The following is a 57671-nucleotide window of genomic DNA, read 5'->3' as shown; positions in this document are numbered from 1 at the left end:
CGATTATTTCGGCATATCCGTCGTTATTAAGATCCTTGTTTAAAACCTTAGCTCCTAAGTTATCCTCTGCTCTGGCAACCTTAATCGTTACGCCATTTGTTCCATTTAACGTGGTTAAATCGAATATTTCCCCATATCCTCCCTCTTTACCAAATAAGGTATAGACCTCTCCATCATCCTGAGGTTCAACGAAGCTTACACCAGTTGCACTCATGGTTAGATCAGCAAGTCCATCACCGTTGACGTCACCCGTTGCAACCGAAGTACCCAGTAAGTCGTACTCACTGATGCCATAAATTCTGGTGATCTTCGTATCAGAAGAGCTATTTATTTGATAAACCGAATCAATATTATTGGAGCCATATATAATGGTTACTAAACCGATTTCTGTTTTGCCTTCATACTCAGCGAATCTGGACCCTATTATAAGATCATTAAGGTTATCTCCGTCAAGGTCACCACTACTTACTGAAAAGCCAGTGAAGTAAGAGTATCCCGTACCTCCACCAAATATCGGAACCATATTTCCCTCTGCTTGTGGACCAATTATTTTATAGCCTTGTGAAATATTTAGAGTATCTAGAGAAATTTCCGCCGGAAATATATTTTGACTGTTTCTGCCGTATAATACGTAAACAATTCCCGGGGAAAATATTTGCTGTCCACCTTCATCAAATTTTTCACCTCCAATTGGAGCCCCAATTATTATATCATCGATATCATCATTGTTCAGATCCCCCCTTTCCAAACTAAAACCAAGTGCACTGTTTTTTTCTTTGTCAATTAACTTAAACCCTTTTTCTTCGGACAATACAGACAATTCAATGGTATCTGGCATCTCACTCTGCCCGTAAATGATTCTCACTTCATCATTATCTTTTATATCCATTTCAGAGTAATTTTGCCCAATGAAAATGTCATCAAGACCATCATTATTTATATCTGCAAGTGCAATATCTCTAGTCCTGTAACCCTCGAGTCCATTAATAATTGTAACATCAAGACTATCTATTTCAGCAAGTTCTATATTACTTTGATCTGATAGTTTCTCAGAGCCGTAAAGTATTATGAGTCCCCCTGGAACGGGAAAACCTCTTTCGTTTTCGTAGGGGTCAATTACAGTTAGTAAATCCTCGTAGTTATCACCATTAATGTCTCCGGTGGTAAGATGTTGAAAAGCCGGAACTGGTAAACCAATTTTACCAGTTCCACCTGAGATCGTAAAACCACCTTGAGCTTGTAAAGCATCATTTATAGAAAAACTTGATTGGCCAAAGGATGAGGTCGAACAAGCACTCAATACTAGAATTAAGTATATATATTTTCTCATGGCTCGAAATAATTTTATCTCTTTTATCTAAATATATTAATCTAAAATCAGATTGAGATTATTAACAAAAGATTATAGGGAAAGCGTAAATGATTCGAAAGAAGAAAGAAAAGCTAAATAATAGTAAAATCGAATAGATATAAAGCGGGAAAAGGCTACATGCGGACTGAATAACCGCCTACTAAGTTATTCATAGTCTATTCATTCTAAAATATATCATCAAACCAAAAAAGCCCATGCAAATCTTTGATCTACATGGGCTTTACTTGATGTGGGACCGGGCGGATTTGAACCGCCGACACACGGATTTTCAGTCCGTTGCTCTACCGACTGAGCTACAGTCCCTTTCAACAAGGACGGCAAAGATAAAGGGTTTGTAATCCTTATACAATATTAAATTCAGGAAAGTTGTCAGGAGCAAGGTTTTAGGTGTTAGAAAGAAATACTAGCACCTAAAACCTAACTCCTTGCCCCTCTTTATCCTAAATCTGAATGTCTTTCAATCGAAGTTGAAGTGTCCGGCGGCCATTCCAGTTGTTCTCTTCCAGTACATAGGCAATCTTAAAAGGGTCTCCACCCCGAACGCCCGGCAAATAATCGTGCATGTTAAAGCCGATCGTATCAAATATACCTGAACCTTCTTGTTTCACCCGCATCTTCAGGTGCCCATTACCGACAATAGTTGGAACGCCTACTACCTTCACCTCTTCACTTACAAAAATTGGGCGAAGGTTTGCAGGACCAAATGGTTCAAACTGACTCAGAAGTTTCCAGAACTTCATATCCACTTCCCCTAAATCCAGTTTGGCATCGATATTGAGTTCCGGTTCAAAAGAATTTTCAGAAAGATCGGTATAGGCTAGATCATTCATCCGTCGGCGAAATTCTGAGAGCTTATCTTCTTCCAGTGTGAGTCCCGCAGCAAATTCATGCCCGCCAAATTGCTCTAACAAATCCCCGCATTTTTTTATGGCGTCGTAAATATTAAAACCTTTAATGCTCCGGGCCGATCCTTTTATTTTTCCATCTACATTACTCAGCATAATAGCCGGGCGATGGTATAAATCGACCAAGCGAGAAGCTACGATACCAATCACGCCAAGGTGCCAGTCCTCGCTGTACAGCACGATGGTCGAGGTCTCATCCATATCAAAATCTTTCTCGATTTGTTCCATCGCCTCTTTCATCGTTTTGGAATCCGTATCCCGCCTTTTCATGTTGATGGATTCCAGCTCATAAGCGTGGGATTTAGCCTCGCCCAGCGTTTCCGAGATCATAAGCTTTACTGCGGTGCTGGCGTCGCCCATACGCCCCGCAGCATTTATACGAGGGCCAATTGAAAATACGATCTTGGATGTGTTCACATCCTCTTTGGAAACCTTGATCAGCTCAAGCAGTGCTTTAATTCCAACTCTGGGACTTCGCTGAATCATCTGCAAACCTGCCTTCATCAATACCCTGTTCTCATCAATGATGGGCACAATATCGGAGGCAATTGAGATGGCTACTAAATCCAGAAATTTATAGGAAATTGTTTGAGGAAGGCCCAGCTTCTCGATGGTTCCCTGAATCAGCTTGAAGCCAACACCCGCACCTGAAAGTCCATCAAAGGGGTAGTTGCAATCGAGTCTTTTAGGATCCAAAACAGCTACAGCATCCGGGATTTCATCGCCTACTGTGTGGTGATCACAGACGATCAGATCAATACCTTTTTCCTTGGCTACTTTTGCTTCTTTGATCGCCGTAATTCCGCAATCTACGGAAACAATCAGTGTTGCATTGATATCCTCGGCATACTTAATCCCATCCGGATTGATACCATAGCCTTCTTTAAAGCGATGAGGAATATAGTAGTCCGCATCAACCCCAAATTCTTTTAGAAAAGTATAGACACAGGAAGTTGCTGTAGTCCCGTCTACGTCGTAATCGCCATAAACGAGCACTTTCTCACTTTTGCGAATGGCCAGAGCTAAGCGTTCTGCACCTTTGTCCATATCCCTCATTAAAAAGGGATCGTGGAGGTTTTCTATCTTTGGCCGGAAAAAGTATTCTGCATCATCGTATGTTTTTATGCCGCGGATAGCCAGAAGTCGGGCTATTTTGGCCGGAATTCCAAGTGTCTCTCCCAATTTGGAGATATACTCTTCCTGCTCCGGCTGCGCGTATACCCAGCGGAATGACATGATTGTTTTGTGCTTTATTTTTATTCATAAAGGCAGTTCGGCGATCAAGCCGGCACAGCCAACGCAAAGCGTTCTTATTACCTATATAAAATACTATTTAAAGGGAGAAAATCAGCATCTTTGTTACATAAATATCACAATCCCATCATATCGTTCAGTTTGCCCCAACTTGCTTAAAAATAATTACAAGTATTTATGTGTTTGACAGTATCTAGGGTTGAGTTCCGTTAAATAAATCCCGACTTTGGAAGCGGTTCCACAAAATGAGCCAAATGATAAAATTTAAGTATTACCATGATTGACGCACCTGCAAAAAACTCAAACAAATTGAAGGAAAAGAACCCAAATTTTACTTTGTTCAACGAACTTGCAAATAAAGAGCACGAGCAGATCGTAATGTGCTCAGACCCTGAAGTAGGACTGAAGGCTATCATCGCCATTCATAACACTACGCTGGGTCCTGCCCTTGGTGGAACCCGTATGTGGAATTATGAATCTGAGGAAGCAGCAATTAAAGATGTACTTCGCCTCTCCCGCGGAATGACCTACAAAGCAGCTATTTCCGGATTGAATTTAGGTGGAGGGAAAGCGGTGATTATTGGTGATCCTCATACCGAAAAAACAGAAGCTTTATTTCGGTCTTTCGGTCGTTTTGTTGATGGGCTTGGGGGCCGTTACATCACTGCAGAAGATGTTGGGATGACTGAGCGCGAAATGGAATGGGTTTATTCAGAAACGAAGTACGTAACAGGTATTCCAAAAGCACTGGGTGGAAGTGGAAATCCTTCGCCAGTAACGGCTTATGGAGTATATATGGGTGTGAAAGCTTGTGCCAAAAAAGCCTATGGAAATGATTCACTCGAAGGGAAACGAATAGCTCTTCAAGGTGCCGGGAATGTCGCTTCTTATTTTGCACGCCACGCTGCTAAAGAAGGAGCCAAGCTTTTTATCTGTGATATTTACGGCGACAAAGCCAAAGCCCTCGCCGAAGAAGTTGGTGGCGAAGTGGTTGATGCAGATGCCATCTATAGCCTCGATGTAGATATTTATACTCCATGCGCTTTAGGTGGAGTTATTAACGATGATACTATTGACCATTTTAATTGTGATATCATTGCCGGTGGGGCAAATAACGTATTGGATGAGGAAGACCGTCACGGACAAATGCTGCTCGATAAAGGCATTTTATACGCCCCTGATTATGTAATCAATGCCGGTGGAATTATTAACATTGCCAGTGAGCTGGAAGGCTACAACGAAGAGCGCGCAATGCAAAATGCAGGCAATATTTATACTACTATCACTGATATCCTGGATTATTCGGAAGAACACAATATTCCTGCACATAAAGCGTCTAATTCATTAGCTGAACAAAGAATTGAGACTGTTGGAAATATCAAGAATAAATATTCTTCAACAGCCAGTGTTTCAGGACGGCTTGGCGAAATCTACAAACGCTTTAACAGCTGATTCTAACTAACATTTTGAGTGAGTGAGAAAAGGGGCGCTTCGGTAAGGGGCGCCCTTTTTTGATGGATGAAAGTTCCTATTTGATAAGCATCATTTTCTTAGTCTCTGATAATTGCCCATCTATAATCAACGAATACACATACACGCCACTTGATAATTTTGATACAGTTTCGCTCCTTTGGATTTTGTAGCCCACTACAATATTAATATCGTGTATTAACAAAATGTTTCATCTCTGTGCAGAAACAGCAATAATCCGGCTATTATTCTTCTCTTTATCTAGCCAATCCATTCAAATAAAACGCAATTTTCTGCGTATCTTTGGAGCAAGTTAAATACACTTAAAAGACTTTTTAAACAGTACTTCTACCTCCTATGAACATTGAAGAATATAATTTTAAAGACCGCCTGCTTAAAGGCATCACAACCGATGGTCATTTCAAGATTTCTGTTGTCAAAACGACTGAAGTTGTTAAAACAGCAAAAGAGAATCACCAGCTTTCACTATTAAATACGGTTGTTCTTGGCAAAGCACTTACAGCCACCATGTTGCTTGCTTCCGAACTGAAAGGGGAGGAACGTATTCAGCTTCGTATGGACGGGGATGGACCGATTGGATTTATTATTGCCGAAGCTAACTCTGTGGGGGAAATCCGGGGATATGTTCAGAACCCTGCGGCGGAACTGGATTACTCCAACCCTGAAACCGAACTTGGCGACGGCATTGGACTTGGAATTCTAACCTTTTCAAAAGTTCTCTATAATGAAGCTGAGCCCAAAACAAGCACCATCGAATTGGTTAAGGGTGATGTAAATGCTGACGTTGCTCACTACCTTGCTCAGTCCGAACAAATTCCTTCCGCTATTTTGGTTGATGTAGGCATCGACGAAGAAGGAAATGTAACACAAGCTGGCGGACTCCTCATCCAGCGTATGCCGGGAGCCCCAGACGGACAAATTGATATGCTTCAGGAACGTCTTGGTTCTTTTCCTCCTATTGATGAGCTCTTGAATGACGGACAATACATTGATGAAATTATGGGTAAAGCGGTATCACCGCTTCAGGTTAAAGAACTGAACCGTCAGCCTGTAGACTTTTTCTGCCGCTGTTCCCGAAAACGATTCCTGAATGCGCTATCAATGCTCAATTATGAAGACTTGAAAGAAATGGATGGCGAAGGGCAAGAAATGGTTTGTCAGTACTGCAACAATAAAGAGTTTATCTCGAAAGATGAAATCGAGAAAATCGTGATGGATGCTCAAGCTAAAATGAACTAACCAAGTCTACCCATGGGAAAACTCTCCGACGACGAAATCCGCCAAATTGTACAAAAAGCATCTTTGCTTGAAAAATTCGGAGAAGAAACCTCTTCAAAAAAACAGTCCGATCTGAATGAGGAGATTAAATCCCTGTATGAAATTACCGACGAAATAGGAATCCCGCGCCGCTTCGTTTACGAAGCATATGTGGAACATTCAGGGATACCGATTCAAGAACCTTTAGTCATCGATAATAACGATTTCAACAGTACAGAAATCGTGGGTTTTGCTAAAGGTTCTGTAGATAAAGAGCTTTTTAATGAGCTCAAAGGTCAGGCCGAGTATCACTTCAATACGCTGGGCACCGTTACCCAACGGCGTGATAAAATCATTTGGAAAGCAAAGCCGGTAGGGCCTTCCAAGCTAATTGCCTCATCAAATTCACCAGAAGTAGTATTCCAAAAGGTTGATGGGAATACAAAGATAAAAGTAAGCCAAAGCCTGAAGACCCTAAACAAGCTCTACATCCCCGGAATTCTCGCAGGTTTTGCAGGCTTCATGATGTTTGCAGGCGTCGTTTTTGATCAGGCAGGAAGCGACACAGGTCCCATTGCCATATTTTCCGGAATATTTTTGCTAACCTCTTTTCTATACACACGTTTTGTAAATGGCCGGAAAAGGAAAAGAAAGAAAAACCTTCAGGAGTTTGTAGAAACGCTGCAGGGAAAAATCGAACGGCACTTAAAATCTACTATTGATAAAAATGTAGACGAAAAAAATTCATCACAAATTGAGATTCCTGAAAATGATTATGCTGGTGAGGGTGTTGAGAGAGAATCAAGATCAAAAATAAATGAGTAGCCATTTTCAATTCTCCATCTTATGGGTAAAAATGTAATTATTGTAGGCGGGGGGTTTGTCGGGATTTCCGTTGCTAAAAAACTAGCCAATACTTCTTTTAAGGTCACTATAGTTGATAGAACCAACCACCACCTTTTTCAACCTTTGCTGTATCAGGTAGCTACAGCGGCCCTTTCTCCCGGCGATATTGCAACGCCCATACGAGCAATTTTCAGTAAACAGAAGAATGTGCAAGTCATTCTCGGTGAGGTCGATAAAGTTGACAAAGAAAAAAATCGCATTCACCTTAGCAACAACTCAAGTCTTCCTTTTGACTATCTGGTACTAGCCCCTGGCGCAGAGTACAATTACTTCGGAAATAACGAATGGAAGAAACACGCTCCCGGATTGAAATCTCTTTCAGATGCTCTCGAAATCAGGGAGCGCATTCTGCTTTCTCTTGAAAAGGCGGAACAGATTATAGATCCTGAAAAGCGCAAACCATTCCTGACCTATGTAGTTATTGGAGGCGGCCCAACCGGTGTGGAGATGGCCGGATCAATTGCCGAAATAGCCAAGCGAAGTATGATGCAGGATTTCCGCAATATTAAACCTGATGAAACCAAGATTTTTTTAGCCGAAGCAGCTGATGGTATTTTAAATGGTTTTGACAATCCACTCCCCGAAAAAGGATTAAAAACTCTTGAGGATATGGGGGTTGAGGTGTTATTAAATTCCCCGGTAAAAGAAATCCGTGAAGACGGTGTTGAAATTGAAGGGCGGTTTATAAAAACCCCGAATATTATCTGGGGTGCCGGGGTAAAGGCATCTCCAATTATTCAAAATATTGGGGTGGAAACGGATAGAATGGGTCGTGCAATTGTTGAATCAGATCTTTCTATCGCAGGCTCACCTAATATCTTTGTAGCCGGAGATGCAGCCCACGTCAAAGACAACAAAGGAAATCCCTTGCCCGGACTTGCACCTGTTGCCCTTCAGCAGGGAAAATATCTTGGGAACTTGATCAAGAAAGATTCCTCTTCCCGAGAACCCTTCCAGTATGTTGATAAAGGGACCATGGCTACCATTGGCCGGGCGAAAGCGGTAGCTGACATAAGGGGCTTTAAATTTAGTGGCTTTTTCGCCTAGCTACTATGGGGCCTCATTCACATTTTCTTCCTCATCGGTTTCCGAAACCGTTTTCGTGTTTTTGCCGAATGGACCTGGCACTATATTACGTTTAAGCGTGGAGTGCGACTTATTGCAAAAAAAGATAAAGGTTAATTTTACTTTTCTGAGATTGATAGTAGTTTAGCTCTTCAACTTTAAAAACTCTTTATGGCAGATTTAAAACGCGAGCTTGGTTTTTGGGATGCGCTAACTATTGGCGCAGGAACTATGATTGGCGCCGGGATTTTTCTTTTAGCAGGAATTGCACTCGAAATGTCAGGTCCGGCAGCTATTTTTGCTTATTTGTTAGCCGGTGTAGTTTGTATGATTACAGCATCCAGTGCAGCCGAGCTCGCAACCGGAATGCCTAAATCAGGTGGGGATTACTTCTTCGTATCACGATCACTTGGGCCTGCGTTTGGAGCCATTTCCGGAGTTGGAATCTGGCTGAGTCTCACCTTTGCTATCGCTTTTTATCTTTATGGGTTGGGCGAATACATGTCTCAGTTCTTGCCGCTAACGGTCTTTTGGGGAGCTGTTATCGGTGGAGTTCTATTAACTATTTTGAATGTTGTCGGGGCAAAAGAATCCGGCCGAACTCAAGTCGTCGTCGTTCTCATCCTTTTTGTGATCTTAGGTACGTTCAGCTTTATGGGCGTATTCTATATTGAATCGGACTACTATGACCCGTTTATGCCTTTTGGCTTTGACTCCATCTCTGCAACCACCGCTTTGGTATTTGTTTCATTCCTCGGTTTTGTGAAAATAGCCGCCGTAGCCGAAGAGATTAAAGATCCATCCAAGAACCTTCCACGGGCTTTGATTGGCTCGGTTGCTTTAGTAACGGTATTGTATATCGTGATTGTACTCGTTATCGGTGGGATGTTCGAGCAATCCACTATTGCTGATGTTAAAGATCCGCTTACAACAGCTGCACGTAAAATTTTAGGGAACCCCGGAGCTGTTGCCATCATTGTTGCTGGGTTATTGGCAACTCTTTCTTCAGCCAACGCCAGCATCATGGCTTCGTCTCGCATAAACCTGGCCATGGCTCGTGACCGAATGGTTCCAAACTGGCTCAGCGCCATTCACGACAAACTTCTAACTCCTTACCGCGCTATTGTGCTAACCGGAGTTTTAGCACTCTTATTTTTACTGCTGGATAGTCTTGAAAATCTTGCCAAAATTGCCAGTGTTTTACAGTTATATAGTTATGCCGCACTGAATATTGGCTGTATTGTATTGAGGGTTTCTAAGCCTGATTGGTATAAACCTACCTATCGTACACCCGGTTCGCCTTGGCTTCAAATTATAGCTGCCATCGGTTGTTTATCAATTATCATTTACTCCGGTACATTTGCACAAATTGCTGTTGTTGTGCTGATTATTGGAAGTCTGCTTTGGTATCTCGCCTGGGGCAAATCTCGGGTTGAATTTGAACATGCCGTTCCTCAGTTCAAACAAAATTGGAAAGAGCACGGAATAAAAGTGTTTATAGAAGCGCCTGAAAAACATCTTTCAGAAGACGAAGAGTGGTTCCCAGCTGTCCGGGCACTGGATATCAATAAAGGAAGAAAGGTAATTGCTGCTTTGGCAAACCCCGTTCATGAGCAAGCACTTTTAAGGGTTTCGCAACTTATAGCTACCGGCAAAGAAGAGGGTGGAAATGTAACGGGATTGAATATGGTGAAAGTCCCTTACCAAACTCCTATTTCTACCATCGAAAGAAAACTTCATGAGCAGGAACCTGTTCGTGAAAGCATAAAAGATATCATTGAAGAATCCAGAATCGAAAACCTTGATGTTCCGAATAAAGAAGCTCTTTCATCTACTTCATTTGAGACAGCTACTGCCGCATCTCACGATATTTTTAAAGGATTGATTTCTGAAACTGAAGGCCGAGAAGCTGATATGTTGGTAATGGGTTGGCAGGGAGGTTTCAGCCTTGGGCGGATTTATAACACTCCTATTCAGCCTATTATTAAAAACCTGAAAGCCGATCTTGCAGTACTTAAAGACCGCGAATTAAAAGACATTGATTCGATTGTAGTGCCGTGGGGTGGCGGACTTCATGCCCAGCTTGGGATGGAAATTGGAATCAGGATTGCACAGGCACTGGATGCTAAACTCCGTGTTCTTCGGTTAGTGAAACCCGGCACTGATTTATCAGAGGAAGAGGAAGAGCTTCAGGAGCGAGTTGAACCGCTGCTGGAAGGGTTCAAGAATGTAGAAATTACTATTAAAGAATCAACTGATGTGACTGGAGGTATGCTGGAGGAGCTTGAAAAGCGTAAAGATGACCTCATCATCATTGGAGCCTCCCACGAATGGGGCATTCGCAATGTACTCTTCGGAACCATTCCGGACATCATAGCTGACCGCGCACCTTGTTCTGTATTAATGGTTCGCAGATATGTTACGGACGATTGGAAGCTAAAGGCAACGGAAGGGATTAAAAGAGTGAAAGAGCAGTTGGGGATGTCTTCATCTCCCGATACTGATGTTAATTAAATGGCGAAGGAAGTTCCGCAGCCACAATTCTCTACTGCGTTCGGATTTTCGAAGGTAAAGCCACGAGCATCCAATCCATCTGGGTAATCAATTTCCATCCCTTCTAAATACATCAGATGTTTTGGAGCTACGATAATTTCAACACCATAGCTTTCGTATATCTTATCTTCATCAGTGCGATAGTCAAGGCCTAATTTGTAGCTCAGCCCAGAGCAACCACCGCCATCAACAGCCACACGGAGATAGAGATTATCATCCATGTTTTCCTGCTGTTTAATCTTCTCTACCTGTCGAGCTGCGCGTTCGGTAAGCAATACAGGCTCACCTGTCAGCTCCTGTTTTTCATAGTCTTTCTCAGTGATTGGCTGGGGTGTAGTTCCCTCTTCTTCCTCATCTACATCAATTAATGAGGAAATAACATCATCTAAATTGTCTTCTTGAACACTCATGTCGCTCCCTTTATTTAGAACGAGTCAAAATTACGAACTTTTATTGGAAAATGTGTAATGAGTTACGCCTTCTTTTTCAAACAAGTCAAGAACACCCGCACTCACTAAATTCACCAAAATTTTTGCCGCACGATAGGTTGTTACACTTATCAGCAATGAGAATCTTTCAACCGTAATGTCTCCATATTCATTCAAAAAGCGGAATAGTTGTTGCTCTCTTTCTCCATACTCAAAAGTGACGCCTTCATCTGAGTAATTTTGCTTTAATACTTCAATATACTCGTCGCTGGCTACTACACTTTCATCGTCAACACGTATATATACCTGACGCATTTTCTTTCCCTTCACATACACCGGTTTTTCTTCCGACTCCGGTACTTTCACAATCAGCACATCCCGCTCACCCAAATTCAATAATTCAATTTCTATAGGCACTGCAGGAATACATTCTTCAGAAGCGGCCTGGTTCAGCCAAAATTCTTCTTCATGATATCCTTCAACCCCAATCATTTCCCCATTATCTTCTACACCAATTAGAATGGTTCCGCCTTTTGTGTTGGCAAAAGCGGCCATTTCTTTAGCTATTTTTTCGGGGGAAGCCACACTGTGCTTAAACTCCAGAAAACTACTCTCTCCGGTCTGGATAAGTCCTTTTAAATCACTTGGGGTAAGCTTTGATACTTTAACAGTGTCGGTAAATTGTAAATAAAATTCGAGTTCGTCTTTCATAATTGTAGATGATTTTGGGTTGAACTCTTAATGAAATCAGCTACATCACGATTTCATCTTTAGGGTCGCGGGTCATCAATTCATATAACGCATCGCGCGGATCAACATTTTCAAATAGTACACTGTAGATTGCGTGAGTGATGGGCATTTCAACGTTATTCTTAACCGCCCAATCCCGTACCGACTTTGCTGTCTTCACGCCTTCTGCAACCATGTTCATACTTTCGATAACATCGTCCAGCTTTTCCCCTTTACCAATGCGAAATCCGACCGAACGGTTCCGGCTATGTGTACTGGTACAAGTAACAATCAAATCTCCCATTCCGGTCAGTCCGGAAAAGGTATCGGAGTGAGCCCCCATCAGAACACCCATCCGTTTCATCTCATGCAATCCTCTGGTTATCAAAGCTGCCTTAGCATTATCCCCAAGTTCTGCTCCATCAATAATACCGGCGGCAATCGCCATAATATTTTTAACCGACCCTCCGATCTCGACACCTATCACATCGTTGTTGATGTATACCCGGAACATAGGAGTCAAAAAAGTTTCCTGAATGATTCTCGCCGTTCGGGTCGAATACGCAGCGGCAACAACCGTTGTTGGCTTTAGTTTACCCACTTCTTCAGCATGGCTTGGACCGTAAAGCACCCCAATATTATCTTCAAGCGTAGTCCCCTCCATCACTTCTACCAACACCTGAGACATCGTTTTGAAAGTATCATTTTCGATTCCTTTCGCCACCGTAACCAGAATTTCATGGCCATCCAGACAAGGCTTAAGTTTTTCTGCTACTTCTCTGAGTGTATGAGAAGGGGTCGCAAAAATAACCATCTCTTGTGACCTGAGGCATTGCTCCAAATCATTGTAGGCCTTAATGGAATCCGGGAGCTTTACGTCCTTCAGGTAAGACGGATTGCTATGCTTTTCGTTGATCTGATTCGCTATTTTTTCTTCACGAGCCCAAATTTGAACATTATTTCCGGCTGTATCCAAAACCATTGCCAACGCTGTACCAAAACTTCCGGCACCAACAACGGTTACATTTCTATTGCTCATGCTTCTGCCTCTGCTAAATCTGCGGTTTCTTCTTTTTTGTCCTTTTTGCCGTAGATATCCACTTTGCTCTCATTCCCATCAAGCAAGCGCCTGATATTTGATTTGTGCTTATAGATAATACCTGCTGCTATAAATATCGCGAAGATGATTATGCTTCCATCAACAAAATACCCAAAGCCATAACGCATAATCAGCAAACTAATTGGGTATATGAAGCTTGCAACAATGGAAGCCAAGGAAACATACCGCGTTGTTAATGTTATTGTGATAAAGACAACCGAAGAAATACCTATTGAGATGGGCTCAATTCCGTATAACATTCCGCATGCTGTAGCTGCACCTTTTCCGCCTTTAAAGTTTGCAAATACAGGAAACATATGGCCGACTACCGCAAAAAGGCCGCAGGTAATTTTAAGAAAAGCGTCAGCTTCCCATCCAGGAGGAGCAATTGGGCCACTTCCAATCTCAAAAGCATACATGGCTACCCAATAGGAAGAAACGAAGCCTTTCATGAAGTCCAGCACTAAAACACTGGCACCGGATTTCCACCCCAAATTTCTAAAAGCATTGGTTGAGCCCAGATTTCCACTTCCAAAATTGCGGATATCCATCTTATGGAAAATCTGACCAACCCAAAGGGATGACGGGATAGACCCCAACAAGTAACTGATCAGTAAAACTATCAGAAGTGAAACCATATGCTTTTTATTTGCTCCAAGTTACTACAACAGAAACAGGAAAAAAATCTAGACGTGTCGCTCAGCGTGGTACGAAGAACGAACAAGCGGACCACTTTCCACGTGCTCAATTCCTAATTTTTCGCCAATCTCTTTGTATTCAGCAAATTGATCGGGATGTACCCAGTCTAAGACCGGGTGGTGCATTTTTGTAGGCTGCATGTACTGACCAATAGTCAAAACGTCCACACCGTGCTCTACGCAATCCTGCATTAATTCAATAACTTCTTCGCGTTCTTCTCCTAATCCTACCATGATACCGGTCTTGGTTCTTAAGCCAGCATTTTTTGTGCGTTGAAGGAGTTCTAAAGAGCGCTCGTAGCGAGCTTGTGGGCGAACTCTCCGGTATTTACTTGGCACCGTTTCAAGGTTGTGGCTTAGCACATCTGGTGGAGTATCAAAAACGATTTGTAACGCATTGTCCCATTCTCCACGAAAATCGGGAATGAGAGACTCAATTGTTACACCGGGTATCGCTTTCCTAATTTCTTTATGGCACTCTGCAAAAATTGGTGCACCGCCGTCTTTACGTTCATCTCGGTTTACAGAGGTTAAAACTACGTGCTTCAATCCCATCTTGGCAGCAGCATCAGCAACTCGTTTGGGCTCATCCCAATCTAAGTCTTGTGGTGGGCGGCCTGTTTTAATAGCACAGAAAGCACACGAACGAGTACAAACATCTCCTAAAATCATGAACGTGGCCGTGCCGGCTCCCCAGCATTCCCCCATGTTTGGACAACGGGCTTCCGAACAAACTGTATTCAGGTTATTCTCCCGAATGGTTTTTGAAACCTCTTTAAATTTCTCCCCTGATGGAAGCTTAACACGCAGCCAATCTGGCCGGCGATTTTCGGATGGTTTATCTACTACCTGAAGTTCTTTAATCATGGTGCTTCTCTAAATAATTAATCAAGATGCATTGTAATAACAATGCTGCTAAAGTTACAAAATATTATGCTCCACTTCCTGCATGGAACCCTTTGGAGAAATGGATACATCGAAAACATTTTCGAAATGAAAAACAATCCTATCCTTCACCTCCTGAGCGTCTACCTCTTTACCCGTCAGCTTTTGCAAACTGGTTACGGATTTATCATTAATTCCACACGGAACAATGTTGTTAAAATATCTTAGGTCGGTATTTACGTTGAGCGCAAAACCGTGCATGGTTACCCAGCGTGAACAGCGTATTCCCATGGCACATATTTTGGCTTCATCGACCCACACTCCGGTAGCGCCTTCAATTCTACCTGCCTCAAATCCGTAGTCGGCACAAACCCGAATCATCACTTCTTCCAGATACCGCAGATATTTGTGCACGTCGGTGAAATGGCGGTCTAAATCTAAAATGGGATAGCCAACGATTTGTCCCGGTCCGTGGTACGTGATATCACCACCTCTGTCAATTTTAACAAATTCAGCATCAAGCTGATCGAGTTCGTTTAATGAACGAAGCAGATGTTCCTCTTTTCCACTTTTACCCAACGTGTAAACATGAGGGTGCTCTACAAAAAGCAGGATATCATCTAATCGACTTCCCTCAAACTCTCCTTTTTGCTCGGTACGTTTTTCGTCTATGATGCGCTGCTGCACGGCATGCTGTAAATCCCATATCGGCTGATACGAGGCTGAACCCAAATCGTATAATTCAACAGCTTTTTTGTGTGACATGTTGTTACATATAAGTCTATAACCAACGTCTTTTCGTAGGGGCAATTCATGAATTGCCCCTACGAAAAGAATTATCAATCACAGAGAAAAAAATGGCTCCCGAAGGAGCCAGATTCTTTTGTCGTCATCCTGAATTTAGTTCAGGATCTTAAGATGCTGAAACGAGTTCAGCATGACAACTGATGTACATCTATTTTTTCTTAACAGGTGTTCCTAAATGAACCCCTTCGTTATACGCTTCTGCCGCTGCTTCCATCACTGCTTCTGACAATGTTGGGTGAGGGTGAACCGCACTTATAATTTCATGTCCGGTCGTTTCGAGATCGCGAGCTACTACAGCTTCTGCAATCATTTCCGTCACGCCGAATCCAATCATATGGCAACCTAACCATTCGCCGTACTTAGCATCAAACACTACTTTCACAAAGCCTTCTTCATGGCCTAAAGCAGTTGCTTTTCCTGAAGCTGAAAGCGGGAATTTACCCACTTTGATGTCATAGCCTTCGTCTTTTGCTTGTTGTTCAGTTAAACCAACTGAAGCAACTTGAGGCTCACAATAGGTACAGCCCGGAATGTTGTTGTAGTTAATCGGATGTGGATTTTCGCCTGCTAGTTGCTCAATACAAACGGTTGCTTCATGAGAAGCTTTATGAGCCAACCAAGGAGCGCCAATCACATCACCGATTGCATAAATTCCGTCGGTATCAGTTTTGTATGATTTCTTATCAACTACGATAGATCCTTTTTCGGTTTTAACACCGGCTTTATCAAGACCAAGGTTTTCAACGTTTCCAGTAACACCAACCGCAGAAAGAACAACGTCAGCTTCGATCTTCTCTTCGCCTTTCTTGGTTTTTACGGTTACTTCAACGCCTTTTCCTTTCTTCTTCACGTTTTCGACCGTGCTTTCGGTCATGACGTTAATGCCTTTTTTCTTGTAAATCTTGCCGAGTTCTTTTCCAACATCAGCATCTTCTACAGGAACCAGGTTTTTCTGAAGTTCAACAAGCGTTACTTCGGTTCCGATGGTGTTGTAGAAATAAGCAAACTCAACGCCAATAGCGCCGGCTCCAACTATCACCATTTTCTTAGGCTGCTTTTCGAGCTGCATGGCTTTTTCGGAATCGATAATCATCTCGCCATCAATTTCCAGGCTTGGAAGCTGACGCGGGCGAGCACCGGTTGCTATAATAAAGTTCTTCGCTTTGATGCTTTCCTGCTCTTTGCCTTTGTCGTCATTTACGGCAACTTCAGACTTAGATTTGAAAACACCTGTTCCCATGAACACTTCAATTTTATTCGCTTTCATGAGGAATTGAACGCCTTTGCTCATCTTGTTTGCGACACCACGGCTGCGCTTCACCATTCCGCCAAAATCAGCAGAATAGTCCTTCACGTTAATTCCATAATCTCCGGCGTGCTCAATCGACTCAAATACTTCAGCTGAACGCAATAAGGCTTTGGTTGGGATACAGCCAATGTTCAGACAAACTCCACCGAGATGTCTTTTTTCTATAATTGCTGTCTTAAAGCCAAGCTGAGAAGCGCGAATGGCGGCTACATATCCGCCGGGGCCTGACCCGATTACACATACATCAAATTCTTTTGCCATGGTACTTTCTGATAATGATTTTGAAGTTATACGCCCTCTCTGTTGCAGGTCCTGAACAATTTCAGGAATTACCAAACTTCAAACGAGATTAAACCGAACCACGTTCGGCCTGACGCACTGATTTAATAGCATTCAAAGGTAAGGTTTTTTGTATTGAACATCGAGTATTGAGGGAGGAATCTTGAAGTTTAGCTTATCGATTCTGGTGTTTTGGATTTCTTCTATGGTGGAGAATGGCAGTAATTACAATATTAAATTCATCTATTATATAGAAAACACTAAATGGGAACCTCCGAACAAGAGCTTTTCTTGTATCCCCTGATACTATTGGAAATTGCACTGGATTCTCTAAAACTCTTCGTAAAGCATGATCTATTGATGACTCAAAATGCTCACCAAGATGCTGGTCAATTTCAGAATACCATTTTTTTGCCTCCTGATAATCCTCCCTTGCTGCACCTGTAAAAAGAATCAGTTTCATTCTTTACCGGCACTTTTCTTTACTTCATCCCAGGTAAATAGCTTTTGATTACCTAACTTATACTGTTCTTCTCTCTCCCTTATAATATTGAGTTGCGTTTCAGATAAAGGAACATCCTCTTCCTTCAGGCTATCCCAAAGGATTTCAGTAGCAACAAGCTTGTCTTCAGGTGTTAACTCTTTTAATTCTTTTATTAATTGATCTCTCATAACTAATTAGTTAATTGAAATTCAATATATATCACCCAAAGATAACTTCAAAAACTCAACAATCTTTAATACTGAAATACCCGCTGAATTTGTTATACTCCTAACAGAGAGGCGAATTAACCGCTATGATTATGAAAAAGACTATTATCACATCCCTGTTTCTACTTTTGCTGATGCCGGCTGTAATCGGAGCTGACAGTACAGATCCCGAAAAAATGAAAGCCAACATTGATGAACTGGCTGAGTATTTTGAAGCAAAAGGCTATGCTTTTAATGATATACTCAAAGATTCCCGATTCAAGCTGATTGAGAATATAACAGGGAAATTTACCCGTGCCGTAGAAATCAAAATTGAAAGTTTTGAGGACTATCAAGGGGTTATCAGGTACGACCGGAAAATAGAGAAGATGGAAGAATTCCTCGTTAAGTATGCTCCTGAGTTAGATTTTGCTGAAGAAAAGTACGGAATCCCAAAACACGTGATAGCCGGGATAATCGGAATCGAGTCAGAGTTTGGACGATATAAAGGAAGCTATAACCCTTTTAACGCTTATGTTTCTATGTATGCGGAAGGGTATCGAAGCGACTGGTCTAAAGCTCAGCTGGAAGAACTTCTGATTTTTGCTAAGAAAAACGATCTGGATATCATGGCTATGGAATCAAGCTATGCCGGGGCGATGTCCTATGCACAGTTCATTCCCTATTCCTTAAACCGGTGGTTTGTAGGCAAAGATCTTTATTTCATGCCCAACAACATTGCTTCCGTGGCTAATTATCTGGCTCACTTTTATAAAATTACCGGAAGCATGGAGAAAGCAGTTATGCGTTACAACCCAAGTACCATGTACACCAAGGTGGTTCTTGAGCTTGCTGAAGAAGCCCGCAAGATTGAAGAAACTGACTAAAGATTTTTAGCTATTTAGATAGCAACTTTATTTTGGTCGGGCAGTATTGACCAACAAATAATTAAGTCAATACACGTTTTGATGAAAGCTATCATTTGTGAAAAATATGGGGATCCGAAAGACCTTATCTATGGTGATGTTGAAAAGCCATCGCCTTCTGAAAATGAAGTCCTCGTCAAGATATATGCAACTGCCGTTAACGATTATGATTGGGGTTCAGTAAGAGGCAGACCCTATCTTTATCGACTTTTGTTCGGTGTCCTCAAACCCAAATCCAAGATTCCCGGAATGGAGGTTGCCGGTGTTGTAGAAGAGGTTGGCACAAAAGTATCCTCTTTTAAAACAGGCGACAGAGTGTATGGGGATACTTCTGAGTTTGGGTTTGGAAGCTTTGCTGAATATATGACTGTAAATGAAGCAGCTTTAACCCTGATGCCCGCTAAAATGAGTTTTACAGAAGCTGCTTCAATCCCTCATGCCAGCATTCTTGCTTTGCAGGGTCTAAAGGATAAAGGCGGAATCAAAAATGGCCAACTCATATTAATTAACGGCGGCGGTGGTGGAGTGGGGACTTTTGGCCTTCAGCTTGCCAAACTATATGACGCCGAAGTTACCGGCGTTGATACCGGAGAAAAGTTACAGATGATGAAATCACTCGGTTTTGATCACATCATTGATTATAAGAAGGAAGACTTCATAAAAAACGGTCAGGAGTATGATCTTATTCTGGACGCTAAAACAAATCGATCCCCACGTTCTTATCTCCCATCTCTGTCCCCGAACGGAACATACGTTACGGTTGGCGGCAAGCTCTCTAAGCTTCTCAAAATTGTGTCCTTTGGACCGATACTTTCAAAACTCACCGGAAAAAATTTGAAGCTTTTACCTTTGGAACCCAACAAAGGTATGGACTATATAAATGAGCTTTATTCAGATAATAAGCTCAAATGTATTATTGATGGACCTTATCCTTTGGAAGAAACACCAACGGCCATTCAATACTTTGGGGAAGGGCTTCACAGCGGTAAAGTTGTAATCAGTGTTTTTGAAGATTAGTCCAGATATTTAGCCAGTGTTTCCATCAGATTTTGGTCAGAAAGGGCGAGTCCATATTCCACAATTTCACCATCAGGGTTTATCAGGTAGTACGTAGGGAACGAGTTTACGGAATACATTTCCTGAATCCGGTCATTTTCTTCATAAATCTCTGCAATCTGGGGCCAGTTGATTTCTTCCCTTTCCACAAATTGCTGAAACTTCTCCAGGCTCAATTCATTTGCAATTCCTACTATTTCAAACTGCTCACCTCCATATCTATCATATGCTTCTTTAATCTTAGGCAATGCTTCTATACACGGGCCACACCAGGTTCCCCAAAAATCCAGCATTACATATTTTCCCTTCAGCTCAGATATAGAAATCATTTCGCCGGATAATGTTTCTGCTTCAAATAACGGGGCTTCTGTCCCCGGCCGAAGCCCTACTTTTGGATTTACATCCACTTCTGATTTTTCAATCTTAATCTGACTCCCATCCATTGCCATTCCCGTAATCTCCCAGCTCTCACCGGCAATATTAAACGGCTCTGTGACCGGATAAGCCTCAACGCCATCTTCCATGATATCGAATACTCCATCACCATTCATATCCACATAGAAATAGGTATAGGGCTCTTTTCGGTAGGGTGGAGCGCTTTCTTTGACCAGAGCAACATCGAAAGTTTGTCCGTTTACTTCCCAGGTGCCGAAGCGTAATTTTTGATAATACATCTGAAGACTTTCAAAGCCCATGTCGGTCAAATACATCAAGCTGGCATTCTCTTCAAAACGCTCTATATCTTTTCCGTTGTAGAATTCAAATCCGGCCGGAATAATGGCCTCCATCACCTCAAATACATTATCCTGAAACTCTACCGTAGCAGGTTTAAAGGTGACCGGATTATCCAAGTCAAAAGAACCATTTTCACCCTCGGTAAATACTACCATATTTCCCTCTGCATCTTCGCCAACGGCTACGGTGACAATCACATCTACCCATTCATCCGTAATCGTCCCCTCATTAATGAACATGCTGTTTCTTTTATAAATAGCGGAATCGATAAAGCCTGCAGCCACACCCTGACTTACATATTGATAGGTATCAATAATCCCGTAAATAATTTCTCCTTCCACCAGACCATCAGGCACAACACTTGGTTCGCCCGGATATTCAGGATCAAAAACATAATTCCCGCCCATGGTAAGAGCTAAAATCGGAGGCACCCTACCCTCATTAGCTTCCAGTGCAAACTCAACATCAAATGGCGGGCCTTGTTTCTCGGGGGAGCAAGCCGCAACAAGCAAGACACCTACCGCAAGTACAAAATACTTCTTCATGGATAAAGGACTGTTTTTTATTGTTGGAGCGGAATGATAATAAATTTGAAATCACATTTCTGACGCAAAAGGCTTTTTTATAATAAATGCCTGTTTCATTATATATCCTTGAGCAATTAAAAATCAGTCCCTCGGGATATTCATTTGGTATCCTATAATCTCATAGGTCGCTGTATTATAGGTAACGAGGTTTTCATTATGAATTTTAAACCCGCTAATATCTCCCAAATCTAATATCATGGAGTATTGATATCTTCCAGTATTGGCTGTGTATACGTCAAATAGGTGGTAGTCATATTGCTCATTCCCCAACTGACTCCAGATCACTATTTCATCGCCCATCAGAGCAGACCCAAGGTTTATATCAGTTCCCTCAAATCCGACTGGAAAATTCCCCGGCAAACCATACAAATCATCGTCTCCAAAAATAATTTTTGGCGCTGAGCTTTTGTCCATTGTGCGAATAGCCTGCTTTATCTCTCCTTCTGGACCGTATCTTATTATTTGAGGGATATACTTTGGAATAAAAATGAATTCATTGTCCCATACTTCCATGCTCCCAACTAATGGCATCCCAAAAACCCCAACATTCTTAGCCAGCTTGTGTTCGTCATTATTTACAATATGAGTAAATGCCTCTTCACGTTCACCTTGTACGCTATAAGACTCAAAAATATGACCCATCTCCGGTCCTGCAACACTTACTATAACTCCTGAATTGGAACAAGCTATATTGCCCGGGCTATTTTCTTTGAAGAACTTTTGCCACCTGAACTTCCCTTTAGAATCAAGGCTCACTAATGACCGGACTCCCAAGTCAACCTGATAAAAGTTCCCCACTGCATCATGGCAAAGATCAAAGGGATATTCAAACTCGCCGGGCCCTCTTCCGAGTCCTGAACTTATTCTTTTCATGTAGTTTCCGTCATAATCATACTGCATGATTGAACCACTCATTCCATCCAGGAAATAAAACGAAGTGCTATCCAAGTCAAGCCATGAAGGGGTAAATGGAGAAGAAGAGTCAAGACCACTTATCTGCATCCTTTTTTGCAACTCAACATCAATGAAGCTTCGCTCTGTGTTTTGCTGAGCTTCAAGTCTGTACTTATAAGGGAATATATATTCCTCTCCTCGCCATTCTACAACAACACCTTCCGTGCTTTCTGAACAGGAAGCAAGGCTTATCAGACTCCCAAAGAGAATTATTATTGTGGTCAGTGCCTTCAAGATCTAAGCTTTTGAAATATCAGGAATTCGATCTCCTCTAACTGTTATCATCACACACCAATACCACGATACCGTGCCATCAGCATTTGGATACCATGTGATGCTACAAATTTCGTTACCCAGCGTACCACAGCTAACTCCAATACAGGCTTTGAGTCGGTCGTTGCTTTGTGTAGCTGTGGGTGAAATAAATATAAATAAAACTGCAAGTAGTACTGCGATTGTCATTCTTTTCATGGTTACTCCCTCTTTCAATTATTATTGGCAATCTTAGAGTCCTTTATATTTCTGAAATTTTCAAATCATTTAACTATCTGTTTCTACTACCCGAAATTTCACCATAACATATATAGTCGTTTTTGTTCTTAAACAAACAGATCAGTTGCATTCGCCAGAAGATGACCACTCATTTATAGATGCAGTATCAGATTTTTAACCTGAACTTTGATTTTTAAATATTTTATTCTACATTTGTAGAAACAATTCTAACTTTGTAGAAGGCCAATGAGTTTAACACAAACAGAAGAAGAGCTGATGCAGTACTTATGGAAGCTGGAAAAGGCTTTCATGAAAGATCTGCTGGAGATGTATCCGGAACCTAAACCGGCTTCCACAACTGTCGCAACATTATTGAAGAGAATGGCCGACAAGGATTTCATAGGCTATGAACAAATGGGACGGTCCCGTCAGTATTACCCGCTGGTGAATAAAACAGACTATTTCTCGAAGCATGTAAATGGATTAATCAGGAAGTTTTTTGATGATTCAGCCTCTCAGTTTGCTTCCTTTTTTACCTCTGAGACCAATTTATCTGAGGCAGAGTTAGAGGAGTTGAAAAGCATCGTTGAAAAAGAAATAGAGAGTAGAAACCAATGATCATCTACCTAATAAAATCTACTTTGTTGCTTGGACTGCTGCTCGGTGTTTACAAGCTCTTGCTTGAAAATGAAAAGATGCATCGTTTCAATCGGTTCTTTTTACTCTTCGCATTGGTATTCGGCCTCACCGCACCCCTCATTTCTTTTGAAGTTTCTCCTGAACAGTCTATTGCTGGAATCGAATTGCAACAGATGGAGCGAATCGTAAATGCCCCGGCAGAAGCCGTAAGCAATTCTGTTGAACCCCTGATTGTGCCCCGAAAAGAAACTTCTGCCAACCCCGGCATCACCCCAACGACTCCTGAAAAAGCATCCCGGCCGTTAGGCTTTTTAGATGTTCTACTGGGAATCTACGGATTGGTCACTCTTTTTCTTTTGATTCGGTTTGCCGTTGGATTATTTGAAATCAGGAATAAAATCAAAAACGGAAATCACACAAAAACAGATCATGCAACGCTGGTTTTGCTGGATGAGCCGATCGTACCACAATCTTTTCTGGATTACATATTTCTTGAAAAACAAAGATTTGAATCAGAAAAAATAGAACCTGAGATTCTGGATCACGAATTCATACATGTCCGCCAGCTCCATTCATTTGATGTATTGTTTATCGAATTCCTGAAAGTCATCTTTTGGTTCAATCCGCTAATGTATCTCTACAAGCATGCCATTCAGTTAAACCATGAGTTTCTGGCTGATGATGCTGTAGTCCGCAGCGGTTCATCCGTTAGCAACTATCAGGAAATGCTAATTCGGGTAAGTGCCGGAAATACCTCATTAAATAACACCAGCAGCATTAACTTTTCATTGACCAAAAAGCGTATCAAAATGATGGGCAAAAAGATTTCAAAGGTGAAAGTTGGGGCTGTTTGGCTTTTTGTCCTTCCACTATCTGTAGCTCTCATTATTGTTTTTTCAGCCCAAACAGATGAGTACCCTAAAACCATAAGTATGCAGGAAATATGGGACTCCATGCCTCCCACAACCTATCAGGATGTTGAGTTGGAATACGATGGACCCTCTGGTTTATATCACCCACTAGATGAGCATTCCGGTGTACTGATCGGGCCAAATGGCAAGCCATATACCGGAGAAAGAAATACATACAGTGTCGATACAGAATCTATGATCCAAAAGGAAACAGTTGTTAATGGAAAAATAACTCAGACTGAGTTTCATATGTATGACAGCACAGGAGCTTATCAATACAAATCCGTAGTTATTCCGTCTCTGGATGAAGATGGAAATACTGTCTCTACATTTTACAACGACAGGCTTTCTGATAGTCTGACCCTTAGTATGAAAAAAATTAATACGGACTCGCTAATAATCAACAAAGCATGGCACCCTAATGGACAGCTGGCTTGGGAGTTTCAGATGAAGATTCCGGGCGGAGGCAGGCAAGGTTTAGCCACCGTGTATGATGAGAATGGGGCTATTATTGAGCAGGAGCGCTATGAAGATGGTGAACTTGTAGAAAAGATCAAATAACCGACTATGAAACAGTTTACCAGCCATATCGATTTCTCATTGACCAAAAAGCGGTTTAGGATGATGGGCAAGAATATCTCCCAATTCCGGTCAAACTCCATCAAGATTTTTCTAGCACCTGTAGTCATCTGTTTATCCTTGATGTTCTGTACGGATCAAAATGCAGAAAATGGGCTGACACCAATTGAACTCCGAAGCAGTTTTATTGGAGGCTATTATAAGTCGGAACCTATATTATATATCAAAGAAGAGAAGGCTACCTATCCTCCCTACTACCCCTTTGACCCGATATTGCACAATGAAGAAGGTGAAATCTTTACCGGCAAACGTACATTTTATAGCCGAAGTCCCAAAAACCCTGGCTGGGAAGACCATATCAAAGATGGTATTATTACAAAAACAGTGTACCTGAATAAAAAAATGATCGAAAGCAATCGTGTTGCATACCAATTATACGAATATGAGGATGGCAGGTATGTAACCCAAACCAGCTATGACAGTAATGATGAACTGATTCAACGAATTGAATATACAGAGAACAGTACCAGAAATTACTCACCCGACGGTCAGCTTACATCATATGGATATACTGAGATCAAAGATGGAAATAGATGGACCTATCAAAAAGCTTGGTACCCAAATGGAAACCTGATGATGGAAATCGAAAGTGGCAGAGATTCATCCGGCCAGCAATCTATTTGGGTTAGTTATGATGAAGACGGGAATATAAAAAGACAGACCCGTATTGAAGATGGAGAGCTGATTCAAGAAGAGAATTAAATAAAAAATCTTTTTTTAGGGTGCAGACGAAAACCAGAGTTCATCCGACGACTCCAGTTCGTCTGATGAATTTTTTTAAAGCTGGATAGCTTTCTCCAACTCAGATACTTTCCAATCGTCGGACCGTTGAAAATTCCAGCACTTTTCCACTCTTTTCCCAAGCGGTCAGACGATGTTCCCTGGCTTGACCTTCACCTTTTAAACCAAACTCACATTCATAAAAAAAGCCCCTTCCGCTAAGAAGAGGCTTCACTTCAACATTCAGTGTTGAATGTTCAATATTCGTTTTTCACTTACGTGAGATCTTTCGTCATGAAGTACCATTTGGGATCTCCATATTCGAAGTCCTGCTTTTCGTACAGGCGACGCGCCGGGTTGTCTTCCCGAACTTCCAGCGTAACTTTAGAGCAGCCCATTTCTTTGGCCTCTTCTTCGATGGTTTCCAGCATCATGGTACCGATTCCCATTCCCCGTGCATCGGGATGAACCGCTACATCGTGAATCTTAAATACTTTACTTGCGGTGAAGGTAGAAAATCCTACAAAGCAGGTTACAATGCCCAACGCTTTTTCATCGGCATAAGCGATGTAAGTCATGGTAGTGGGTACTTTCTTCATTTCGGCAATCATATCCACGCGGACTTCCTCGTCCAGTGCCTGATCCTGCCCCATAGGATCGCGTGCAAAAAGATCAACAATCTTGACTATATCTGAGGCGTGCTTGGTATTGTTTAAATCGGCTTTTAAAATCTTGACGTCGGTTGAAACGTCTGCTTCTGCAATCACTCTTTCTTTGATTTATTAAAATTAGACCTAAAGTTAAAAAGATTAGGCGCCGGTTTAAAATTTATATCCCCTTTCTAATTTTTCTTAGCAATTAGATAATTTGGCTTTAATTAGTTTACAGCAGTATAAATTCTTGGATATAAAAACGTGCCGACGCAGAGCGTCGGCACGAGTAGGTATAAGCAAACTAAAGTCGACTTGCTACGATCGCTCTGCGTCGTAGCAAATAGGTCACAGCTCGTCGGCTACTGCCTGCACTTCATCCAACACCCGAAGTAAATTTCCACTCCAAAGCATATCGATTTCTTCTTCTGAATATCCTCGTTTCACCAGCTCATGGGTCACGTTGAAGGTTTCGGAAGCATCCATCCAATTATAAACTCCACCACCACCATCAAAATCAGAGCTGATTCCAACGTGCTTTAAACCAATTAAATCGACCATATAATCAATATGATCTACAAAATCAGCCACGCTTACCGGAGGAGTATTAGCATTTACTTCATTTTCGATTCTTGGTTCGGCGTTGTCTTGAACCGTGCGATACATTTCCATGTATTCATCGCGTTCTTCGTCATTCATTTCGCGGATATCACTCCAGCCAACCATTTCAAATCCAATTTTCTCGGCTTCTTCTTCTAATACTGTGCGCGAAGCTTCCTGCCAGGCACTGTGTTTTTCTCCATCTACATATCCTCTGAAAGCAACCGTCTGTACTACTCCGCCATTTTCTTTGACCATCATCAGTTCTTCATCGCTCAGATTCCGGCTGTGATCATACAGCGCTCTTGCGGAAGAATGAGAAGCAACAACCGGTGCTTTTGATAGGCGCATGGTTTCCATATTGGCTTTTTTAGAGGGATGTGAGATATCAATCATCATTCCCAACCGGTTCATCTCGGCAACAACTTCACGCCCCATTTCACTGAGTCCGTCGTGCATCCAAACATCATCACGTTCCCCCGTGTTGGAATCACTAAACTGACTGTGGCCATTATGAGATAGCGACATATATCGTGCACCGCGATTATAAAATTCTTCAACCCTGGATAGGTCCGTTCCGATGGGATAGGCATTTTCAACACCAATCATAGCTACTTTTTTACCTGCAGCGGTAATTCTTCGTACGTCCTCTGAGGTGGTAGCCAGCTCAATTTGATCCGGAGCTATTTCCTCGGTTAGCCTGTGGATGGCTTCAAACTTGCTTATCGCATTATCATAAGCATCTGCATAGCCTTCAGCCGTTAAGGTATCTTGTCCGGTATAAACTACCAGCCACACAACATCCAGCCCACCTTCATTCATCTTTACCAGATCAACTTGTGTATCTAGTCGCTGGGTATAATTAGTTTCTTCAGTGAAGTTATTCACGTTGATATCTACATGCGTATCAAGAGTGATGACCCGCTCATGGATATCCATAGCTTTATCAAAAATCTCTTTTTCGCTAGGGGCACATCCCGCAATCAACAATAGGGCTAAAATGGAAGAGCTTAGTAATTTCATAATTAAAGACAGTGTTGTTAAGGTGATTATAGAGATATAATCTATGTTAATTTTGGGATAGTTGTGAAAGCCATCGGAACGTAAACCCCCTGTAGCTCATTTATTTAATACATATTAACAAAACCAAAGCCACCATGACTTTTATGTACTTATTAGCATATGCAACAATAGGACTTGTAATCGGATGGCTCAGTCGGCTTCTTACTAAACAGCGAGGAGTAACAATGTTGCCAAGTTTGGCCTTTGGAGTTCTTGGCGCATTAGCCGGTAGTTTCATTGTGCAAACAGTGGGCTTAGCAGGAACTGCTTTCTATGCGGCCGTTGGAGCTATTGGAGTCCTCTTTACGGTAAATGTATTCCGGCAAGAAGAACCTATTTTTACTGAAACCGAAAAAGTCTGATCCTATTCTCGGTTTTACGGTTTTAAGGGAACAAAATTCAGGGTTTGGAATTAGGTATAACAGAGAGACCTTCCAAACCCTAACTATTTTCCCTAATGAATGTTAAAGACCGCAGAATTCACCTTTTCCTTCAACTATTTTTTCTGCTTATCGGGCTATATCAATTTGTCCGGCTGATTGGATCTCTGCAAAGCGGACAGTTTTCGGGAAACCTTTTTGAATTTCAATCCAACAATTTACCTGCTCTTTCTATCGCATCTGCTCTTACTGTAGGGTTTACATCCCTGATTAGCAGCTTTTCTATGTGGACTCGTGCAGCATGGACTTACGGCTTCACATTATTCACCTCGGGAATTTTATTCGCCTATCACTTAATGAATTTAGGTTCGGCAATTTTGCATAACTCATACGAAATCATCCCTATTGTTATTGTTCTGGTTGTAGTGCTTCAAAGTTTTCCCTTTTTACTGCGACGATCCTACCGTAGCGTGTAACACTGTACTACTTTATCCGTTCAAAAACTATGGATAACGTCTCTCAAAAAGATATTGACTGGCTGCTGAATATGGATAAATCCGGGATTTCAAATCTCCCTAATGCCTCTTCTGCTCCACCCTCGCCCCCCAAAAAGAAACTTGGCTTTAGAATCCTGTTCTGGTTCTTAATGGTATTCGGAATGTCAGTTCTGCCTTTCTTTATTCTCATTCGGACTTCTGTATTTTTGAATTTGTCCTACGATTGGAATGGCTGGCTTGCTCTAAGCGGTGGTATTTTTGCGACCGTACTATTTCTTCTATTCTACATATTCTACCTTTTCCGAAGGGTTTCAAATAAGAAAATGTTGTTGCGATTCAGCTTAGGCGGAGTGGGTGCACTGGTACTTGCTTTCTGTTTTTATGGGTTGATGTACCTCTCTTCTGTTAATGCTAAAAGTGATGACATTCGGGAAGTCTATCGATCTATGCATCCTATTTTACGAGTCGCCGTTGCAACTACAACACTGGCAGACAGTGACCTCGTAGTTACCGACATCCAGCGCCAACCGGAAGATTATGCTGCGATGGGCATTCCGGTAAATCAGCGATCCCTTCACTTTCCCCAACCAACCGGTTATGTACACGCCATTGATCTGCGAACAATTGGCCGAAATGAATTTAGAAATTTTATACTCCGCACTTCCCTTGAGTTTATGGGGCTTAAAACCATTCGCCACGTCGGTACCGCTGACCACCTTCACGTAGCCTTACCCGTTTCGCATTAAAACCGGCTTTACCTTGTTTCTCTGTGATATAATTGCGACCATCAGTCACTATCAAATTAGACTGGAGAAAAAAGGAATATGTCTACATATAAGTTTTATGAGCAGGTTAATAAAAACTTTGATAAAGCGGCCAAATACACTCGCTTTGACAAAGGGATTTTAGCTCAGATTAAAATCTGTAATACCGTATATCACGTTACCTTCCCCGTTCGCAGAGATGACGGTACGATTGAAGTTATTGAAGGCTGGCGAGTGGAGCATAGTCATCACAAAACCCCTACCAAAGGTGGAATACGCTTCAGCCACAAAGTAGATGAAGATGAAACCATGGCGCTAGCGGCATTGATGTCTTATAAATGTGCCATTGTTGATGTTCCATTCGGTGGAGCAAAAGGCGGGGTAAAAATCAGTACTCGCGAATATTCCGAAAGTGAGCTGGAGCGTATAACCCGTCGGTACACTTACGAATTGATCAAAAAAGGATTTATTGGACCTGGAATTGATGTCCCTGCACCCGATTATGGAACCGGAGCCCGGGAGATGGGTTGGATTCTGGATACTTATCGCCAGATGAAAGATGACCTTAATGCCGAAGGTTGCGTGACCGGAAAGCCTATTGAACAAGGCGGTATTCGGGGACGTACAGAGGCTACAGGACGAGGAGTTTATTTCGGAATTCGTGAAGCTTGCAATAACGAACAAGACATGAAGAAAATCGGGCTTGAACCCGGTGTGGAAGGAAAGACTTTTGTTGTGCAGGGACTGGGTAATGTAGGATATCATGCCTCGAAGTATATGACAGAAGCTGGTGCTAAGCTCGTAGGGATTGCTGAAATTGAAGGTTCTATCTATGATGAAAATGGCATCGACCTTGAAAAACTCATGGAATACCGGAAGGAAACGGGCTCCATTATTGGTTTTGGAAACACCAAAGAATTAAAAGACCGAGATAATGCACTTACCTCGGAGTGTGATATACTTATCCCGGCAGCCCTCGAAAGTCAGATTACCGGTGATAATGCTGCAGATGTGAAGGCTAAAATAATAGCAGAGGCCGCTAACGGTCCTACGACTGCTGATGCCCACGATATTATGAAAGAAAGAGGGGCGCTAATACTACCTGACACCTACCTAAATGCTGGTGGTGTTGTTGTTTCCTACTTCGAATGGTTAAAAAACATTCAGCACGTAAGATATGGCCGAATGAGCAAACGATTTGATGAGAACAGCATGAAGAAAATTCTTGGTGTCATTGAAAACATTTCTGATCGAAAGTTCACTGATGATGAGATCGATAATCTTGCCCATGGAGCAGAAGAATATGACCTGGTTGATTCCGGTCTCGAAGAAACCATGATTACTGCTTACCAGCAGATATCTGAAATTCGTAAAGAACACGATCTGGACGATCTTCGTACCGCGGCCTTCATCAATGCTATTAACAAGATTGGCATTATGTACGAGCAAATGGGAATCTTCCCCTGATATCTGCTCAACTTGTTTTACTACAAAAGGCGAATCCTTAGGGTTCGCCTTTTTTTATTCAATAAATTTCCGGGAAGGAATCACCCGACAAAAAATGAACAAGCACAAAAGCATACCAAAAATCTTCACTTTGGCTAAGGTTTAGAGTCTGAACATAAGTTTATGAATGAGTTAAAAACAGTGATTAATACCAATTACTCTGTTTTTATTTTCTATTACCTTACATTAGTTATATAATAGAAATTAAGTTTGGTCGAGGCTCCACTTCCGCCGTATATTGGAGATAGTTATTCAAAAAACAAGCCCACGAACTTATCGGCGGGCTATTTTTATGCCCTTCAAACACCTCGATAGAATCCTCTTCTCCCAATTATTATTCCCCTTCATTTTTTCATCTCTGGTAATTTCAATTCAAAGCACTAACTTCATTTCATGGATGAACTGAATACAATTACTATACAAGATGGAAGTGGATACGTTCTGGCAGCCTTTGTTGGTTATCTGGTCATTCTTTTTGGGATTGGAATTTATTCAGCTCGGTTTTCTTCAGAAGGTATAGCCGAGTTTTTTATCGGTGGGCGCAAAATGAATCGGCTGGTTGTTGCCTTATCTGCAGTGGTCTCAGGGCGTAGTGCCTGGCTTCTTTTGGGAGTTACGGGCATGGCTTATGCTCAAGGTGCTTCTGCACTATGGGCTGCGGTAGGATATATTGTCGTGGAATGGTTTCTGTTTATGTATTACGCCAAACGACTCCGAACTTTTTCAGAACGCTACGATTGCATCACGGTCCCTGATTTTTTCGCTGAACGCTTTGATGATAAAAACGGCAGCCTTCGCATCATACTCGTTGTTATTTTTCTGGTGTTTATGGTGAGCTATGTCTCATCTCAATTTGTGGCAGGCGGAAAGGCTTTTGCTTCCAGCTTTGGGCTTGCCCAAAACACCGGGGTGATGATCACAGCTGCCATCATTTTGCTCTATACGGTTTTGGGAGGATTTCTGGCAGTGAGTCTGACAGATACAATCCAGGCATTCTTTATGATCATTGCTCTTGTCTTTCTTCCCATCATCGCCATTTACGATATGGGCGGATGGAGTATTGTGATGGGCGAACTTCGAATGCAGGATATCGGCTTTGTAGATCCCACTGCTTTAGGCTTCGGTGCATTTATAGGGTTTATCGGAATTGGACTTGGTTCGCCTGGTAACCCTCATATTTTATCCCGGTATATGTCGATTGATGATCCCAAGCAGCTCAAATATGCTGCCGTTGTTGGCACCGTTTGGAATGTAATGATGGCTGGCGGTGCCATTTTAATTGGATTAGTTGGCCGTGCCTATTTTCCCGAAGTCGATATGCTGCCCGGTTCTGATACTGAAAACCTCTATCCGTTATTAGCCCAGAATCAACTTCACCCTGTATTATTTGGAATCGTGATCGCCTCTATCTTTGCGGCAATCATGTCGACCGCTGATTCCCAGTTATTAGTAGCCGCCTCCAGCGTAGTTCGGGATATTTATGATAAGCTCATCAAAAAAGACGAGGAAATCCCACAGAAAACGCTGGTTCTTTATAGCCGAATTGTAGTCGTTCTGCTGGTCATCATTTCTTTGATTTTTGGGTTGGTGGCTCAGAATATTGTTTTCTGGCTTGTGCTTTTTGCATGGGCGGGATTGGGTGCTTCTATCGGACCGACTTCTATTTTGGCTCTTTATTGGAAGAAGACGACAAAGGCAGGAGTTATTGCCGGGCTCCTCACAGGTACTATCGTAACGATGATCTGGTATTTTGTGCCCGTCCTAAAAAACAATCTTTACGAATTGATCCCTGCCTTCACCCTAAGCTGGCTGGCAACATGGGGAGTCAGTAAAATCACACAAACTCCGGATAAACTGGAAGAGCATTTTGAGGAGTTGACGAGGGAGTAGGTATTTAAAGTCCGAGCTTCAAATTCCAATGATCAATACTCTGTCATTTCGAGTGACGCGAGAAAGCAAAATATGTATGTAATGAGATGACCTCTTGAACAAGCTATAAAAGTGAATCAAACAATTGCGGATCCCTCGTAAAATAAATCTTCACTTCCCCGCCTATTTCCACTCGGGATGACAAGCCTGAATATCAGTGCTTACACCTTCTTCATTTTTGGTAACGATAAATTCCATTTTATAGAAACCGTTCGGATGGTGATAATTACGGCCGTGGTAATCAGGTAATTCAGGTTTTCGGGGAGATTGAGTTCTAATCCCAGATAAAATATTACAGCTCCGGCCAAACAAGCCGTTGCGTAAATTTCTTTCCGAAAAATAAGTGGCACTTCACGGCAAAGAACATCTCTGGTAATTCCACCAACTACTGCAGAAATCATCCCCATCATACCGGCTATAAATGGATTGAAGCCAAAAGACAGCGCTTTTTCCATCCCGATAATAGTAAACAGGGCAATCCCGATGGTATCAAAAATAAAGATGGTTCTACTGTAATTATCAAGACGCTTTCCCACCAAAAATGTAAATGGCACGGCTGCTAAGATCACAAGAGGGTAAGTCATGTCAGCCATCCAGGTAATGGGATGACTATCAAGCAGGAGATCCCGAACCGTTCCGCCACCAATGGCTGTTACAAACCCAACCACTGATGCCCCAAACACGTCCATATTCGCTCGAGAAGCAATTCGAATACCGCTTATGGCGAATACAAACGTACCGATGAGGTCTAAAAGGTAGATCAGGTCCATTTTTATCCTGGAGAGTTAGTATAAAAGTCCCAAATCACAATGACCAATGACCAATGAACAATGAACAATGAACAATGAACAGCATAAAGAATAGCTTCGGTAATTGGTGCTTGGGATTTGGGGCTTGTACGTTTTAAGGCCGAAATTTAATATCTACTTTTTTAGTTGGAGATTGCTCCTTAAGCCGAAGCGCCAGTTGCTGCTGCATGTTCCCGGTAGCCTGCATCAGAGCTGTTGCTGCCGGTGACTCACTGTCTTCCAATACAATCGGTTTTCCGGAATCTCCGCCTTCACGCAATGTTTGTTGAAGGGGCACTTCAGCCAGTACCGGGACATTCATTTCTTCTGCAAGATGTGCAGCCCCGCCTTTTCCAAAGATGTAGTACTTCTTATCCGGCATATCCGGAGGCGTGAAGAAAGCCATATTCTCGACCATACCGAGCACAGGCACATTCACTTTTTTAAACATGGCTATTCCTTTACGGGCATCATCTAGTGCAACGGTTTGTGGGGTTGATACAATAACGGCTCCCGTTAAAGGCACGGTTTGGACAATCGTAAGTTGAACGTCACCGGTTCCGGGAGGAAGGTCCAGAATAAGATAGTCTAGCTCACCCCACTCCACATCGGTCATAAATTGCTTCACAGCACTGGTTGCCATTGGGCCACGCCAGACCATCGCCTGATCTACATCCACCAAAAAACCCATCGAGACCAGTTTAATGCCAAATTTCTCATGAGGCACTAATTTCTTTTGTGTGGTGATATTTGGCCGGTCGTGGATGTTGAACATCGTCGGGATACTCGGTCCGTAGATATCGGTATCCATCAACCCAACTTTATGACCTTGTTTTGCTAAAGAGGCAGCAATATTAACGGCTACTGTAGATTTTCCTACTCCACCTTTTCCGGAGGCTACAGCAATAATGTTCTTAACGCCTGGCAAAATCTCTTGCTGTTGTTCTTGCTCTTTTCCCGGTTTTGAAGCTTCCATCTCATGCTTCATAGACAAATTTACCGCCGCCTGTATGTCTACAATAGCTTCTTTGTCAATAAAATTATGGATGGCTTCTTCACACTTTAGCCGAAGCTGTGTTTCAAGATCTTCGTTCTTCTCGGGGAACTCCAGGGTGAACGACACATATTTATCCTGACAAACGATATCCTGAACCATGTTCAGTGAAATGAGATCGCGCTGTTCGTTTGGGTGTAAAACCTGACTTAGTGCTGATTTAACCTGCTCTTTATTAATCGACATGTGATTGTTTAATTCTAAATTCGTTTTGGATTCAGCATATCTGTTTAGCTCTCAAAGATAAGGAACTTAACAGAGGGATATAAGGAACAGTTGCCATCAAAAAATAAATCCACCATAAAGTTTAGAAATCCCGTATTTCCAATGATGTTTGCCAATAAATCAGTAAGTTTAAGGGAACAATAAATCGGAGTATATTCGGCTACAATGGTTTGGTTAACAAACGCTTAATGGGGTTTGATCTGATCTCTGATCCCGTAGCCTGTACAAAAGAACGAACGAATTCTAGCAGATTACATGTCAAAAAAGACACCTTTCTATTCTATACACGAACAAGCCGGTGCTAAACTGGTTGATTTTGCCGGATATCAGATGCCGGTTCAGTACAAAGGAATTAAAGTTGAACATGCCGCTGTGCGTGAAGGCGTGGGTATTTTTGACGTATCACACATGGGCGAGTTCTATATAAGCGGACCGGAAGCACTCGATCTTATTCAACACGTAACGGTAAATGATGCCTCAAAACTTGTAGATGGCAAAGCGCAGTACACCTGCATGTGCTACGACGATGGCGGCATTGTTGATGACCTCATTGTATATAAGCTGTTTGACGGCAACGGATATATAGTTGTAGTCAATGCTTCTAATATCGAGAAGGACTTTAACTGGATTGCCGACAACAATTCCTTTGATGCGGATATCCACAATCAATCCGACGACACTTGTCTGTTGGCTGTTCAAGGGCCGAAGTCAGTGGAGACGCTGCAAAAGCTAACCGACCTTGACCTCAGTGATATTGGGTTTTATTCTTTTAAGATGGGCAACCTTGCTGGAATGGAGAACATTGTATTTTCAGCTACCGGCTACACCGGTGAAAAAGGATTTGAGCTTTATTTTGATAAGAGTCACGTTGATCCGGAGAAAGTTTGGAATGCAATTATGGAAGCCGGTGAAGAATTTGGAATTGAACCCTGCGGCTTAGGCGCCCGCGATACTCTTCGCCTTGAAATGGGATATGCACTTTATGGAAACGACATCTCTAAAGACACTCATCCCCTTGAAGCACGACTTGGCTGGATTACGAAATTTGATAAAGGAGATTTTATTGCCAAAGAGGTCCTTCAGCAGAAAAAGGAAGCCGGATTAGACCGACAGCTGGTAGGTTTTGTAGTAGAAGGCGAACGCAACATTCCGCGACAAGGATATGAGATTCAAAACGATGCTGGAGAAGCCATTGGAGAGGTTACCAGCGGAACAATGTCCATCACATTAGGTAAAGGTATAGGGATGGGATATGTTGCTAAAGAATATGCAGCAGAAGGCACAAACATCCAGATCAGTATTCGTAAAAAGACGGCCCCGGCTACCGTGACCCGCCCACCATTTATCAAAAAGAATTAAAGAGAGAGAAATAAAAAACATGCCAGATTTAAGTTATATCGACGTTTTCTTTTCCGTTCAGGCTTTTCAAGAAGAAGAGTTGCGTGGAAAAACTGCTGTTATCATTGATGTTTTAAGAGCATCGTCATCCATCACTACCGCCATTAGCAATGGAGCAAAAAAGATTATTCCGGTAGCTGACATGAGTGATGCCATGAAGATTGCTAACACTATGGATCAAAAAGATTTTCTGCTTTGCGGAGAGAAAAACGGATCTAAAATTGAAGGATATCATTTAGGAAATTCCCCGGCTGAGTACACTCCGGAAGTAGTTAAGGGAAAAACCCTGATTTTTAATACTACCAATGGAACCAAAGCGATCAAGAAAGCATCGCTGGCTAACCAGATTTATGTAGGCACTTTTCTGAATCAGCAAAGCATTTTAAATGCACTGAAGGAACACGATGACGAGATCGTACTGGTATGCTCAGGCTGGCAGGGACGTCTTTCCATCGAAGACACTTTATTTGCCGGTTCTATTGTTCATAATATTTCGGGTGGAAACCTCCCTGACTCTGCCAAAGATGGCGCGAAAGTAGCATTTGGTCTTTTCGAAAAATTTGGGGATGATTTAGAAGGCGCAATCAGTAAAAGTGATCATGCAAAAAGATTGGCTGAACTGGTTCCAAATGGCGATATTCCACTCTGTTGCAAAGTAAACGAATTCGATGTGCTTCCCGGAATGAAGGACGGCATCCTTACAAATTTGAATGGCTAATAAACTAAATACATCTACAACTACGGGACTAGACTCTAATCGCAAAGTGGAGATTATTGGCATCATTGTGATGTCGATTGCCATCTTGCTGGGCTTGAGTATATTATCCTACACTCCTGAAGATTATCAGTACGCCAAGAGTATATCCTTTATGGATCTCTTCAACCCTGATGCTTCTTCCCGATTGGTTAAAAACTGGCTGGGTCCCGTTGGTGCGTATCTTTCTCATTATTTAGTTCACAGCATGTTCGGTTACACCAGTATTATTCTGGCTCTGATTACCGGGTATCACGGCTGGCACACCTTTCGCCGTCGGGACTTCAAAGATTTAGGCTGGCTTACGGTTCTTTCTGTTTGGGGAATGATTCTCCTTTCTACCTTTATCGGCTGGTTAAATACCAATGCTGATTTCCCTTCTGATTCTATTTGGAGTGGTTCAGCCGGAATTGCTATTTCTCAGGTTCTGCAAAATATAACCGGACTGGGTTCTATTTTTATTCTTTCTGTTTTGATGATTGTCACCTTGCTGATGTTTGTGGACCGTGACCTTCAGAAAACCATCGACAGTGTCAAAATTTGGATGGATAATCTGCGCGATAAGATAGAAGACTGGCGGGCTGAACGTCAGCTCAAAAAAGAGCAGAAAGCTAAGGAACGTGAAGAACGCATTGCCGCGAAAAAAGCTGAAAAGGAAGAGAAAAAAGCACAGCAAGAATCAAATAAAGAAGAAAAAGAAGCAGCTAAAAAAGAGGAGTCAGACAAAGAACTCCAGAAAAAAGAAATTGCTGAACCCAAAGATGAGAAAGAAGAAGTAAAACCGGCACCTTCGATTGATGAGCTTGTCGAAAAGTCTGAGGAAGAAGAACGCAAGCAGCGGGAAAAAGAAAAAGAGCAGGTTAAATCAATTGACACGCGTCAGCGTGCTTCTCTCGAAAAAGAGGAAGTGGTTGATGAAGATGAGGATGATTTAGAGGTTTCCGTTTTTGTAGGGAAGGGCGAAGAACAAGCCGACGAGAAGGATCTGGACAAACAAAATCGCGAGAAGGCGAAAGAGACTCCGGTTATAAAGTATAAGTTCCCTAAAGTTGATTTGTTAGATTCTCCGCCAGACGAGGGAAATGAAGTTGATCTTGAAGAGATCAAAGAGAACAAGCGCATTATCTTAGATAAGCTGAAGCGGCACAAAATTGAGATTGTTGGCATCAATGCGATTGTTGGCCCAACGGTAACGCTTTATGAATTGGAGCCCGCTCCGGATGTTAAAATTTCGAAGATTGAAAGCTATTCCAATGACTTGAAGATGGCAACAGCTTCCAAGGGATTAAGGATGCTTTCACCCATTCCTGGAAAATCAGCAGTAGGTATTGAGGTACCGAACAGCACCAGAGAAACGGTTTACATTAAGCAGGTCATCAACACCAAGAAGTTTGTTGAAACTGATTTTGTGCTACCTGTTGCTTTCGGTAAGACGATTGAGAATGAAGTGTTTATGATCGATCTCACCAAAATGCCTCACTTGTTGATTGCAGGTGCAACGGGCTCTGGTAAGTCGGTTGGTATCAACACTATTATTACTTGTCTGCTTTACAAGTGCCACCCGGATAATCTGAAGTTTGTGATGATTGATCCGAAGAAAATCGAGCTTTCCCTGTATCGAAATATTCAGAATCACTTTTTGGCAATGCTTCCGGATGCAGATGAGCCAATTATTACGGATACCTCCAAAGCTCAGGAAACGCTGGAAAGTTTATGTAAGGAAATGGATGACCGCTACGATCTCCTAAAAATGGCGATGGTTCGTGACATTAAATCCTACAATGAAAAATATAAGACCGGAGAACTCGACGAAGATCTTGGCCACCGCCACTTGCCTTATATCGTAGTTATTATTGATGAGCTTGCCGACTTGATGATGACCGCTGGTAAACAAATTGAAGAACCTATTGCCCGACTTGCTCAGCTTGCACGAGCTATTGGTATTCATCTGGTGGTTGCAACGCAGCGACCTTCCGTAAACGTAATTACCGGTACTATCAAAGCTAACTTCCCAGCTCGAATTGCTTATCAGGTGGCTTCAAAAGTGGATTCCAGAACAATCTTGGATCAAGGCGGAGCCGACCAGCTTATTGGTATGGGTGACATGTTATTTAATAACGGAACCGGGATGATCCGTATTCAGAATGCTTTTGTTTCTACGGAAGAAGTTGAATCCATAAACACATTTATTGGACAACAGGCCGGATACAAGGAACCTTTCCATCTGCCCATCATTAAAGATGATGTAGCAGAGATTCCCGATCCGCTGGAAGATATCGACGAATATTTCGAAGCCGCTGCAAAGCTGGTTATTCTCCATCAACAAGGATCCGTTTCTCTGCTACAGCGTAAATTAAAAATTGGCTACAACCGCGCCGGGCGAATTATTGACCAATTATTTAACGCCGGCATCGTTGGACCTTATCAGGGAAGTACAGCACGCGATGTACTTGTCAGTGATGAAGAAGAACTACAGGAAGTATTAGATGGATTGGATGAATTTTAAACGTATCAGAACTCCTTTTTTAGTCCTTATTTTTGGACTGCTAACAACCTCTCTATTAGCCCAAACACCCAACTTCGACCGGCTTAAAAACCAGTTCGATGACGGTCAAGTCTTTCGGGCTATTTTCAGTCAAACCTTTACCGATTCTTACACGGGAGAAGTAACTGAAAGCCAGGGAGAAATCTGGCTGGATAAAATCCGCTATAAACTCGAAGCAGACGGCCAGGTTGTAGTTGTAGATGGAGAAACCTCAAAGGTCTACGACCCTTCCCGAAACCGAGTCATCATTGATTTTTATGATTCTGAGGAAGACGATTTTGCCCCTTCACGAATGTTAGGCGGTATTGACTCAACCTACTCTGTTTCTGAGGAGCAAGCCGGTCAGCGTACTAAAATCACTCTTACAACGGACGATGACTTTGCAGTGTTTTCCAGGGTTGAAATCTTAATTGATCGTCAATCAAGGCCTGTTAAGATTACTGCATGGGATATTTCTGACAATGAAATTGAAACTAATTTTACCAACGGCACTTTTCTTGATCCGGCAAAAGATCTTTTTCAAATCTCCTATCCCGAAGATGCCGAAGTGGTAGATATGAGATATTAATTTCGGTAGTCGTTATTCGTTAATCTGGAGGAAAACGAATAACCATTAACGAATGCACTAAATTTATTAATGGATACAAAAAAAGTACTAAAAGTTGTTGGCAGTGTTTTACTAGGGATTCTTTTCCTCTGGTTAGCTTTTAAGGAAGTAGAGTTTTCGGAAGTTGTTGAGTCAGCCCGCGACATGACTTGGTTCTGGATTTTACCATTTGTCATTACTACGCTTCTGGCTCACTATATCCGCGCTCTTCGATGGGAAATGTTATTTACCAATAAAGAGAAAGTCCCTTCAAAAACCACGCTTTTTACCGGGGTACTGTTTGGCTATCTCGTAAATATCCCTTTACCCAGAGTTGGCGAAGTTGCCCGCCCCGTTTATGTTGCCCGGCAGGTTGATGAAAGTAACAGCAAAATCATCGGCACAATTGTTTTAGAACGGGTTGTCGACTTACTTGGGATGTTGCTTTTAATGGCTTTTGTTGTTGTTTTCCTGGTTGCCGATCCTCAGGTTTTATCACGGCTTTTTGGCGTTGATATCACCAGTTCAGAAACACAGCTTAGTTTCTTTTTAACGCTGCTTAAGTTTGGGCTGATCGCAGCTGCAGGCCTGGCCGGATTATTCTGGCTTTTTAAAAAAGCAGCTGAAAAAACAGACGGAAAAATCGCTGATTTTGCTCATAGCGTTCAGCGTATTATTAAAACATTTGTAGACGGCTTATTGGCTATAAAAGAACTCAAGAACTGGCCTTTATTTATCTTTTATTCGCTTCTTATCTGGGCTTTCTATATTGCTATGACCTACATCGGGTTTTGGATGTTTGACATGCAGGAAGTCTATAATTTGGGTATCACTGAAGCTATCGTGCTAACGGTTGTAAGCGCTGTTGGGCTTTCTATCCCAACCCCGGGCGGAGTGGGCACATACCACCTTTTTATTACCAAAGCACTCTTCATTTTTTACGCTGTACCTGAAGCTACGGGACTTGCATACGCAACCATTGCTCATGCCTCTACGCTTGTCTTAATTATGATCTCTTCCCCAACTATGCTCGCCATCAATAAGTATGTGATGATGAAGAAAGAGGCGAATGAACATTGAATAAGGAACATTCAATGTTGAATGTTGAAGTGGACTTAGATTAATGTCATTCCGAACCATGCGGAAAGTAAAGTTGATATGCAGCAGATTATAATGGTTGTCAGCTGTGCCTTTTTTGATTCGGCTTTCAAATATCCATAAAAGCTTAGGATTGTAGCTGACAGACTTTCTACAAAAAAGAATAAAGTGATTTTATAAGGGTCCCTGACTGACTCAGGAAAATAGCTCATCAACATTTGTACCTGCTCAAAATAGGAAAGGGAGTCATCCGCTGAAATGGAGAACCACAATCCCAAATATAAAACCGGCAAGACAAGAAGAAATATACTAAACCGGATGAAGTTTCTACTTTGTTTAGATGAAGATGATCTCATTATGAGTCAGCAGATTTGAGGCTCAACTTGTAGTTAAAGTCCGAAGGTTCTTCTTTGAAAAAATCTAATTCGAAAAGACCTCCTGTTCGCCACGTTTCAATCATAGAGTCATAATTTGGCGAACCCGGGTTTCCGGAAGCCCCGCCTGGATATACTCCCCAGCCTTTTACTTCAGGACCTAACTCAACCACCATTCTCCAGGAAGGTCCATTGCCACCACGAGTAGCATTTACGGCATCAGAAGAACCACTGCTAAATAAATTCTCTGCTCCTAATCCGGGAATGTTGGCCAGGTGATCAATATCATTGTTGATAGCAACTCCCCACTTCCATTGATCTCCTAATGCTCCCCATGCGGTAGTAAGTTCAGAATAAGTTTCTTTTAGGGTAGCTAAAGCAAGATCTTCTCTGGTTTCAACTCCTTCAGTAGTCAAATCATCTATAAATGAAAAATCCGGATCGGTTTTCACTCTCTCAACAAAGATATCACGAGAGGGGTAGCGGAGGCTGGCCTCTGTGGTTTCATATTCATCGTACAGCACAGCACCATAGAAATTACTTGCCCACTGCCGGAATATTGATGGAGTTAATTCCTCTGCATCCATATGATAATTCCACTCTTCCAATAAGTCATAAAGCACTTGTTCTTCGGGAGACAGGCTGGATTGATCCGTCCACATTAACAAGCTTGGTAACAGAGTAGCAGCATAATAGCTGTAATCATCCATCTGCATTTCCTGCATATCTTGTGGTGTGATGTTTTCCATGGACTCCAGCAGATCATTGATTCTTCGACCTCGTTCAAAAGGAGCAAAATCATCATCCAGGTAATAGGGGTAGTCCGGTGCCGCTGATTCCTGATTAGCCGAACTCACAAAACCTCTTTCCGGATTTTTAATATGAGGAACGTGATCTCGGGGAATCCATCCTTGCCAGTCGTAAGCAGGGTCTGTCCCATCACTCACCGTTCGCCCCTGATGCTCCCACTTATTCGGGAACAACCCATTTACCCAGATAGCTATATCACCTTCATTACTCGCAAAAACAAAATTCTGAGCGGGCGCCTTATAATTTTTCAGAGCAGTCACGTAGTCCTCATAATCTTCTGCCCGGTTCAATTCATAAAAAGTTTTGAATTCATTAGAAGGTTCATGAGCAATCCAACGCATCGCATGGTACACCGGAGCCCGTTCATCATTTACATTAGATTGAACTTCAGTTACCGGTCCATGATGGGTGTATATAACCGTATCCATCACCGTTTCCTGCCCGCGTACTTTTATCTCTTCTATTCGGGTTGATGTGGGTTTCCACTTCCCATCGTGCCAGTATTCTTGCTTGTTATCATCTTTGAATTTGATTTCATACCAATCCAATACATCGGAGCCGACGTTTGTCACGCCCCATGCTACATCTTCGTTAAAGCCTATAACCACTCCAGGTGAGCCTTGTAAACTTACCCCATACGTATTTACTCCGGGGGCATGTAGCTGAACTTCATACCAAATTGAGGGAAGCGTCAAAGAAAGGTGTGGATCATTAGCCAAAATAGGATAACCTGAGGCCGTCTTATCTCCGCTTACCGCCCAGTTGTTACTCCCGATTCCTTCTTCAACAGTAAAAGCTTGCACCTCTTTAGCTGAAGCAGGAACGTATAAGCTATCAGGAGCTTCTGGAATATCGGTTTCAAAATCCCATTCTCTTGAGGGAGGAATAATCGGGTCATTAAGTTCTGGATCGCGGGTAAAAAATTGCTCTACAAAATCTTCACCAAAGTAAGCAAGCGTATTGCTGGTGCGATCGTCATTGCTTCTTCCTGCCAATGTTCGGGTCATGTTTTTAAACAGTAAGGCCGTTTTAAGCGGCACCCACTTTTCAGGAGCAGTGTTCAGAATTTTATATTCTAGCGGATAGTCGGCAGGGGAAAGTTCATCAATAAAGGCATTCACCCCATCTGCATATGCCGTAATCGCTTCGAGCATGGCTGGTTCTTTTTGAATTTCCTCCAAAGCCTTTTCTGCCCCATAAGGCATTCCCCAGCGACGCGTATTCTTGTCCCGGTTTAGTAGTGATGGACCCACAATTTCAGCTAATCTTCCTGCTGCGTCATAGGTTTGCATCTCCATTTGAAACAGCCGGTCTTGAGCCTCTATATATCCCTGAGCTAAGTATAAATCATGATCATTCTTAGCAAAAATATGTGGTACGCGACGGTCATCATAATACACCGATACGTCCTCTTTCAAGCCGGGAATATCTAACTCCTCTGAGTTAGGAACCGAAGTCTCAGCGTTTGCCCAAAATCCGGCATCCGGATCAAAAAACTTACCTAAGGGTGGAACTGAACCAAATTTTGTGTTTAAGGAGATGATAAGAGCGAGGAGGATGAGAAACGAGATTCCAGACTTTACATAGTTCATACAGAAAATTTTAAATGCTCAGTGTTAAGTGTTAAATGGAGTTCTTCATTTAACACTTAACATTTAAAATTACAACATTACATCCTACCACAACAGCATTTTCATGCAAAACACAGAACCGCCGCTTTTTAGGAATTGATAGGTGCTGAATTCATGAATTTTAAACCCGGCTTCTTTCAGCTTATGATTTACATCGACACAGCCTTGCTGAATAAATACATTCTTTCCATCGGGACAGGTAGCATTACAGGCGAATAACTTTTCAGCCTCATACTTAGAAACTTCAATTACATTTTTGAACAGAGTATGGATCAGTTCTTTTCCGTTATCAGTGAACGCCTTTGGATAATACATCACTGTTTCGGAATCAAGCATACACAGGCAGGTGTCCAGGTGATAAAACCGTTCATCAACCAGCTCGAGCGCTATTACCGGAGTATCAAAGGTTTCTGAAATCACATCGTACACTTCTTTGGAAGATCGGTATCCGTACCCTCCCCAAAGCAATCTTTTTTTGAAATGCCAGATGGCATCGCCCATCCCTTCAAAACTGGAAAAACGGGTGTTATCCAGATGTACAATTTCATAGCTGGTCTCTTCGTACACTTTCTGAATGAATGGCACCTCACCTTTCCGCTGCTCTGAGTTCATCACGCTCATAATCACTTCCTTCTTGCCGTCTTTTGTGATGTTCGGCAAACTTTGATTTGCACAGAAAACCATATCTGGAAATCCCCGCCTTCCTTCTTCCACATGCACATAAAAACCTAATTCTTCGTAAGCGGCCTTAAGATGTTCCCATTCATTTTGCGCAGCCAATTTATCAACGTCGCCGATATGGCCTTCCATGTGCGGATTAATTACATACTCCACCGAAAAATATGTTGGCTTTACCAAAAGAACTTTCTCTGGCGCCGGCATATTTTCCAGCTCAGAGACGTTAAAATCCAATTGATTGACGGATGTAATTACCTTACTCATGCACGAATTTTTTTAAGGTTGATGAGGACAACGAATATTGAAAATATCAGTTTGAGGAACAAGATCAAGTTTTATAAGATAGGTATTAGATACGAGGTTTTAGGTGTTAAGATTTTCAAGACTACCAACCCCCTAAAACCATCTAACTAAAAACTAACTGCTATTAACAATTGAACGTAAACAATCCTATTTTCGGCTATAAACTTATTTAAACGATATGTCTCAAAAAAATCTCATTGTGGCCTTTGGCGGTGTTTCGCCGGAGCACGAAGTTTCAGTTTTAACGGCCATTCAGGCAATTTCAGCCCTCGAAGAAAGTGAATATAACTGCATTCCTCTTTATGTAACGAAATCGGGGCGGTGGCTTACTGGTGAAAAACTTCTGGATTTGAGCAATTACAAAGAACTCTCAAAGCTCCAAAGCGAGTCTGTTTCGTGTGCGTTTGTGAAATATGAAACCGGCAAAACTCACCTCAAAGAACAAGAGGGCGGCGGACTCTTTTCTAAGCCAAAAAGCTTTCCGGTTTATGCTGTGCTTTGTGCTTTTCATGGAAGTGAGGGTGAAAATGGCTCTTTCCAGGGTGTTTGTGAAATGATGAATGTTCCGTATTCCGGAAGCGGAGTGTTAGGATCTTCTTTGGGAATGGATAAGGTGAAGGCTAAACTTGTTGCAGCAGCCAATGGAATTCCGGTTACTAAAGCTGTGAATTTTTATGAAAGTGATTGGGAGAAAGAACAGGAAGATATTATTACGGTGGCCGAAGACTTTGACTACCCACTGATTGTAAAACCGGTAAGCCTGGGAAGCAGCATCGGCGTGGCAATCGCCAATGATAAAGCCGAACTGATTGATGCCGTCGAAACTGCTTTCCGTTACGATGCACACATGCTGATCGAAGAAGCCGTAAATCCTCTCATGGAAATAAACTGCTCTGTGATGGGAACCCCAGACGACTGCCGGCCCAGCGTTTGCGAAAAACCATTGGGACACAAAGAAACCCTTTCTTTTGAAGATAAATACCAAAGCGGTGACGGTGCTGATAAAGGCATGGCCTCCGCTGATCGTGTTATTCCGGCAGATATTTCTAAAGAACTCACTAAGAAAATTCAGAATCTGGCCACCAAAACTTTCTCTGCACTGGATGCTTCCGGCTTAGCTCGTTTAGACTTCCTGGTGAATGCAAATACCGAAGAAGTCTATTTCAATGAGATCAATACCATTCCGGGTTCTTTCTCCTTCTACCTTTGGGAGAAATCGGATATTAGTTTCAGGCAATTGATGGAAGAATTGATTGAAATCGGCGTTCAGCAACACCGGGCAAAAAATGGCCGGGTAAGAAGCTATGAAACCAATCTTTTGAGTGAAAAAGCATTAAAAGGTATCAAAGGGTTAAAAGGGAGTAAAAATTAACACTCAGCTATGTTAAAAGGAATGATTTCTACGTTGCTTATTTTCTGTTACTAAATCTGAAAAAGAACACCTCCATGAATAAATTTGTCCTCTTTTTATTACCGCTGATCGTTTTCGCCTCCTGTGGTAAGGACCTCGAAACAGTTACGGTAAAGTCGGACGCTAAAGACCTTTTACAAGCACCTTCTGATTCTCTATTCAATGTCCCCGATTCCGATAGCGATGATTTTATACAAGTCAGGCTTGGTGAAATCGCAACCATTGAATCGCTCGACCCTCTTTATGCTTCTTCAAATAGTGAATTCCGGACGATTAACCTTTTGTATGAAGGGCTCACCAGTTTAAACGGCCTCGGTTCCCCTACGCCAAGACTGGCAAAAAGCTGGGATGTCAACAGCGATTCAACCCGCTTCATCTTTAACTTAAGAACCAATATTTACTTTCATGATTCTTCGGTTTTTGAAGGTGGAAATGGACGCCGATTCAAAGCGTCTGATGTCAGCTACATATTTAAGCGGATGACTGACAATAATGTCCCTGATTTCACAGCTGATCATTTCAAAGACATTCGTGGATTCTCTGCTTATCACAATGAACAGACTTATATAAAAGATCCCGCAAAACGAGTATTAACTTCGATTGGAGGAATTGTAGTCCGAAACGACTCAACCGTCATTTTTCATATGAATAAACCGGCGCCTGACTTCCTGAAGCGCTTAGCACACCCTATGGCTTCTGTCTATGCCAAGGAATCGGTTCCTACAACTGGGCTGATTCAAAAAGCGGCAGGAACAGGACGTTTTGCCTTCATAAAAAAAGAGGGGAACGCATATCTTCTTACTACCAACAAAGACTACCGGGGATTCATCCCAGCAATAAGCCGCCTGGATATTATCTCAGGACTGTCGGAGAAGGACTTATACCAGCAGTTTGCTCAGGGTAATATTGACGCTTTAGTAGAGCTAGGAGCATCGACATTACTCACTGTAGCTGATTCTTCCGGAAACCTAAATCAAAGCTTTATTAATCAATTCAACCTTAGTAAAGCAGAAGCCACTTCAAGCTATAACCTTTACTACAACACAAGCTCAGGTCAGGATAATCAACTAAGCGAGTTTTTCACAGCATTGAAACCCGAAGCTCTGCTTCAAAATAAAGCCCTGGGATCTGTCAAAATTGATTCAGTCAACTTAACTTCAAACCAAAACACCGCCACCCGGCAGTTTGTTGTTACACAGACTGAGCATCCTTTCGAATTGTTTTTACTGAATAATATGGCTCCCCAAGCAACGGGAGCAAACTTTTCGTTTTCAATGAATGCCTCTTATGCCATTTCAGATAATGTCACTTTTACTACAAGACCCTATCCCGGAACTCAGAAGTTTTTAAGCTGGGAGTCGCCCATTTATATCCTCAGCAATAATCGCGTTTCCGGTTTGAAGGTTGATGATGAGCCTTGGAACCTGAGTTTTACATCTCTAAAAATTTCTGGTGCAAACTGATGAAGCTTGGAATCATTGCAAATCCCAAAAAGTATGAAGTACGTGAAGTGCTTGCCGGTACCATTAAATGGGCTGAGCAAAAGAGTATTCCCTTATTCATAAACACTGAGGTTTGCGAACAAACAGAACTAAATCACTCAGAAGTCATTCAAAAAACGGACTCTGACCTAGATTCCATAAAAGCTTCAGATATTGTTTTGGTGATGGGAGGCGATGGCACCATTCTATACACGGCTCGGATTTCAAAAGACATCAACAAACCGATCCTGGGCATTAACAGCGGGCGGCTGGGATTTATGGCCAACACGCAAAATGAAGATCTGGAGCGTGCCTTAGATTGCCTTCTCAATAATGATTATACACTTGATAAGCGCTCATTCCTACGAGCTACAGATTCCAAAGGAAATGAATATCACGCCCTAAATGAATTTTTGTTTACCCGGAAAGACTCCATTTCAATGGTGAACGTAACTGCGGAATATGATAGCAGTCTCATCAATACTTATTGGGCTGATGGATTGATTGTGGCTTCACCAACCGGATCAACTGCATACAACCTTGCTTCCGGCGGACCTATTGTAGCTCCGGGAACAGAGGTTTTTTTAGTTACTCCTATCAACCCGCACACGCTTACTACACGTCCGCTAGTGTTGAACTCTAAGAAGCCGTTAAGAATCACTATCGAAAAGCAACAGAGTGAAGTTCAGTTTTCGTACGACGGACAAATTCATGAAATCGAAACCTTCCCGTTTGAAGTTGAAATTCTGAAATCAGATTTAACGTTTGACCTGGTACACCTTCCCGGACAAGATTATTTTGAAACTTTAAGAAATAAGCTCATGTGGGGCATGGATAAAAGACGAAATCAAAAGTAAGAGCCAAGGAGTTAGAATAATACTGAGGTCTGACTCCTGAGTTCTTATTTATTATCTTTATATCAAATTCACATTGAAGAAGTATTTAATTGAAAACTGAACATTAAAAACGAAAAGTAATGAAAGTAACAGTAGTTGGAGCTGGAGGAAACGTTGGGTCAACCGTAGCACATGCAGTCGCACAGCGCGATTTTGCTAAAGAAGTGGTTGCCGTAGATCTGGAGCGTAAAGACGGAGACAAAACATTTTACCCTTCAAAAGGTCGAGCTTTAGACCAGTGGGAGTCTTCTCCTATTCACCTTTTTGATACCCGAATTAATGGAACTGTTGACTATGCTGACACCGCAGATTCTGATGTTTGCGTGATTACGGCAGGTGTTCCACGTCGCCCGGGAATGAGTCGCGATGACCTGCTCGAAACCAATGCTAACATTGTGAAGAGTGTAACCGAGCAATTGGTTAAGTACTCACCGGATACCATCATTATTGTAGTTTCTAATCCCCTGGATGTGATGGTACAGGTTGCAAAAGATGCCAGCGGACTTCCGCATGAAAAAGTGATGGGTATGGCTGGAATTCTGGATACCGCTCGTTACCGTTCATTCATCGCTGAAGAGCTGGATTGTTCTCCAAAAGACATTCAAGCACTTTTAATGGGTGGTCATGGAGATACGATGGTTCCACTTCCGCGTTTTACAACATTAGCCGGTATGCCAATCACGCATTTCATTGACGAAGACCGTTTAGATGAGATCGTTAACAGAGCTAAGAAAGGCGGTGGCGAGATTGTTGGGTTGATGGGAACATCAGCTTGGTACGCTCCCGGTGCTGCTGCTGCACAAATGGTTGAAGCTATTTTGCTTGACCAAAACCGAATTTTTCCGGTATGTGCACACATCGACGGACAGTATGGAATTGATGATCTTTACATTGGAGTTCCCGTTAAGCTGGGTACCGGTGGAATCAAGGAAGTAATTGAAGTTGAATTAAACGAAAAAGAGCAAGATCTTATGCTTGAATCAGCCAAAGCCGTTCGCGGTACTTTGGAAGAATTCAAAAAACTAATGAACAAGTAAACTAAACAAACGAGGACTAAGGTCTTCACTACTTGCATTAATCCCTCACATAAACTTTTTATGTGAGGGATTTTTTTTGGCTATACTCCTCCATCAACTCAAAAACCAAACTCAGTATGAATCAAATTAAATGGGGAATTATTGGCTGTGGTGATGTATGTGAGGTTAAAAGCGGTCCGGCTTTCCAAAAAATTGAACACTCCGAATTAGTAGCAGTAATGCGCAGAAATGGAGATAAAGCCGCTGACTATGCCAAAAGACACAATGTACCCACTTGGTTTTCTGATGCCGATGAACTCCTCCATCATCCCGAAGTAAACGCAATCTATATTGCTACTCCTCCGGGTTCTCATGCTCTGTATACACAAAAAGCTGCCGAAGCCGGAAAGCCCGTATATGTTGAAAAGCCAATGGGGCTCAGTTATACAGAATGTAAGGCAATGATCGATGCCTGTGAAAAAGCAGGTGTTCCACTTTTCGTCGCATACTACCGCCGGGCGCTTCCCTATTTCCTTAAAGTAAAAGAGTTGATCGACACCGGTGCGGTGGGGACTATAACTTCCATGCAGATAAATCTAATTCAACCTCCAAAACCAGATGACCTTAAATATTCATCAGCGCATAATAACTGGCGAACTAAACCTGAGATTTCAGGTGGTGGTTATTTCCATGATTTAGCTTCTCATCAGTTAGACCTAGTTGAATTTTTATTAGGTGAAATTGAGAATATAGAGGGTCATTCCATCAATAAAATGGGGTGGTATAATGCGCCGGATGTTCTATCCGCGAGCTTTAAATTCACGAATGACATTTTAGGAACTGGTTTGTGGAACTTCACGGCACATCCTGATGAAAAGGAAGATGAAGTCATTATCACAGGCAGAAAAGGCTCCATTCAATTTAGCTGCTTTGATGGAAACGCACCTGTAACTCTTAAGACTGATCATGGCACTGAAACATTTGACCTGCCTTACCCTCAGTATGTTCAGCAACCCCTCATTCAAACTATCGTCAATTCGCTAAGAGGCGAAGGAGAGTGCCCGAGTACAGGCCGGACAGGGGCCAGAGCAAACTTATTGATGGATGAGATTACATCATAACTTGCCAACACTTTCGACCGCCGATCAAACAATCTTTTGCACAACACTTTTCTCATTATCCGTTACATTCATCCATCACTTAAAAACCAGATTTTCAGATTATGAGTACTTTTAAGAAATTTATATTCTCAATCACTGTACTGACACTAGCCCTACTGTCAGGCAGTCCAATCACAGCACAGGATATTCAAATTCCTGTTATTGAAGATGGGAGAGCGCAAGTAATCCCCGAACTTGAAAACCCTGAGAACTGGATTCGTGAAGATCTTTGGGTTGAAACTGAATTTGACTCCGATGGTAACGGAAAACTTGATCGTGTTCATGTGGATGTAACCCGACCCAAGCAAACCGAAGATGGGCTAAAACTGCCCGTCGTTTATGAAACGAGTCCTTATTATGCCGGAACCGCAGGTATGGTTGAGGGCTTATTCTGGGATGTGCGGCATGAGTTAGGCGAGCTGGGCACTAACGAAGTGGGTGAAAATAAAAGCCGCCGCGCACACCCTGAAGTTATCCGCAGAGGTGAACGGCCCGTGATCTCAAACTCACAACTCAGAACATGGATTCCGCGTGGTTACATTGTGGTCCATTCTTCTTCACCGGGAACGGGACTTTCTGATGGAGCCCCTACTGTTGGTGGTGATAATGAATCCCTTGCACCCAAAGCTGTAGTTCAGTGGCTTGCCGGCAAAGACAATGGATATACCTCCCGGGATGGTGATGAGAAAGTGATGGCGTCTTGGTCAACCGGAAAAGTGGGAATGACGGGGACCTCTTATAACGGAACCCTTCCACTTGCCGCAGCAACCACCGGTGTTGAAGGTCTTGAGGTTATTATTCCCGTCGCACCCAACACTTCCTACTATCACTATTACCGCTCAAATGGGCTGGTTCGAAGTCCGGGCGGTTATTTAGGGGAAGACATTGATGTGCTTTATGATTTCATTCACAGTGGGGAAGAATCGATGCGTGCGCGAAATAATCGGGTCATTCGTGATACTGAAATGGCTAATAACATGGATCGCAGAACCGGTGACTACAACGAATTCTGGGCCAGCCGGGATTATCTGAACGATATGGAACCCATGAAAGCGGCTATGCTTATGAGTCACGGCTTCAACGACTGGAATGTGATGCCGGAACACAGCTATCGCATTTATGAAAAAGCGAAGGAAATGGGGCTGCATACTCAGATTTACTATCATCAATTTGGCCACGGCGGACCACCTCCTGTAGAAATGATGAACCGATGGTTTACCCATTACCTTTTTGGGGTTGATAATGGAATTCAAAACGAAAGCGGAGCGTGGATTGTCCGGGAATATGACGAGCCTGAAAACCCAACCTTCTATGCTGATTTCCCTAACCCAAAAGCTGAACCTGTTCAAATGTATTTGAATGCAGGTGCTCCTCAACAGGGAAAGCTTTCACTGAATAAACCAGAAAATCAGGGAACAGAAACTTTGGTTGATAACTTCTCTTTTGATGGGGAATCATTAGCTCGTGCAGAGATTACCGACCATCGCCTGCTATATCTAACACCGCCTCTTCAAGATTCTGTTCATATTTCAGGATTAGCGGAACTAACTATCAAGCTTGCCAGTAGTAAACCGGCGGCTAACTTATCAGTATGGTTGGTTTCATTACCATGGGATGAGCGCAGAAACGGACGAATTACAGATAACATCATAACCCGAGGTTGGGCTGACCCCCAAAACCATGAATCGCTTACAGTAAGCGAACCTTTAGAGCCCGGAAAGTTCTACGAATTTAGTTTTGAACTACAGCCGGATGATCAGATTATTCGCTCCGGACAGCAAATTGGACTCATGATTTTCAGCAGCGATAAAGAATACACCCTTCATCCTGATCCCGGTACGGAGCTGACTGTTGATCTAGATGGTACTGTATTGACGCTGCCTGTTGTTGGCGGGAAGTCTGCTTTTGGTTGGTAAAAACTCCCTTTACCTCTGTTGTCATCCCGGACTTGATCCGGGATCTTAGGTATTAGCTTTTAGTTTTATAAGGCAAGGATGATCAATGCATATTTGAGTTTGTTCAACCTAAAAGTCCTATCAAAGATCCTGAAATAAATTCAGGATGACGACTTTTTAGTTGGGTCTTATAGCTGAAGATCAAAGAGCATAAGCATCCGCCTGTGCTTTATTTCAACAACTAAAGCTGCAACTCAAACGTCATTTCTTCGCCATCACGGAGAACAGTGACGCTTGTTGTTTGTCCCTCTTCCAGCTCATTTAATGCTTCCATATAACCATAGATATCAGCGATATCCATTCCGGCAATGTTGATAATCACATCCCCGCCTTCCATGCCAGCATTGTCTGCAGCACGCCCTTCACTCACACCTGTTATCCGAAAACCTTCTCCGTCATATCCATAGTCAGGAAGTACACCTAAAGTCGGGCCACTCATGGTCATATTTCGCTGCTGTTCGCCCGGAGCCTCGGTGAAGGCTAGCTCTTCCTTATTCATCCCATCCAGTTTTTCAATCACACGAACAAGATGCTTAAGCATCAATTCTTCTCCTTCTTCATTAATCCATTCCGTATCGTCAGAAGGGCGGTGGTAATCAGCGTGGGTATCTGTGAAATAGTGAAGTACCGGAATATCTTTGTAGTAAAAGCTGGTATGATCGCTTGCGCCGGTTCCATCAGGAATCAAATCTAAATCCAGTGAATCGGTATTTGCTTCAGTCAGTATAGACTCCCAATTATCAGTAGTGGCAACTCCAAATATCATGAGTCGGTTATCATTCATTCTCCCGACCATATCCATGTTTATCATGGCAAGCGAATTCCCTAATTCAACAGTAGGATTGTCAACATAATACTGAGATCCAAGCAAGCCCATTTCTTCCCCCGAGAAGGCAAGAAATAAGATGTCCGTCTCAGGGCGGTTTGCTGAAAAATACTCTGCTAACTCGAGCACTCCCGCCGTCCCGGATGCATTATCATCGGCACCGTTATGAATTCGCGGGTCTTCACTGCTACTCAAAGAGCCAAAGCTACCCATACCCAAATGATCATAATGCGCCCCGATAATAATCATCTCTTCCGAATCACCGGTTCCCTGAAGAAGTCCAGCCACATTCTTAGACAACCTTTTTTCGCCGGATGTATCAGAGTCACTGGCATGCGGATTATTCAAAACAGCCGTATTTATGGTGAACTCCTGAAAATAAGTACCCCCATCACCAGCAGGGTCCAAGCTATAGCTTCGGAATAAATCAGCAATATAATTTGCAGAAGCAGCTTCCTCTGCCGTTCCTGCTTCCCGGCCCCGCATTTCTTCACTCGCCAGAAATGTGATATGAGTTAAAACATCATCTTTCGATATCTCTGCAGTGGTACTTTTTTCGGTTTCAGAAGTAGAGCAGGAAACCAGTGTGGCAACCAGTAAAACGATTGGGAAATATTTGATCATTATTTAATCATTAATTGAGTTTTTGAGCTTATTTAAGATAACATTTGAGAAGCGTTTTTAGAATGATAAAATCTATAATCAAAAATCGACCTTTTAGTTCACCAGAAGTCAAAACTCCTAATGATTAACAGAATTGGTATTTTTTGATTTACATTATCAAAACATCCTCCGTATCTTGAAATTCACAACCAAGGTTGGGGGTGCTTGCATAGCGGGCTGAGATTACACCCTAATACCTGAACCGGATAATACCGGCGTAGGGAAACCTGTTTACCGCACAGTTACGCAAGTTAACCTCCTCCATTAATCATGAAGTTTTAAATGGAGGATTATGTTTAATCTATTCTTATTAAGGAAATCAGCATTCGCTGCTTTTCTATTTACAATACCACTACTCTTTTCACCTGATATTCAAGCACAAACCATTACAGGTACAGTGCTTGACGCTCAATCCAAAGACCCATTAATCGGTGCAGCCGTACGGCAGCAAGGAACTACCCGAGGGGTCGTAACACAAGATGACGGCTCTTTTGAGCTACAGCTTTCTGAGAATGGAGAAGAAGAGCTACTGATAACTTTTCTTGGCTACAAAGATTTAGAAGTTGATGTATCCGATGAAAAACAAGACCTGGAGTTATTCCTTTATCCGGAAACCTACATAGGCGACGATGTTTTTGTAAGCGCCGTTCGGGTCGATGAGACTTCTCCTATCACATTTACTAATGTTGACAGGGAAGAAATTGAACGCAGAAATTTAGGTCAGGATGTTCCTTATTTACTCCAGAACACTCCGTCTGTAACCACCACTTCTGATGCCGGAGCCGGCGTTGGTTACACCGGTATTCGAATCCGTGGAGTTGATCCGGCTCGAATTAACGTAACCATCAACGGTATCCCCGTTAATGACGCAGAATCCCATGGAGTTTTTTGGGTTGATTTACCTGACCTGGCTTCGTCCATCGAAAATATTCAGGTCCAGCGTGGAGTAGGCACATCTACCAATGGCGCCGGTGCTTTTGGGGCAACCATCAACCTGCAAACCAGCTCCTCTTCGCCCGAACCTTTTGGTGAAATTAATACCGGAATTGGTTCCTTCAACACCCGGAAATACAATGTCCGTTTGGGCTCGGGGTTGATGGAAAATGGATGGCAATTTGAAGGCCGCCTTTCCAAAATTGACTCCGATGGCTTTATCGACCGTGCGAGTTCTGATTTGGATTCTTATTTCTTATCAGCTTCTCATCATGGAGAACGCAGTTTGCTTCGCGCTGATGTTTTCACAGGAAAAGAAATCACCTATCAGGCCTGGTATGGCATCGAAGAAAGTGTGCTGGAAAATAACCGCACCTTTAACGAGGCAGGAACTGAAAAAAGCGGCCAGCCTTACGAAGATCAGGTGGATGATTATCAGCAGAATTACTACCAGCTACATTATTCCTACCAGCTGCAAGAAAACTGGAATGCTAATATTTCGGCTTTCTATACCAAGGGTTTCGGGTATTATGAAGAATATAAAGCCGAAGAATCCCTGGCCGATTATAGCATAAGTACCATTGAACCCGGAACGCCTACCGAATCTGATTTAGTCCGCCGGCGCTGGTTAGACAATGATTATTACGGGACCATTTTCGCCACAAGATACGCACCATCTGACACTTGGAATGTAACTTTTGGTGGTGGATACAGCTATTATGATGGCGCCCACTTTGGGGAAGTTATCTGGGCCCGCTATGCCGGAGACAGTGAAAATAATGACCGGTATTATGACAATGATGGTATCAAGAAAGACTTCAATCTCTACGGTAAGCTTCAGTACCAGCTCACCGAGAAGCTGAACTCCTATCTGGATCTTCAGGTGCGTACCATCAATTATGAATTCTTAGGAAACGATATCGTTCAAACAGGAACACCACCGAATGTTCAGGATAATCTGGTTTCATTAAGACAGGAAGACAACCTCAGCTTCTTCAATCCAAAGTTCGGACTGGTATATAACCTGAATGACGGACAAAGAGCGTATGCCTCATTTGGTGTAGGAGGGAAAGAACCTACCCGCGATGAGTACGTAAATTCAACACCGGACAGCAGACCTAGCGCCGAAAAGCTGTATAACGTAGAAGCCGGATATCGTGGCGATTTCACTTCCTATTTCCTTGGAGCAAATCTGTATGGAATGTTCTACGAAGATCAGCTGGTCCCAACGGGAGCCATTAATGATGTTGGTGAAATTGTACGCCAGAACGTGCCGGAAAGCTATCGTGTAGGTGTAGAGCTTCAGGGTGGAGTAAGCCTGGGTCAGTATCTGAGTCTTTCAGCTAATGCTACCTTCAGTCAGAATAAAATTGTTGAGTACACACAATTCACCGATCAATATGATGCCAGTTTCAACTTTCTGGGTCAGCAGGAAACGGTTTATGAAGATACCGACATCGCCTTCTCACCATCAGTTATTACAAACGGTGTAATCGGATATAAAAAAGGTGGACTTAATGCTGAACTGGTTTCTAAATATGTCTCTCGCCAATACCTGGATAACACAGAAACCGAAAGCCGATCCATCGATCCCTATTTTGTGAATGATGTAAGGCTGAGCTATGCCTTTAACCAAGTGCCTTTGTTTGAAGGGATAACAGCTACCCTGCAGGTGAATAACATTTTCAACCATGAGTATGAGACCAATGGTTATACCTTCGGATGGTTACAGGATGGCGACCCTGTGAATTTCAATTATTACTACCCACAAGCAGGAACCAACTTCTTATTCCAGGTAAAGTGGGAATTCTAACCTAAGATTGAGAATTTTGTCCTTCCAAAGCCTTCAGCGTGAAAACTGAAGGCTTTTTTTAGTTTGAAACCTATAAGGAGTAAAGCTGTCATCCCGAGTGAAAAGTGAACCGGAAAGGAATCTTCGTAAGTACACAAGGGATCTCAAAGTTTAAGATACAAGCCAGACTATAATTTGAGATCCTTCGCGTCTTCCACCCCAAACCTAATTTTATGATTTTGCGCTCAAGATGACAATGCGGCTTAGAAGCTATTAATGAAATGACCAGAAAAAGCTAACAGCTAAAGTCTGAATGCTGACAACTTACCCCTTCAAACTCTCCTGAATATGACTCGCTATCTGATCAGCGTGAACGCGTGAGTTCTCAATAAACAACCGACTGGTATCCATTCCCCCGCAAACAACTCCTGCTACATAAACGCCTTTCCGTTCGGTCTCGAGGCTATCCTCATCATGAACCGGCATACATTTCTCATCATCGGTAAGTTCAATGCCTAAA

The 57671-nt window shown here is 42.4% G+C and carries 49 protein-coding genes, 1 tRNA gene, 1 pseudogene and 1 riboswitch (2 of these 52 cut by a window edge); of the genes and pseudogenes, 27 read left to right on the top strand and 24 right to left on the bottom strand.

Going from position 1 to position 57671, the window contains the following annotated elements:
- From CL667_11455 to recJ, 3 genes are all read right to left on the bottom strand, one after another.
- On the bottom strand, positions 1 to 1330 hold the 5' portion of the coding sequence (locus tag CL667_11455; GenBank protein MAL18317.1) for a hypothetical protein. Its footprint begins 560 nt before the window's first position; only the first 1330 of its 1890 coding nucleotides appear in the window; it begins with the start codon at positions 1328 to 1330; its stop codon lies beyond the left edge, outside the window.
- A 272-nt stretch (positions 1331 to 1602) separates the two neighbouring features.
- Positions 1603 to 1675 (bottom strand) — tRNA-Phe (locus CL667_11450).
- A gap of 137 nt (positions 1676 to 1812) precedes the next feature.
- A complete protein-coding gene (gene recJ, locus CL667_11445) occupies positions 1813 to 3513 on the bottom strand; it encodes a single-stranded-DNA-specific exonuclease RecJ (GenBank protein ID MAL18316.1) in 1701 nt (566 codons plus the stop codon).
- Positions 3514 to 3807: 294 nt separating this feature from the next.
- Here recJ and CL667_11440 point away from each other — a divergent pair, with 294 nt between their 5' ends.
- The 5 genes and pseudogenes from CL667_11440 (at position 3808) to CL667_11420 (ending at position 10764) form a co-directional block, all read left to right on the top strand.
- Entirely contained in the window at positions 3808 to 4983 is a 1176-nt protein-coding gene (locus CL667_11440; protein MAL18315.1) for a leucine dehydrogenase, read from the top strand.
- 375 nt (positions 4984 to 5358) lie between these two features.
- Entirely contained in the window at positions 5359 to 6261 is a 903-nt protein-coding gene (locus tag CL667_11435) for an Hsp33 family molecular chaperone HslO (protein MAL18314.1), read from the top strand.
- Positions 6262 to 6273: 12 nt separating this feature from the next.
- Positions 6274 to 7104, top strand: a complete 831-nt coding sequence (locus tag CL667_11430; GenBank protein MAL18313.1) for a hypothetical protein — start codon at positions 6274 to 6276, stop codon at positions 7102 to 7104.
- Between the two features lie 21 nt (positions 7105 to 7125).
- Positions 7126 to 8367 (top strand): annotated as a pseudogene (locus CL667_11425) (FAD-dependent oxidoreductase).
- Positions 8368 to 8421: 54 nt separating this feature from the next.
- The gene (locus CL667_11420; protein ID MAL18312.1) at positions 8422 to 10764 is read left to right on the top strand and encodes a universal stress protein; all 2343 of its coding nucleotides are present in this window, start codon (positions 8422 to 8424) and stop codon (positions 10762 to 10764) included.
- Here the strand turns inward: CL667_11420 and CL667_11415 are convergent.
- The 9 genes from CL667_11415 to CL667_11375 all read right to left on the bottom strand — a co-directional run bounded on the left by CL667_11415 (position 10761) and on the right by CL667_11375 (position 17709).
- A complete protein-coding gene (locus CL667_11415; protein MAL18311.1) occupies positions 10761 to 11213 on the bottom strand; it encodes an iron-sulfur cluster assembly accessory protein in 453 nt (150 codons plus the stop codon). The genes CL667_11420 and CL667_11415 overlap by 4 nt on opposite strands.
- A 30-nt stretch (positions 11214 to 11243) precedes the next feature.
- Entirely contained in the window at positions 11244 to 11942 is a 699-nt protein-coding gene (locus CL667_11410; GenBank protein MAL18310.1) for an ATP-binding protein, read from the bottom strand.
- 40 nt (positions 11943 to 11982) lie between these two features.
- Positions 11983 to 12999, bottom strand: coding sequence for an NAD(P)H-dependent glycerol-3-phosphate dehydrogenase (locus CL667_11405; protein ID MAL18309.1), 1017 nt, complete (start codon positions 12997 to 12999; stop codon positions 11983 to 11985).
- Positions 12996 to 13697 carry an acyl-phosphate glycerol 3-phosphate acyltransferase gene (plsY, locus tag CL667_11400; GenBank protein MAL18308.1) on the bottom strand — a complete coding sequence of 234 codons (702 nt, stop codon included), beginning with the start codon at positions 13695 to 13697 and terminating at the stop codon, positions 12996 to 12998. Before plsY ends, CL667_11405 begins: the two co-directional genes overlap by 4 nt.
- A gap of 48 nt (positions 13698 to 13745) precedes the next feature.
- Positions 13746 to 14624 carry a lipoyl synthase gene (gene lipA / locus CL667_11395; GenBank protein MAL18307.1) on the bottom strand — a complete coding sequence of 293 codons (879 nt, stop codon included), beginning with the start codon at positions 14622 to 14624 and terminating at the stop codon, positions 13746 to 13748.
- Positions 14625 to 14678: 54 nt separating this feature from the next.
- Complete coding sequence (locus CL667_11390; GenBank protein ID MAL18306.1) at positions 14679 to 15407, bottom strand: lipoyl(octanoyl) transferase; 729 nt, start codon at positions 15405 to 15407, stop codon at positions 14679 to 14681.
- 190 nt (positions 15408 to 15597) lie between these two features.
- A complete protein-coding gene (gene lpdA / locus CL667_11385; GenBank protein ID MAL18305.1) occupies positions 15598 to 17019 on the bottom strand; it encodes a dihydrolipoyl dehydrogenase in 1422 nt (473 codons plus the stop codon).
- A gap of 193 nt (positions 17020 to 17212) precedes the next feature.
- Positions 17213 to 17500 (bottom strand): hypothetical protein, encoded by a 288-nt coding sequence (locus CL667_11380; GenBank protein MAL18304.1) that lies wholly within the window; start codon positions 17498 to 17500, stop codon positions 17213 to 17215.
- Positions 17497 to 17709 carry a hypothetical protein gene (locus CL667_11375; protein MAL18303.1) on the bottom strand — a complete coding sequence of 71 codons (213 nt, stop codon included), beginning with the start codon at positions 17707 to 17709 and terminating at the stop codon, positions 17497 to 17499. The genes CL667_11380 and CL667_11375 overlap by 4 nt, the downstream gene beginning before the upstream one ends.
- Before the next feature lie 215 nt (positions 17710 to 17924).
- Here CL667_11375 and CL667_11370 point away from each other — a divergent pair, with 215 nt between their 5' ends.
- Positions 17925 to 18614, top strand: a complete 690-nt coding sequence (locus CL667_11370; protein MAL18302.1) for a hypothetical protein — start codon at positions 17925 to 17927, stop codon at positions 18612 to 18614.
- An 81-nt stretch (positions 18615 to 18695) separates the two neighbouring features.
- Positions 18696 to 19670 (top strand): alcohol dehydrogenase, encoded by a 975-nt coding sequence (locus CL667_11365; protein MAL18301.1) that lies wholly within the window; start codon positions 18696 to 18698, stop codon positions 19668 to 19670.
- On the opposite strand, the gene CL667_11360 is transcribed toward CL667_11365, so the two are convergent.
- From CL667_11360 to CL667_11350, 3 genes are all read right to left on the bottom strand, one after another.
- Positions 19667 to 20989: a hypothetical protein gene (locus CL667_11360; GenBank protein ID MAL18300.1), complete on the bottom strand. Its 1323-nt coding sequence runs from the start codon at positions 20987 to 20989 to the stop codon at positions 19667 to 19669. The genes CL667_11365 and CL667_11360 overlap by 4 nt on opposite strands.
- A gap of 123 nt (positions 20990 to 21112) precedes the next feature.
- Positions 21113 to 22219, bottom strand: coding sequence for a hypothetical protein (locus CL667_11355; protein MAL18299.1), 1107 nt, complete (start codon positions 22217 to 22219; stop codon positions 21113 to 21115).
- A 3-nt stretch (positions 22220 to 22222) separates the two neighbouring features.
- A complete protein-coding gene (locus CL667_11350) occupies positions 22223 to 22456 on the bottom strand; it encodes a hypothetical protein (protein MAL18298.1) in 234 nt (77 codons plus the stop codon).
- A gap of 267 nt (positions 22457 to 22723) precedes the next feature.
- Between CL667_11350 and CL667_11345 the strand changes: the two genes are divergently transcribed.
- The 3 genes from CL667_11345 to CL667_11335 are packed head-to-tail and all read left to right on the top strand — an operon-like array spanning position 22724 to position 25368.
- The gene (locus tag CL667_11345) at positions 22724 to 23095 is read left to right on the top strand and encodes a penicillinase repressor (GenBank protein MAL18297.1); all 372 of its coding nucleotides are present in this window, start codon (positions 22724 to 22726) and stop codon (positions 23093 to 23095) included.
- The gene (locus CL667_11340; protein ID MAL18296.1) at positions 23092 to 24588 is read left to right on the top strand and encodes a hypothetical protein; all 1497 of its coding nucleotides are present in this window, start codon (positions 23092 to 23094) and stop codon (positions 24586 to 24588) included. The genes CL667_11345 and CL667_11340 overlap by 4 nt, the downstream gene beginning before the upstream one ends.
- Before the next feature lie 6 nt (positions 24589 to 24594).
- Positions 24595 to 25368 carry a hypothetical protein gene (locus tag CL667_11335; protein ID MAL18295.1) on the top strand — a complete coding sequence of 258 codons (774 nt, stop codon included), beginning with the start codon at positions 24595 to 24597 and terminating at the stop codon, positions 25366 to 25368.
- A gap of 293 nt (positions 25369 to 25661) precedes the next feature.
- Here the strand turns inward: CL667_11335 and CL667_11330 are convergent, their stop codons facing one another.
- Entirely contained in the window at positions 25662 to 26153 is a 492-nt protein-coding gene (locus tag CL667_11330; protein ID MAL18294.1) for a GNAT family N-acetyltransferase, read from the bottom strand.
- Positions 26154 to 26384: 231 nt separating this feature from the next.
- On the bottom strand, positions 26385 to 27659 hold the full coding sequence (locus CL667_11325) for a peptidase M19 (GenBank protein ID MAL18293.1): 1275 nt from the start codon (positions 27657 to 27659) through the stop codon (positions 26385 to 26387).
- Between the two features lie 134 nt (positions 27660 to 27793).
- Here CL667_11325 and CL667_11320 point away from each other — a divergent pair, with 134 nt between their 5' ends.
- The 5 genes from CL667_11320 (at position 27794) to CL667_11300 (ending at position 32735) form a co-directional block, all read left to right on the top strand.
- A complete protein-coding gene (locus CL667_11320) occupies positions 27794 to 28060 on the top strand; it encodes a hypothetical protein (GenBank protein MAL18292.1) in 267 nt (88 codons plus the stop codon).
- A 95-nt stretch (positions 28061 to 28155) separates the two neighbouring features.
- Positions 28156 to 28554 (top strand): hypothetical protein, encoded by a 399-nt coding sequence (locus tag CL667_11315; protein ID MAL18291.1) that lies wholly within the window; start codon positions 28156 to 28158, stop codon positions 28552 to 28554.
- Between the two features lie 29 nt (positions 28555 to 28583).
- On the top strand, positions 28584 to 29321 hold the full coding sequence (locus tag CL667_11310) for a hypothetical protein (protein ID MAL18290.1): 738 nt from the start codon (positions 28584 to 28586) through the stop codon (positions 29319 to 29321).
- 78 nt (positions 29322 to 29399) lie between these two features.
- Positions 29400 to 30806, top strand: coding sequence for a glutamate dehydrogenase (locus CL667_11305; protein MAL18289.1), 1407 nt, complete (start codon positions 29400 to 29402; stop codon positions 30804 to 30806).
- Positions 30807 to 31238: 432 nt separating this feature from the next.
- On the top strand, positions 31239 to 32735 hold the full coding sequence (locus CL667_11300) for a sodium:proline symporter (protein MAL18288.1): 1497 nt from the start codon (positions 31239 to 31241) through the stop codon (positions 32733 to 32735).
- Positions 32736 to 32935: 200 nt separating this feature from the next.
- Here CL667_11300 and CL667_11295 read toward each other — a convergent pair whose 3' ends face one another.
- A complete protein-coding gene (locus CL667_11295; GenBank protein MAL18287.1) occupies positions 32936 to 33544 on the bottom strand; it encodes a hypothetical protein in 609 nt (202 codons plus the stop codon).
- Between the two features lie 133 nt (positions 33545 to 33677).
- Positions 33678 to 34802, bottom strand: a complete 1125-nt coding sequence (locus tag CL667_11290; GenBank protein MAL18286.1) for an MRP family ATP-binding protein — start codon at positions 34800 to 34802, stop codon at positions 33678 to 33680.
- Between the two features lie 294 nt (positions 34803 to 35096).
- On the opposite strand from CL667_11290, the gene gcvT reads away from it, so the two are divergent.
- The 5 genes from gcvT (at position 35097) to CL667_11265 (ending at position 41204) form a co-directional block, all read left to right on the top strand.
- The gene (gcvT, locus tag CL667_11285; GenBank protein ID MAL18285.1) at positions 35097 to 36200 is read left to right on the top strand and encodes a glycine cleavage system protein T; all 1104 of its coding nucleotides are present in this window, start codon (positions 35097 to 35099) and stop codon (positions 36198 to 36200) included.
- 19 nt (positions 36201 to 36219) lie between these two features.
- Positions 36220 to 36957 (top strand): 2-phosphosulfolactate phosphatase, encoded by a 738-nt coding sequence (locus CL667_11280; GenBank protein MAL18284.1) that lies wholly within the window; start codon positions 36220 to 36222, stop codon positions 36955 to 36957.
- Positions 36950 to 39499 carry a DNA translocase FtsK gene (locus CL667_11275; GenBank protein MAL18283.1) on the top strand — a complete coding sequence of 850 codons (2550 nt, stop codon included), beginning with the start codon at positions 36950 to 36952 and terminating at the stop codon, positions 39497 to 39499. Before CL667_11280 ends, CL667_11275 begins: the two co-directional genes overlap by 8 nt.
- Positions 39480 to 40106 (top strand): hypothetical protein, encoded by a 627-nt coding sequence (locus CL667_11270; protein MAL18282.1) that lies wholly within the window; start codon positions 39480 to 39482, stop codon positions 40104 to 40106. The genes CL667_11275 and CL667_11270 overlap by 20 nt, the downstream gene beginning before the upstream one ends.
- Before the next feature lie 69 nt (positions 40107 to 40175).
- On the top strand, positions 40176 to 41204 hold the full coding sequence (locus CL667_11265; GenBank protein ID MAL18281.1) for a TIGR00374 family protein: 1029 nt from the start codon (positions 40176 to 40178) through the stop codon (positions 41202 to 41204).
- A 35-nt stretch (positions 41205 to 41239) separates the two neighbouring features.
- Here CL667_11265 and CL667_11260 read toward each other — a convergent pair whose 3' ends face one another.
- From CL667_11260 to CL667_11250, 3 genes are all read right to left on the bottom strand, one after another.
- Entirely contained in the window at positions 41240 to 41578 is a 339-nt protein-coding gene (locus CL667_11260) for a hypothetical protein (protein ID MAL18280.1), read from the bottom strand.
- A complete protein-coding gene (locus CL667_11255; protein ID MAL18279.1) occupies positions 41578 to 43998 on the bottom strand; it encodes a penicillin acylase family protein in 2421 nt (806 codons plus the stop codon). Before CL667_11255 ends, CL667_11260 begins: the two co-directional genes overlap by 1 nt.
- 84 nt (positions 43999 to 44082) lie before the next feature.
- Complete coding sequence (locus CL667_11250) at positions 44083 to 44979, bottom strand: hypothetical protein (protein ID MAL18278.1); 897 nt, start codon at positions 44977 to 44979, stop codon at positions 44083 to 44085.
- 217 nt (positions 44980 to 45196) lie between these two features.
- Here CL667_11250 and CL667_11245 point away from each other — a divergent pair, with 217 nt between their 5' ends.
- The 6 genes from CL667_11245 (at position 45197) to CL667_11220 (ending at position 52898) form a co-directional block, all read left to right on the top strand.
- Positions 45197 to 46390, top strand: coding sequence for a D-alanine--D-alanine ligase (locus tag CL667_11245; protein MAL18277.1), 1194 nt, complete (start codon positions 45197 to 45199; stop codon positions 46388 to 46390).
- Positions 46391 to 46464: 74 nt separating this feature from the next.
- Positions 46465 to 47892: a hypothetical protein gene (locus CL667_11240; protein ID MAL18276.1), complete on the top strand. Its 1428-nt coding sequence runs from the start codon at positions 46465 to 46467 to the stop codon at positions 47890 to 47892.
- Positions 47892 to 48767, top strand: a complete 876-nt coding sequence (locus tag CL667_11235; protein MAL18275.1) for a hypothetical protein — start codon at positions 47892 to 47894, stop codon at positions 48765 to 48767. The genes CL667_11240 and CL667_11235 overlap by 1 nt, the downstream gene beginning before the upstream one ends.
- A gap of 119 nt (positions 48768 to 48886) precedes the next feature.
- Positions 48887 to 49843, top strand: a complete 957-nt coding sequence (gene mdh / locus CL667_11230; GenBank protein MAL18274.1) for a malate dehydrogenase — start codon at positions 48887 to 48889, stop codon at positions 49841 to 49843.
- A 116-nt stretch (positions 49844 to 49959) separates the two neighbouring features.
- Positions 49960 to 50943, top strand: coding sequence for an oxidoreductase (locus CL667_11225; protein MAL18273.1), 984 nt, complete (start codon positions 49960 to 49962; stop codon positions 50941 to 50943).
- Between the two features lie 101 nt (positions 50944 to 51044).
- The gene (locus CL667_11220) at positions 51045 to 52898 is read left to right on the top strand and encodes a Xaa-Pro dipeptidyl-peptidase (GenBank protein MAL18272.1); all 1854 of its coding nucleotides are present in this window, start codon (positions 51045 to 51047) and stop codon (positions 52896 to 52898) included.
- A 220-nt stretch (positions 52899 to 53118) separates the two neighbouring features.
- Here the strand turns inward: CL667_11220 and CL667_11215 are convergent, their stop codons facing one another.
- Positions 53119 to 54387 carry a hypothetical protein gene (locus CL667_11215; GenBank protein ID MAL18271.1) on the bottom strand — a complete coding sequence of 423 codons (1269 nt, stop codon included), beginning with the start codon at positions 54385 to 54387 and terminating at the stop codon, positions 53119 to 53121.
- A gap of 186 nt (positions 54388 to 54573) precedes the next feature.
- Positions 54574 to 54667, top strand: a riboswitch (TPP riboswitch).
- A gap of 51 nt (positions 54668 to 54718) precedes the next feature.
- On the opposite strand from CL667_11215, the gene CL667_11210 reads away from it, so the two are divergent.
- Positions 54719 to 57172: a TonB-dependent receptor gene (locus tag CL667_11210; GenBank protein MAL18270.1), complete on the top strand. Its 2454-nt coding sequence runs from the start codon at positions 54719 to 54721 to the stop codon at positions 57170 to 57172.
- 303 nt (positions 57173 to 57475) lie between these two features.
- Here CL667_11210 and CL667_11205 read toward each other — a convergent pair whose 3' ends face one another.
- Positions 57476 to 57671, bottom strand: the 3' portion of a protein-coding gene (locus CL667_11205; protein MAL18269.1) for a hypothetical protein. It continues 764 nt past the right edge of the window; only the last 196 of its 960 coding nucleotides appear in the window; its start codon lies off the right edge, out of view — the gene reads right to left on this strand; the stop codon is at positions 57476 to 57478.

Source organism: Balneola sp. (assembly GCA_002694685.1).
Lineage (GTDB): Bacteria > Bacteroidota > Rhodothermia > Balneolales > Balneolaceae > Gracilimonas.
Note: the sequence above shows the minus strand (reverse complement) of the source record. Positions and strands in the feature narration are given on the sequence as shown.

What these genes read in the sequence shown, in the direction of transcription:
- recJ (MAL18316.1), bottom strand. Translation starts at nt 3,513, where the DNA reads ATGTCATTCCGCTGGGTATACGCGCAGCCGGAGCAGGAAGAGTATATC.
- CL667_11380 (MAL18304.1), bottom strand. Translation starts at nt 17,500, where the DNA reads ATGAAACTGATTCTTTTTACAGGTGCAGCAAGGGAGGATTATCAGGAG.
- CL667_11430 (MAL18313.1), top strand. Translation starts at nt 6,274, where the DNA reads ATGGGAAAACTCTCCGACGACGAAATCCGCCAAATTGTACAAAAAGCA.
- CL667_11440 (MAL18315.1), top strand. Translation starts at nt 3,808, where the DNA reads ATGATTGACGCACCTGCAAAAAACTCAAACAAATTGAAGGAAAAGAAC.
- gcvT (MAL18285.1), top strand. Translation starts at nt 35,097, where the DNA reads ATGTCAAAAAAGACACCTTTCTATTCTATACACGAACAAGCCGGTGCT.
- CL667_11370 (MAL18302.1), top strand. Translation starts at nt 17,925, where the DNA reads ATGAAAGCCAACATTGATGAACTGGCTGAGTATTTTGAAGCAAAAGGC.
- CL667_11310 (MAL18290.1), top strand. Translation starts at nt 28,584, where the DNA reads ATGGATAACGTCTCTCAAAAAGATATTGACTGGCTGCTGAATATGGAT.
- CL667_11405 (MAL18309.1), bottom strand. Translation starts at nt 12,999, where the DNA reads ATGAGCAATAGAAATGTAACCGTTGTTGGTGCCGGAAGTTTTGGTACA.
- CL667_11245 (MAL18277.1), top strand. Translation starts at nt 45,197, where the DNA reads ATGTCTCAAAAAAATCTCATTGTGGCCTTTGGCGGTGTTTCGCCGGAG.
- CL667_11295 (MAL18287.1), bottom strand. Translation starts at nt 33,544, where the DNA reads ATGGACCTGATCTACCTTTTAGACCTCATCGGTACGTTTGTATTCGCC.
- CL667_11325 (MAL18293.1), bottom strand. Translation starts at nt 27,659, where the DNA reads ATGAAATTACTAAGCTCTTCCATTTTAGCCCTATTGTTGATTGCGGGA.
- CL667_11260 (MAL18280.1), bottom strand. Translation starts at nt 41,578, where the DNA reads ATGAGATCATCTTCATCTAAACAAAGTAGAAACTTCATCCGGTTTAGT.
- lipA (MAL18307.1), bottom strand. Translation starts at nt 14,624, where the DNA reads ATGATTAAAGAACTTCAGGTAGTAGATAAACCATCCGAAAATCGCCGG.
- CL667_11220 (MAL18272.1), top strand. Translation starts at nt 51,045, where the DNA reads ATGAGTACTTTTAAGAAATTTATATTCTCAATCACTGTACTGACACTA.
- CL667_11350 (MAL18298.1), bottom strand. Translation starts at nt 22,456, where the DNA reads ATGAAAAGAATGACAATCGCAGTACTACTTGCAGTTTTATTTATATTT.
- CL667_11345 (MAL18297.1), top strand. Translation starts at nt 22,724, where the DNA reads ATGAGTTTAACACAAACAGAAGAAGAGCTGATGCAGTACTTATGGAAG.
- CL667_11265 (MAL18281.1), top strand. Translation starts at nt 40,176, where the DNA reads ATGGATACAAAAAAAGTACTAAAAGTTGTTGGCAGTGTTTTACTAGGG.
- CL667_11335 (MAL18295.1), top strand. Translation starts at nt 24,595, where the DNA reads ATGAAACAGTTTACCAGCCATATCGATTTCTCATTGACCAAAAAGCGG.
- CL667_11315 (MAL18291.1), top strand. Translation starts at nt 28,156, where the DNA reads ATGAATGTTAAAGACCGCAGAATTCACCTTTTCCTTCAACTATTTTTT.
- CL667_11420 (MAL18312.1), top strand. Translation starts at nt 8,422, where the DNA reads ATGGCAGATTTAAAACGCGAGCTTGGTTTTTGGGATGCGCTAACTATT.
- CL667_11360 (MAL18300.1), bottom strand. Translation starts at nt 20,989, where the DNA reads ATGAAGAAGTATTTTGTACTTGCGGTAGGTGTCTTGCTTGTTGCGGCT.
- CL667_11435 (MAL18314.1), top strand. Translation starts at nt 5,359, where the DNA reads ATGAACATTGAAGAATATAATTTTAAAGACCGCCTGCTTAAAGGCATC.
- CL667_11365 (MAL18301.1), top strand. Translation starts at nt 18,696, where the DNA reads ATGAAAGCTATCATTTGTGAAAAATATGGGGATCCGAAAGACCTTATC.
- CL667_11235 (MAL18275.1), top strand. Translation starts at nt 47,892, where the DNA reads ATGAAGCTTGGAATCATTGCAAATCCCAAAAAGTATGAAGTACGTGAA.
- CL667_11390 (MAL18306.1), bottom strand. Translation starts at nt 15,407, where the DNA reads ATGTCACACAAAAAAGCTGTTGAATTATACGATTTGGGTTCAGCCTCG.
- CL667_11280 (MAL18284.1), top strand. Translation starts at nt 36,220, where the DNA reads ATGCCAGATTTAAGTTATATCGACGTTTTCTTTTCCGTTCAGGCTTTT.
- CL667_11270 (MAL18282.1), top strand. Translation starts at nt 39,480, where the DNA reads ATGGATTGGATGAATTTTAAACGTATCAGAACTCCTTTTTTAGTCCTT.
- CL667_11415 (MAL18311.1), bottom strand. Translation starts at nt 11,213, where the DNA reads ATGAGTGTTCAAGAAGACAATTTAGATGATGTTATTTCCTCATTAATT.
- CL667_11255 (MAL18279.1), bottom strand. Translation starts at nt 43,998, where the DNA reads ATGAACTATGTAAAGTCTGGAATCTCGTTTCTCATCCTCCTCGCTCTT.
- mdh (MAL18274.1), top strand. Translation starts at nt 48,887, where the DNA reads ATGAAAGTAACAGTAGTTGGAGCTGGAGGAAACGTTGGGTCAACCGTA.
- CL667_11275 (MAL18283.1), top strand. Translation starts at nt 36,950, where the DNA reads ATGGCTAATAAACTAAATACATCTACAACTACGGGACTAGACTCTAAT.
- CL667_11215 (MAL18271.1), bottom strand. Translation starts at nt 54,387, where the DNA reads ATGATCAAATATTTCCCAATCGTTTTACTGGTTGCCACACTGGTTTCC.
- CL667_11305 (MAL18289.1), top strand. Translation starts at nt 29,400, where the DNA reads ATGTCTACATATAAGTTTTATGAGCAGGTTAATAAAAACTTTGATAAA.
- lpdA (MAL18305.1), bottom strand. Translation starts at nt 17,019, where the DNA reads ATGGCAAAAGAATTTGATGTATGTGTAATCGGGTCAGGCCCCGGCGGA.
- CL667_11210 (MAL18270.1), top strand. Translation starts at nt 54,719, where the DNA reads ATGTTTAATCTATTCTTATTAAGGAAATCAGCATTCGCTGCTTTTCTA.
- CL667_11320 (MAL18292.1), top strand. Translation starts at nt 27,794, where the DNA reads ATGACTTTTATGTACTTATTAGCATATGCAACAATAGGACTTGTAATC.
- CL667_11340 (MAL18296.1), top strand. Translation starts at nt 23,092, where the DNA reads ATGATCATCTACCTAATAAAATCTACTTTGTTGCTTGGACTGCTGCTC.
- plsY (MAL18308.1), bottom strand. Translation starts at nt 13,697, where the DNA reads ATGGTTTCACTTCTGATAGTTTTACTGATCAGTTACTTGTTGGGGTCT.
- CL667_11375 (MAL18303.1), bottom strand. Translation starts at nt 17,709, where the DNA reads ATGAGAGATCAATTAATAAAAGAATTAAAAGAGTTAACACCTGAAGAC.
- CL667_11250 (MAL18278.1), bottom strand. Translation starts at nt 44,979, where the DNA reads ATGAGTAAGGTAATTACATCCGTCAATCAATTGGATTTTAACGTCTCT.
- CL667_11240 (MAL18276.1), top strand. Translation starts at nt 46,465, where the DNA reads ATGAATAAATTTGTCCTCTTTTTATTACCGCTGATCGTTTTCGCCTCC.
- CL667_11300 (MAL18288.1), top strand. Translation starts at nt 31,239, where the DNA reads ATGGATGAACTGAATACAATTACTATACAAGATGGAAGTGGATACGTT.
- CL667_11225 (MAL18273.1), top strand. Translation starts at nt 49,960, where the DNA reads ATGAATCAAATTAAATGGGGAATTATTGGCTGTGGTGATGTATGTGAG.
- CL667_11290 (MAL18286.1), bottom strand. Translation starts at nt 34,802, where the DNA reads ATGTCGATTAATAAAGAGCAGGTTAAATCAGCACTAAGTCAGGTTTTA.
- CL667_11410 (MAL18310.1), bottom strand. Translation starts at nt 11,942, where the DNA reads ATGAAAGACGAACTCGAATTTTATTTACAATTTACCGACACTGTTAAA.